General features: G+C 40.0%; 42 protein-coding genes. 25 read left to right on the top strand and 17 right to left on the bottom strand.

Features of this window, described 5'->3' with window-relative positions:
* Window positions 1–99 precede the first annotated feature (99 nt).
* The 11 genes from NBH01_RS22935 to NBH01_RS22885 form a co-directional block, all read right to left on the bottom strand.
* Window positions 100–1,074: a glycosyltransferase family 2 protein gene (locus NBH01_RS22935; RefSeq protein WP_250700324.1), complete on the bottom strand. Its 975-nt coding sequence runs from the start codon at window positions 1,072–1,074 to the stop codon at window positions 100–102.
* Between the two features lie 7 nt (window positions 1,075–1,081).
* Window positions 1,082–2,173, bottom strand: a complete 1,092-nt coding sequence (glf, locus tag NBH01_RS22930; RefSeq protein ID WP_234140576.1) for a UDP-galactopyranose mutase — start codon at window positions 2,171–2,173, stop codon at window positions 1,082–1,084.
* 22 nt (window positions 2,174–2,195) lie between these two features.
* Complete coding sequence (locus NBH01_RS22925; protein ID WP_008767061.1) at window positions 2,196–2,747, bottom strand: hypothetical protein; 552 nt, start codon at window positions 2,745–2,747, stop codon at window positions 2,196–2,198.
* Between the two features lie 5 nt (window positions 2,748–2,752).
* Window positions 2,753–3,532, bottom strand: coding sequence for a DUF3405 domain-containing protein (locus tag NBH01_RS22920; RefSeq protein ID WP_250700323.1), 780 nt, complete (start codon window positions 3,530–3,532; stop codon window positions 2,753–2,755).
* Complete coding sequence (locus NBH01_RS22915) at window positions 3,529–4,593, bottom strand: lanthionine synthetase LanC family protein (RefSeq protein ID WP_008767063.1); 1,065 nt, start codon at window positions 4,591–4,593, stop codon at window positions 3,529–3,531. The genes NBH01_RS22920 and NBH01_RS22915 overlap by 4 nt, the downstream gene beginning before the upstream one ends.
* On the bottom strand, window positions 4,586–5,353 hold the full coding sequence (locus tag NBH01_RS22910) for a galactosyltransferase-related protein (protein WP_234140575.1): 768 nt from the start codon (window positions 5,351–5,353) through the stop codon (window positions 4,586–4,588). The genes NBH01_RS22915 and NBH01_RS22910 overlap by 8 nt, the downstream gene beginning before the upstream one ends.
* An 89-nt stretch (window positions 5,354–5,442) precedes the next feature.
* Window positions 5,443–6,171: a hypothetical protein gene (locus tag NBH01_RS22905; protein WP_234140573.1), complete on the bottom strand. Its 729-nt coding sequence runs from the start codon at window positions 6,169–6,171 to the stop codon at window positions 5,443–5,445.
* Between the two features lie 53 nt (window positions 6,172–6,224).
* The gene (locus NBH01_RS22900) at window positions 6,225–6,746 is read right to left on the bottom strand and encodes a TIGR04149 family rSAM-modified RiPP (protein WP_008767066.1); all 522 of its coding nucleotides are present in this window, start codon (window positions 6,744–6,746) and stop codon (window positions 6,225–6,227) included.
* Between the two features lie 200 nt (window positions 6,747–6,946).
* Complete coding sequence (locus NBH01_RS22895) at window positions 6,947–7,600, bottom strand: hypothetical protein (protein WP_178068455.1); 654 nt, start codon at window positions 7,598–7,600, stop codon at window positions 6,947–6,949.
* Between the two features lie 11 nt (window positions 7,601–7,611).
* Window positions 7,612–8,265, bottom strand: coding sequence for a hypothetical protein (locus NBH01_RS22890; protein WP_008767068.1), 654 nt, complete (start codon window positions 8,263–8,265; stop codon window positions 7,612–7,614).
* 45 nt (window positions 8,266–8,310) lie between these two features.
* Window positions 8,311–8,838 carry a TIGR04149 family rSAM-modified RiPP gene (locus NBH01_RS22885; protein ID WP_016269748.1) on the bottom strand — a complete coding sequence of 176 codons (528 nt, stop codon included), beginning with the start codon at window positions 8,836–8,838 and terminating at the stop codon, window positions 8,311–8,313.
* A 433-nt stretch (window positions 8,839–9,271) separates the two neighbouring features.
* Here NBH01_RS22885 and NBH01_RS22880 point away from each other — a divergent pair, with 433 nt between their 5' ends.
* From NBH01_RS22880 to NBH01_RS22865, 4 genes are all read left to right on the top strand, one after another.
* On the top strand, window positions 9,272–11,473 hold the full coding sequence (locus NBH01_RS22880; protein WP_234140570.1) for a peptidase domain-containing ABC transporter: 2,202 nt from the start codon (window positions 9,272–9,274) through the stop codon (window positions 11,471–11,473).
* The gene (locus NBH01_RS22875) at window positions 11,451–12,782 is read left to right on the top strand and encodes an HlyD family secretion protein (RefSeq protein ID WP_234140567.1); all 1,332 of its coding nucleotides are present in this window, start codon (window positions 11,451–11,453) and stop codon (window positions 12,780–12,782) included. The genes NBH01_RS22880 and NBH01_RS22875 overlap by 23 nt, the downstream gene beginning before the upstream one ends.
* Before the next feature lie 150 nt (window positions 12,783–12,932).
* The gene (locus NBH01_RS22870; RefSeq protein WP_008767073.1) at window positions 12,933–13,526 is read left to right on the top strand and encodes a hypothetical protein; all 594 of its coding nucleotides are present in this window, start codon (window positions 12,933–12,935) and stop codon (window positions 13,524–13,526) included.
* An 11-nt stretch (window positions 13,527–13,537) separates the two neighbouring features.
* Window positions 13,538–14,272 carry a hypothetical protein gene (locus tag NBH01_RS22865; protein WP_074858123.1) on the top strand — a complete coding sequence of 245 codons (735 nt, stop codon included), beginning with the start codon at window positions 13,538–13,540 and terminating at the stop codon, window positions 14,270–14,272.
* 16 nt (window positions 14,273–14,288) lie between these two features.
* Here NBH01_RS22865 and NBH01_RS22860 read toward each other — a convergent pair whose 3' ends face one another.
* Together NBH01_RS22860 and NBH01_RS22855 are read right to left on the bottom strand one after the other, a co-directional pair.
* Entirely contained in the window at window positions 14,289–14,861 is a 573-nt protein-coding gene (locus tag NBH01_RS22860) for a hypothetical protein (RefSeq protein WP_008767075.1), read from the bottom strand.
* The gene (locus NBH01_RS22855; RefSeq protein WP_008767076.1) at window positions 14,858–15,226 is read right to left on the bottom strand and encodes a LytTR family DNA-binding domain-containing protein; all 369 of its coding nucleotides are present in this window, start codon (window positions 15,224–15,226) and stop codon (window positions 14,858–14,860) included. The genes NBH01_RS22860 and NBH01_RS22855 overlap by 4 nt, the downstream gene beginning before the upstream one ends.
* 903 nt (window positions 15,227–16,129) lie before the next feature.
* On the opposite strand from NBH01_RS22855, the gene NBH01_RS22850 reads away from it, so the two are divergent.
* The 16 genes from NBH01_RS22850 (at window position 16,130) to NBH01_RS22775 (ending at window position 37,519) form a co-directional block, all read left to right on the top strand.
* Window positions 16,130–18,943: a TonB-dependent receptor gene (locus NBH01_RS22850; RefSeq protein WP_234140644.1), complete on the top strand. Its 2,814-nt coding sequence runs from the start codon at window positions 16,130–16,132 to the stop codon at window positions 18,941–18,943.
* 4 nt (window positions 18,944–18,947) lie between these two features.
* Entirely contained in the window at window positions 18,948–20,183 is a 1,236-nt protein-coding gene (locus NBH01_RS22845) for a DUF4876 domain-containing protein (protein ID WP_008767078.1), read from the top strand.
* On the top strand, window positions 20,176–21,684 hold the full coding sequence (locus tag NBH01_RS22840; protein WP_008767079.1) for a DUF6850 family outer membrane beta-barrel protein: 1,509 nt from the start codon (window positions 20,176–20,178) through the stop codon (window positions 21,682–21,684). The genes NBH01_RS22845 and NBH01_RS22840 overlap by 8 nt, the downstream gene beginning before the upstream one ends.
* A 32-nt stretch (window positions 21,685–21,716) precedes the next feature.
* The gene (locus NBH01_RS22835) at window positions 21,717–23,342 is read left to right on the top strand and encodes a fimbrillin family protein (RefSeq protein ID WP_011108912.1); all 1,626 of its coding nucleotides are present in this window, start codon (window positions 21,717–21,719) and stop codon (window positions 23,340–23,342) included.
* Between the two features lie 57 nt (window positions 23,343–23,399).
* Window positions 23,400–23,987, top strand: a complete 588-nt coding sequence (locus NBH01_RS22830) for a hypothetical protein (protein WP_250700322.1) — start codon at window positions 23,400–23,402, stop codon at window positions 23,985–23,987.
* Window positions 23,974–24,540 carry a PepSY-associated TM helix domain-containing protein gene (locus tag NBH01_RS22825; protein ID WP_234140563.1) on the top strand — a complete coding sequence of 189 codons (567 nt, stop codon included), beginning with the start codon at window positions 23,974–23,976 and terminating at the stop codon, window positions 24,538–24,540. The genes NBH01_RS22830 and NBH01_RS22825 overlap by 14 nt, the downstream gene beginning before the upstream one ends.
* Window positions 24,541–24,562: 22 nt before the next feature.
* Window positions 24,563–25,450 (top strand): ABC transporter ATP-binding protein, encoded by an 888-nt coding sequence (locus NBH01_RS22820; RefSeq protein WP_113747879.1) that lies wholly within the window; start codon window positions 24,563–24,565, stop codon window positions 25,448–25,450.
* A gap of 43 nt (window positions 25,451–25,493) precedes the next feature.
* Window positions 25,494–26,162, top strand: a complete 669-nt coding sequence (locus NBH01_RS22815; RefSeq protein WP_016269740.1) for a hypothetical protein — start codon at window positions 25,494–25,496, stop codon at window positions 26,160–26,162.
* A 43-nt stretch (window positions 26,163–26,205) separates the two neighbouring features.
* Window positions 26,206–27,240, top strand: coding sequence for a DUF4857 domain-containing protein (locus tag NBH01_RS22810; protein ID WP_008767083.1), 1,035 nt, complete (start codon window positions 26,206–26,208; stop codon window positions 27,238–27,240).
* A gap of 256 nt (window positions 27,241–27,496) precedes the next feature.
* The gene (locus NBH01_RS22805; RefSeq protein ID WP_008767084.1) at window positions 27,497–28,762 is read left to right on the top strand and encodes a lamin tail domain-containing protein; all 1,266 of its coding nucleotides are present in this window, start codon (window positions 27,497–27,499) and stop codon (window positions 28,760–28,762) included.
* Window positions 28,763–28,861: 99 nt separating this feature from the next.
* A complete protein-coding gene (locus tag NBH01_RS22800) occupies window positions 28,862–30,349 on the top strand; it encodes a sodium:solute symporter (RefSeq protein WP_234140560.1) in 1,488 nt (495 codons plus the stop codon).
* A 1-nt stretch (window position 30,350) separates the two neighbouring features.
* Window positions 30,351–32,795 (top strand): DUF4922 domain-containing protein, encoded by a 2,445-nt coding sequence (locus NBH01_RS22795; protein ID WP_072066876.1) that lies wholly within the window; start codon window positions 30,351–30,353, stop codon window positions 32,793–32,795.
* 10 nt (window positions 32,796–32,805) lie between these two features.
* Window positions 32,806–34,185 (top strand): SpoIID/LytB domain-containing protein, encoded by a 1,380-nt coding sequence (locus tag NBH01_RS22790; RefSeq protein WP_225679935.1) that lies wholly within the window; start codon window positions 32,806–32,808, stop codon window positions 34,183–34,185.
* A 17-nt stretch (window positions 34,186–34,202) separates the two neighbouring features.
* The gene (locus tag NBH01_RS22785; protein ID WP_008762567.1) at window positions 34,203–35,510 is read left to right on the top strand and encodes an AmpG family muropeptide MFS transporter; all 1,308 of its coding nucleotides are present in this window, start codon (window positions 34,203–34,205) and stop codon (window positions 35,508–35,510) included.
* 42 nt (window positions 35,511–35,552) lie between these two features.
* Window positions 35,553–36,671: an acyltransferase family protein gene (locus tag NBH01_RS22780; protein ID WP_008762566.1), complete on the top strand. Its 1,119-nt coding sequence runs from the start codon at window positions 35,553–35,555 to the stop codon at window positions 36,669–36,671.
* Window positions 36,668–37,519, top strand: a complete 852-nt coding sequence (locus NBH01_RS22775) for an ATPase (protein WP_196070747.1) — start codon at window positions 36,668–36,670, stop codon at window positions 37,517–37,519. The genes NBH01_RS22780 and NBH01_RS22775 overlap by 4 nt, the downstream gene beginning before the upstream one ends.
* Window positions 37,520–37,670: 151 nt before the next feature.
* On the opposite strand, the gene NBH01_RS22770 is transcribed toward NBH01_RS22775, so the two are convergent.
* From NBH01_RS22770 to NBH01_RS22755, 4 genes are read right to left on the bottom strand one after another with little or no spacing between them, the layout of a single operon-like run.
* Complete coding sequence (locus tag NBH01_RS22770) at window positions 37,671–38,687, bottom strand: zinc-binding alcohol dehydrogenase family protein (protein ID WP_048696296.1); 1,017 nt, start codon at window positions 38,685–38,687, stop codon at window positions 37,671–37,673.
* A gap of 23 nt (window positions 38,688–38,710) precedes the next feature.
* On the bottom strand, window positions 38,711–39,967 hold the full coding sequence (gene fucP / locus NBH01_RS22765) for an L-fucose:H+ symporter permease (protein WP_048696297.1): 1,257 nt from the start codon (window positions 39,965–39,967) through the stop codon (window positions 38,711–38,713).
* Between the two features lie 41 nt (window positions 39,968–40,008).
* Complete coding sequence (locus NBH01_RS22760) at window positions 40,009–40,932, bottom strand: amidohydrolase family protein (RefSeq protein WP_195439389.1); 924 nt, start codon at window positions 40,930–40,932, stop codon at window positions 40,009–40,011.
* A gap of 15 nt (window positions 40,933–40,947) precedes the next feature.
* The gene (locus NBH01_RS22755; RefSeq protein WP_008762562.1) at window positions 40,948–41,880 is read right to left on the bottom strand and encodes an aldo/keto reductase; all 933 of its coding nucleotides are present in this window, start codon (window positions 41,878–41,880) and stop codon (window positions 40,948–40,950) included.
* 179 nt (window positions 41,881–42,059) lie between these two features.
* Here NBH01_RS22755 and NBH01_RS22750 point away from each other — a divergent pair, with 179 nt between their 5' ends.
* The 5 genes from NBH01_RS22750 (at window position 42,060) to NBH01_RS22730 (ending at window position 47,393) form a co-directional block, all read left to right on the top strand.
* On the top strand, window positions 42,060–43,079 hold the full coding sequence (locus tag NBH01_RS22750; protein ID WP_048696301.1) for a LacI family DNA-binding transcriptional regulator: 1,020 nt from the start codon (window positions 42,060–42,062) through the stop codon (window positions 43,077–43,079).
* Between the two features lie 102 nt (window positions 43,080–43,181).
* Window positions 43,182–44,852 (top strand): tetratricopeptide repeat protein, encoded by a 1,671-nt coding sequence (locus NBH01_RS22745; protein WP_048696303.1) that lies wholly within the window; start codon window positions 43,182–43,184, stop codon window positions 44,850–44,852.
* Window positions 44,853–45,012: 160 nt separating this feature from the next.
* On the top strand, window positions 45,013–45,387 hold the full coding sequence (locus tag NBH01_RS22740) for a DUF3244 domain-containing protein (protein WP_048696304.1): 375 nt from the start codon (window positions 45,013–45,015) through the stop codon (window positions 45,385–45,387).
* A 7-nt stretch (window positions 45,388–45,394) separates the two neighbouring features.
* The gene (locus NBH01_RS22735) at window positions 45,395–46,417 is read left to right on the top strand and encodes a DsbA family protein (RefSeq protein ID WP_048696306.1); all 1,023 of its coding nucleotides are present in this window, start codon (window positions 45,395–45,397) and stop codon (window positions 46,415–46,417) included.
* A 34-nt stretch (window positions 46,418–46,451) separates the two neighbouring features.
* The gene (locus NBH01_RS22730) at window positions 46,452–47,393 is read left to right on the top strand and encodes a hypothetical protein (RefSeq protein ID WP_250700321.1); all 942 of its coding nucleotides are present in this window, start codon (window positions 46,452–46,454) and stop codon (window positions 47,391–47,393) included.
* The last annotated feature ends 98 nt before the right edge of the window (window positions 47,394–47,491 follow it).

The following is a 47,491-nucleotide window of genomic DNA, read 5'->3' as shown; positions in this document are numbered from 1 at the left end:
AAGTAAACCGGAGGCAGGAATAATAAATAATAAAGTAAACAGCTGCCAGGGTTAGTAATATTTCTAGTCAACACATAGCAGCTATTAGAGATAAACAAGTCAACCATTATTAGGGAAGTACAGGTCACTCATATAGTTTAATAATCCATATATAATATCCGGCTTTATTTTTTTTATCTCCGACTGCCATTCGGTTAGAGATATATCCGTTATACCAGCTATAGGACCAATATTACTCCACAAAGGTTTTTCTACCCATAACCCAAACAAATCACATCCAGCATCTTTTAATGCTAAAATACGGTCTGGATTATGACTAAGTTCACCGACTAATAATATCTTTAAAGGAGTTTTTATTGAATCAGCGATATCACAAACTTCAGCATTTTTTTGATGCTTATCTATATTCCCAAATAGAAATTTTCTTTCTAATAAACAAATTTCTTCTTTTTGAATTTGCTCTTTAAAAGAATAAATGCTCCAGCAACAAGTCAAAAAATTAATTGATTTAAAGCCCCCTAGCATAACCAATTTACTCCAATACATTCTATAATAATCTTTGGATATCACGTCAGTACAGGTTTCCCATTTTTCTGAAGTATTGCGATGCACTGTCTGTACTAGTTGTAAAGGAGAACTGCAGAATAGATTACAGATTTCATATCTTTGCGCATTGATACAATTCTGTTTCATGAAAGAATCCTCTATTTTAGAAGATGCCTTTGTAAAAGTTAGAAACAAATCCAAGTCATTATCATATTCTTTTTTATGTATCAACAAATGGTCTTTATAATAATAATCATCAGAAGGAAGATAAGCGATTAAATCATATTTGGCAACTTCAAGACCTCGGTTTATAGAATAGCCTATCCCTTGATTCACCTCATTTCTCAAATATCTGATATGCGAATTTCCAAGAAAATCTTGAATATACCTTTCTGTACTATCAGTACATCCATCATCTATAATAATTAATTCCCAACATTTATAAGTTTGTTCCAAGACACTCAGTATCGCTCTTCGTATAAAATGAGCTTGATTGTAAGTCGGCATGATAATTGAGAACCCTTCCATTATTATTCTATTTCTTAAGTTGTTTAAACAATTCCAACGCTTCTTTGATAATCTGATCCATATTCATATATCGATAAGTTCCCAAACGTCCTGCGAAAAAGACATTCTGATCAAGAATTGATCGCATTTTGTATTCTTTGTAAATACTTTCATTACGTTTTGTATTAACAGGATAATACGGTTCACGCCCTTTGTGCCATTCTTGAGGATATTCTTTTGTTATAATTGTATTTGGAGTACATTTACCTTCAAAATGCTTGTGTTCGATTATTCGCGTATAAGGAACCTCTCTCTCCGTATAATTTACGACAACAGAGCTTTGAAAGTCTTCCATATATATTGTCTCCGTCTCAAAGCAAAGAGAACGATATTCAAGTACTCCACAACAATAATCATAATATTCATCAATCATTCCAGTAAAAATCACTGTCTCTGCTAGTTTACTCAAATCTCTATTTTGTATAAAATCTGTATCCAACATCAGTTCACAAGTCCTGAATGCGTTAACAAAAAGAGAATTATATCCTCCTATTGGTATGCCTTGATAAAAATCCTCAAAATAATTATTATTAAAGGTGAAGCGTAAAGGGAGCCTTTTAAGTATAAACGCCGGTAACATGGTTGCCTCCTGTCCCCATTGTTTTTCTGTATATCCTTTGATTAATGTCTCGTAGATTTCACTGCCAAAAGTACTCAAAGCATATTCTTCCAAATTATCATTTTTCAATGGAATTAATTGTTCTTTGATTCTCTTTTGTGCCTCTCCGGAAGTCTTAACTCCCCATAATTCATAAAATGTATGCATATTGAAAGGAAGATTGTACAATTTCCCTTTATAACAAGCTAATGGAGAATAGACAAACGGCTTAAATTCACATAGGTTATTCACATAATCCCATATATATTTATTATTGGTATGAAAGATATGTGGTCCGTAACTATGAATATCAATACCTGCTATATGATCACAATACATATTCCCTCCTAAATGAGAACGCTTATCAATAACCAGACATTTTTTCCCTATACGTGAAAGTTCATAAGCTAATATTGCATTAAACAATCCTGCTCCTACTAATAAGTAATCATACCTTTTCATATTCATGTATTCCACCAATGATTTATTCCCTATTTGATATTTGATTCAGAATATTCAATCCTTCCCATGCCAGTTCAGAAAACGTCAAAGGATATTGGGCTATTTCCTCAATGATACTCATCGATGAATATGGACTAAGTTCATTTTTCAGTTCTAATAGTCCAGATAAATTAAGAATATTTTGCTCTTTTCGAACATGCATATACAGTGATTGCATCAAAGATGAAGCCCTACTGCCACCTCTCAACAAGTATTTATCAAAATCTTCCAATAAATCATCAGAATCACTTTCAACAAATTGTTGTGCAAGCAAATACTCAATGCCAATACCCACACTGCTCAAAAGAGCATAACTATCCGAATGTGCAGACCTACTAACAGCTTCTATAACTAAGTCTAAAAGAGAATCTGCTACATCCTCATAAAATGATTTATCAACGTATCTTCCATAATGATAAAAGAATAAGATGACTCCCATTTTTCCATTCCAAAGACCAAGCTTATCAATATGCTGAATATTTATAAGCAAAATATTAGCAATCGATTGCAATTTAATGTGGCCGTTCTTTTCCATCTGAATTAAAATTTTATCGGATGATATAACATATTATCTATACCTTTTCGGGTTATTGCTTCTTTATTAAATACCGGTCTGTATCTCATCGTAGATTCAGTATACCAATTGTTCAATTCAGAATTGGATAAATAACAAGGTATATTAAGTTCACACAGAGTGAATTCACTATTTCCTCCGAAATCATTAATCGTATATCCTAAGTAGTCTAGCACAGTGGGGATTACAACCTCATGGTGTCCTGAGTTTCGTAAGCTTAATACACCATCCAATGCCTTTAGCGCACGATTTGAAATACGATAAATCGGATTAAAAGACTTCAAATATCTATTTTGAGGTATTGATAATGTTTTAAATTGTACACTTTTCCACCAATCCCACTTTGGTCTTTGCGTATACCATTCGATATGTGATGAAATAAAATCAGATATGATCATTTCAAAAGGGTCAAAAAAGGATTCCCACTTTCCGTTAAAATATACATCATATTCAATGTTCCAATAGTATAAAAACTCAGGATGTTCCTTATAGAACTGAAGAACAGGAAAGTGATTGCTTCCCGGAATTATAGATTCTTCTATGGATTCATAATTCAGTTCATTCAGAGTATCCACACTAAAGGAATAATATTTTACGTCAACAGGAATCTGCTGCAATTCCCCATCTTCAATCAATAAATATAATACCCCGATGTTTTTTGTAGCTAATTTTAATCTATAATATTGTTCCAAAACAAAATCCGTCAATTTATGAGTTGCGAATAAGAATACAGTTTTATTCATCATTTATTCGAATTTACAGACATTACTTCTGGATAACACAAATCTATAATCCCTATGCCGGTTATTCCATTTACAATTCCTATCGATATAGATTTATTCTCTGAAATTCCCTTACTTAAATTATCAATTTGTTCTTCCAAACCGTTCAAATATTGATGTAATATCTCACAACGTGTTTTATCAAATAAATGATAATTAGGATAATCGGCATTTAAATATTGGCTTGCCATTGAAAGTAGACACACCACTCCTGGCCATCCATGCATTATATTGATAGCATAAGGATCGACCTCTGATTTCAATTTATTAAAGTCAATTGAATATGCCAACACTTTAATATGTTGTTCCATTTCAATTGAATGGATATAAGTATTAATAGAATATAATGCCAGTAGCAACGACAGTCGGTGGCAGTGCATACTAGGTAAATAACTTCCTAAATATACCATCCATTGATTAACCATATTTATTATCTTCTCGTTATATAGATTTAAGTCCAAACTTTGGCGTAAAACAACAAGTAATGCTGGAAACTCCCATAAAAGATCAAAATGAATATCCTTAGTTAGCGATTGAAAATGGTCAGGAGCTATTTTATCTATTTTGTTTATCAAAACCTTAAACAATCCACAATTTATTCGATGGGCTACCGAATTACTACTTTCTGTGTTTTTTATGCGACTATTCAAATAGAGTAAATAGCCACATAAACCTTCATTTACTCCTAAAAGAGGTAGTCTAGCTTCGTAGACAGACTTAAAAATGACATTATCAACATCTTCCAGTATTTCTTCCGAATCTCCCTCATAATAGTTATTCTGAAGAAGATATTCAATTCCCCAACCTATTCCCGCCAATCCGTCCCTAAAGTTAGTAGAAGACAGCATGGTTTGTTTTTCCAAAATATTATTAAGCATCATATCAGCCGTTTCCTCAAACTCTGTTTGCCCGGTTTTTCTGTAAACCTGATATAAAAAGAGAGAGACTCCTACATTACCAACCAATAATCCGGATGCTTTCTCCTTGTCTATATTCAATAAGTAATCAGCAATTTCCTTAAACATCTGTTCCTACTTTTTTAGTAAAACGATTTGCAGCTTTGAATTCTCTCATTTTTATAACGTGCTGGTCAGGATGGTGCATATCGCTATTAATCCCCCTAGGGTGGCTAAGGTGAAATAAAGGACCGTCTATTCTTTTAATTCTATAGCCCATTTTCTCCCACCGACAATATCGTTCACCATCTTCCATACCCCATCCATAAAACTTCTCATTTTCCAACCCGGACTCCTTATATGCTTTCAGATTGCAGAAGAAAGCACCACCTACAGGTTTTGGGGGATACATTTGTTTCATTTTTTTCGTGTTATTCATAAGCAGGCTTATATCTTCTGACTCAAGATATAAGTTTCTAATAATGATTGACGTATCCAAGAAAAGCTTATCATAAGGATAGACAAAGTCTGCTTCTTGCAACCTAAGTAGATTCACAGCGTCTTTTATTTGATTTACAGGAGCTATAACATCCGTATCCCAAATAGAGACAATAGGAGTAGTTGTTTCTTGTATCATTTGATTAAGATAATGAGTCCTAAATAATATGGGATCATCATCTTGTTTAAATACATAACTTACCCTAGCATTGTCGAGTAACTTTTTTAAAAAGCCATTATCCCTATAAGAACATTCCCAAACTGTAACATTTGTATTAAAATGACGATTTAGAAATGTGATAGAGGCAATAATATTCTCTAATCGTTCTATGGAATCCAATCGAAGTATAATATTAAAGGTCACGTCCCAAAGGTCTATTTTTGTTTTCATATTCTATTGAATTATTTTCTTTCTGTAGTTGTTGTAGTATTTTCTTTCTTTGTTATATTAAACTGCTCATTCTGATTTTCTTTGCAATACTAATGTCCATCCTGCCTAGTCATTACATTAAATCCAAAAACACCTTTTAGGTCCATTAGATACTTATCAAAATCTTTAATACCTACATCCGTCATTGTAAAATAGAAAAAAACGTCTAACCCATTTCTCTCAATAACAACAACTCGTGTACGAGAATAAACTCCCTGGCACGCCTTTCCTTTCATATTATATGGATAAGTCATCATATAATCAGCATTAAAAAAAGACCTTGCTGTATCTTGAGGATAAATTGTCATCATAATCTTCAAATCTTCTATATCTTGTTCAGAAGCACTGGAATATGGCCTTCCATAATCAAAATCATGCTTGACACGATTATATTTTGATAAAGTATCTATTCCAAATGATTTCTTATTATACTTTATGATATCACCCAAATGAGCATTAATAGCTCCAGCAATATAAACGAAGAGTTTGCATTGCTTATCATGGCTTGTCAGAATTGCATGTATTAATCCTATTTTTTTAAAAGGGCAATCTTGCTCCTTGCAAGGAGACACAAGGTTGATATCATAAAAAATATCATATTGTGCTGATGGAATAAATTTCATATCAATTAGCTTTAAGTCTTCTTCAAATTGTGGAATAGTTCTCATATTGGTAGTATCCAATATCATTCGTGCATTATTTTTTAAAATAATCGTATCTTGTCCTCGTAGGTTCAAAGAAGTAGCGATAAATAATAGGGAAAAAATCAAATGTTTCATATTTTAATTCTTATTGAAATCCAACTGAATTTAATTACCTACTACTCATTGTTTTAGGTATTAGGGTTTTCATGTTTAACAAGGTAGAGCGAATCACAATCATCACTAAGTATACTGCCGCTACATAAACTTGTTGGATCATAATAGTAGTACACGATTCTCTCATCATCAGTTCTATAGAAACCACTTATAACTACAGCATGCCCTTCTTCATTGCTTTCACTCCCCACTGCAAAGACAGCCATAACTCTTTCTCCATTGCTGGTTTGTCCATCAGATCGTAATATGAAGGATTCCCCACTATTGACTTTACTTACATTAAATCCTCCATAGCCACCAATAGTCCCAACATCAGATATATCTACATTCCCATGTTCATCAGGCTCATATCCTAATCCTTGTTTTGTCCAATTATAGTAATCATTTGCCGAGTGTAGACTTCCATCAAGGTAATCAAAACAATTAAATACACAAGATTGCTTTTGTCCTCCAATATAAGCACGCAATTCCTCTTCATTCAATACCGATAACTCTCTTTCAATCAGAGGCAATCTTAATTTACTTAATTTTTTCATTGTATTTCTTTTTAATTCAACATTAATATCCTAAAATTATTCGTTTACACAAGCCAGATATTGAACTTATTTACTATTATCCCCAAAAACTTAACCAATCATGCAAATCAAGAAAATTCACCACAAGCACTTATACCTGTTAAGTTACCAAAGTGGCAATAACAGTACATCTAAATTCTGTTTTATCATTATCTTGTCTACTATTTAGAGAATAAAAAAACGCCTTTAAAATCCATTAAATATTTATCAAAGTTTTTAATTCCTTCATCAGTCATCATAAAATAGAAGAATACATCTAAGCCATCTTTTCCTGTTACAACAACCCGTGTACGGGTAAATTTATCTTGGTATTTTTTCCCTTCCATATTAAAGGGATAAACCATCATGTAATCAGCATTAAAAAGAACTGTTGCCGTATCATGAGGATAAAATGTCATCATCATTTTGAGGTCTTCTATATCCTGCTCGGTAGCACCAGGATATCCATACTTAAAATCAGTTTTAATACGATTATAAGTTAGTGAAGAGACATTCTTAAATAAACTTTTGTTTTTCCTTATTATCCCTCCATAACGGAGTCCATTAGCTCCAGATAAATATACAAATATATTACATTGTCCATCATGATTCTTCAAAATTGAATGTACTGTTCCCAATCTTCTTAAAGGACTCTTATAATCATCTGTAACATATATCATTCGCATGTTATCTGATAGATCGTATTGATCAGAAAGAGAAAAATTCAGACCAATAAGTTCTAAATCTTGTTCAAATTGGGATGATTCATTTTGAGCACTTAAATTAGTAAAACTACAGAGCAGTAATACTACTATATACAAATTCTTTCTTATCATTGTCTTTTCTTCTATTTAGAGAATAAAAAAACACCTTTAAAATCCATTAAATATTTATCAAAGTCTTTTATTCCTTGATCCGTCATTGCAAAATAAAGAAAAACATCGATTCCATTTTTCTCAATTGCAACTACCCGTACACGTGTAAAGTTATCTTCATACTTTTTCCCTTCCATATTATATGGATAGACCATTATATGGTCTGCGTTGAAAAGGGTTCGTGCTATATCTTGTGGGTAAAATGTCATTATCATTTTCAGATCTTCTATATCTTGTTCAGAGGGGCTAGAATTTGGTCTACCGTAATTTAAATCATGCCTAACACGACTATAAGTGGAAGAAGATATATCTCCAAACAATTCTTTATTTGCTTTTACCAAACCTCCATAACGAATTTCTCCAGCTCCTACTAAACATACAAAAATTCTACATTGTCCATCATGATTTTTCAAAATTGAATGTACTGTTCCTAATCTTCTTAAAGGATTCTTATAATCATCTGTAACATATATCATTCGCATATTATCTGACAGATCGTATTGATCAGAAGGAAAAAACCTCATATTAATGAGTTCTAAATCCTGTTCAAACTGAGAAGATTTATTTTGAGCACTTAAAATAAGAGAACTACAAAACAATAAAACAAATACAATAATGTTTCTCATGTTCATTTTTTACCATTACCATCTTTTACTAGAATAAAACACTGTCTATGAACTTCTTCCAGCTCGAAAAAAAGAAGATTTTCCATTTCTAGCGGTATAATCATCAAGCTGTTCTTGTGTTATCTGACCATAAGTTCTATTTTGTGGATCAAAATACTCCATAACACTGCCTTCATGCCTAGTAATTACAATCGCATGATATTCCCCGCTAGGACTTATCCCCATTCCCTCCATTAAATTAGGGTTGAATACAAAAATCTCCCGGCTACTACTGCCACAATCAACGCCTGAGCCGAAAAAGTAATTAAAACATTGGCGATTATCGCTACTGCTACCTGTAAAGCCATACTTATTTTCATTAAAAGTACTGCCACAATGCCCATAATATTCACGTGCCATTTCCATCGCATCGTCAGCTGAATAGTTCGAACCACAACTATTTATATAAGCTATGCATCTCCACCAACAATCATTAGGGTCATATCCTCCCATATATAAACGTAATTCCGACTCGTCTAAACATATAGCCTCTTTTTCCAGTTCTTTCAGGCTTATTTTTTTTAGTTTTCTCATATTATTGTAATTAGAAGTTAATACAAAGCTTTTATCAAGTAAATTAATTATATGAATCAAAGATAAAATCTAAATATCAACTTTTTCAATATATTTATTTCAAAGTTGCAATTCGGTAACTATTAATATACAATTCGGTCAATATCAAGCTTTAGTTTATATGCTTTAAATAAAATCATAAACTTTCTTTATCCATAAAACAAGGAATACATACTATCAATGTCTTATTATTAAGCATTACTAAATTAGATGAATACCCTCTAGTTTTATTCAAGTTTATATTCCTGCTTTGTGCAATTTAGCCAAAACAGTAACCGAATTGTATATTAATAGTTACCGAATTGCAAATCAACAATCAATAATTAATTATACTTCTACTTTGAAACCCTACATTTGCTATAGTAATAACTAACAGATTTATATAACCAATCCCATGAATCTAACAACTTTTCCTCATGAATTTCAGATGGATGCCAAAGATTGCGGTCCTGCATCTTTAATGATTATTGCAAAATTCTATGGGAAATATTATTCACTCCAATATTTACGGGATTTATGCGGCATAACCCGAGAAGGCGTATCATTTTTAGATATAAGCTATGCAGCAGATAAGATCGGATTAAGAACAGTTTCAGTAAAAGCAAGCATGCATGATATCGTAGATCGTATATCTTTGCCTTGCATCATACATTGGAATGCTAATCATTTTATTGTTGTATACAAAGCGAGCAAAACCAAGATATATGTATCAGATCCGGCAAAAGGACTCGTATCTTATTCACATGAAGAATTTAAAGATAAATGGTATAAAAAAGGAGAAGAAACAGGAGTACTAATGGCTTTGGAGCCGATGGCAAACTTCAAACAAATAGAGGCTAATGAGAAAATCGAACGTTTAAAAAGCTTCGAAAACTTATTAGGGTATTTCTTACCTTACAAAAAAGCATTCGGGATTTTACTGTTTATCATGCTCATGGCAACCTTGCTCCAAGCATTTCTGCCTTTCATTTCCAAGTCAGTAATTGACATAGGAATTCATACGCGCGATATCACTTTTATACAGATGATGCTCGTCGCTAATATTATTCTTTTACTAAGTGTCACATTATCCAATGCTTTGCGCGACTGGGTATTATTACATGTATCAACCCGAGTCAATATATCCCTGATATCAGATTATCTGATCAAACTAATGAAACTCCCAGCCACTTTCTTTGAGAACAAATTAGTCGGAGATATTTTGCAACGTGCCAATGATCATGAGCGTATACGTAATTTCGTTATGAACAACTCTCTAGGCATGCTATTCTCATCAATGACATTTTTGGTTTTCAGCGTCATACTCCTAATATATAATGCAAACATTTTCTTTATATTCATGGGAGGTAGTATCCTCTACGTTTTATGGATATTCTTTTTTCTTAAAATACGTAAGAAACTAGATTGGGAATATTTTGAATTAACCTCAAAAGACCGTAGCTATTGGGTGGAAACAATCAACAATATTCAAGAAATAAAAATAAACAATTACGAGGATACAAAGCGATGGAAATGGGAAGCGATACAGGCACGTTTATATCGCCTCAACATAAAAGTTTTAAAAGTAAACAACGCACAAATGCTTGGGTCACAATTTATAAATAATATGCAAAATATGGCTGTTACTTTCTTTTGTGCTGTAGCTGTCATAAATGGCGATATCACATTTGGCGTAATGATATCTACACAGTTCATTATTGGTATGTTAAATGGTCCTATCACTCAATTTGTCGGTTTCGTCCAATCCGCTCAATATGCCAAAATCAGTTTTATGCGTATCAATGAGATACACCAATTGAAAGATGAAGATGAGATGGCATCTATCATATCCAACAATATAACCTTGCCTCAAAACAGGAATTTGATAGTAAGCAACCTCTCTTTTCAATATTCGCCCAATGCACCTCTTGTTCTCAAAAATCTCAATTTTATAATACCGGCAGGCAAAGTCACTGCGATTGTAGGAGAAAGCGGTTGCGGTAAATCAACTCTACTCAAACTCTTGTTAAGACTATACATGCCTTCTTATGGTGAAGTCTGTATTGGAAACATGAATATAAATACAATAAGTCTCCGACAATGGCGAGCGAAATGCGGATGTGTCATGCAGGATGGTAAGGTATTTAATGATACCATACAAAACAACATTGTACTAAATGACGAGGACGTTGATTATGAAGCTTTACAACAAGCCACCCAAATAGCCAATATTGCTCAGGAAATTGAAAGAATGCCACTCGGTTATCAAACAGCGATCGGGGAAATGGGAAGGGGACTCAGTGGAGGACAAAAGCAACGTTTACTCATAGCCAGAGCACTCTATAAAAAGCCTGAATATCTCTTTTTGGATGAAGCCACTAATGCCCTAGATACCATTAATGAACAGAAAATAGTACAAGCTTTAAATTCTGTTTTTCAGAATAGAACAGTTATTGTTATCGCGCACAGATTGAGTACAATAAAAAAAGCCGATCAAATAATTGTCATGAAAGATGGTATGGTAGTTGAAATGGGCACACATGACTCCTTAATGAAGAATAAAAGAAAATACTATGAACTAATTCAAAGTCAATATGATTTGGGAACGGAAAAATAAGGAAGTAATAGAGGGGAAAACCTCAAAAAGAAGTGAAGAAATAAACGACATTATCGACAAAATGCCTATGACGTTTGGGAAATGGGTTGCCAGAGCGGTAATTTTCTTCTTTGTATTATTGCTAACCATGGGATGGGTTATCAAATATCCGGATACAGTAACCGGACAAATAAAAATTAATTCGAACCTTTCTCCTGTCAGACTTGTGGCTAATGCATCAGGTAAGATGCAACTATTGAACATCACTCCACAGGAAAATGTAAAAGAAGGACAGTATATCGCAATTATACAGAATTCTGCAACAACTGTTGATGTTATAAGAATAAATAACCTCATCCATGCATTTGATCCCAACAATTTAGAAATGATCCTTCACGAAAAACTATTTCCAAAGAAAGTTTCATTAGGGGAACTTAATTTGAAGTATTATGCATTTTTGTCTGCTCTTGAGAGTTATAAAAGATTTCTTTCCGGTGACAGCTATAAACAACAAAAAAGAAATCTGCTCACTAATATTAAATGGCAACATATTACGGCAACTGAAAATTCAAGCGGCATAAACATATCCCAAAAGAAACTCGATGTTACAGAAAAATGGTATCGTAAATATCAGACCATGAATAAGAAGGATGCAGTTGCAGGACATGATGTAGATAATATTCTGAATGATTTTTTATCGGCAAAGCTGAATTATCAAAATTTGAAGAAAGAGAATGCATCTATTCAGCTACAAATCGCTGAAAATGAATATCAACTTAATCGTTTGGAAATAGAACAAAACGAAAAGGACAGCCAACTACAGATGGAATTACTCACCACATACTATGATTTAAGGGATAACCTTAAAGTTTGGGAAAACAAATATATTTTTAAGGCTCCATTTACCGGTAAAGTAGAATTTCTTAATTTTTGGGTTGATAATCAATTTATTCAATCCGGAGAAGAAGTATTTAGCATCATACCTCCTCAGAATATAACGGTTGGTCAGATGCTATTACCTGCAAGTGGGGCAGGTAAAGTAAAAAATGGCAGTAATGTTATCATTAAACTAAATAATTTTCCATATACGGAATTCGGTTCCATTAATGGCACTGTTGCATCAATATCACTAATAACAAAAGAACAAAAGACACAAGAAAGTTCTATCGATTCTTATCTGATTACGGTTGATCTGCCGCAAGGATTAAAAACCAATTATGGAGAAGTTCTTGAATTCCAATATGAATTAGGTGGAATAGCTGATATCATTATACGGGACAGGAGGCTTATCGAAAGGTTATTTGATAATTTAAAGTCCAGAGTGAAATAGCATTCATATACCGAATTGCATATCTATAACAACCGAATTGCATATTTACAAATCCTTATGCATTCTATATAAAAAATAAAACCTATTTTTGTTTCTATCGTTAAAACGATAGAAGGTTTTATCTTCAACATATTAAACTATAACGATGTTATGAAGAAACTAAAAAAAATCAATCTAAACAAATCTTTTGAAGATTTTACTCCACTAAAAGAATGGGAGCTAAGAACGATAGTTGCTGGTGATGGTGATCCATCATGGGATTGCTTATTCAATGCTTTCATTTACACCTACGAAGAACTATATGGTATAACTTTGAATAAAGACGAGATGGTACAGTTTTATATAAATTATACAAACCATAATCCCGAAGCCGAAGGGGGAGCTAATATTGGTTCTTTTATGAATTTCATTCAGTATTATGGTTATCAAGGTTCTCAAAACATAGGAGGAACCATGAATAGTTTCAGTACAACCCAATGGGCATCCTTTCAACTAGATTCTAGCGGAATACTACATTTCGCGATACCAAAAGCAGCATATAGAGATGCAAATGGGAACCTTATGCTAAGGTGCTACGACCCTACACTAAAAAGTGAAAGAGACTATAGTTACGAAAGTTTGAGAGGTGTTTTCGATATAAATACAGTTCCCTTTATCGATAGTCCTATATCGGGATCTTACGATTCTTATGGCTCTTTCGGATCTTATCCGATAACGGGAAGTGACGGGATTTATTACGGTTAAACTCTACTAATATGAAATATTTATATTTTATTCTGTTCTATCTTATCAGCTTTCAACTTAAAGCCCAAAACACAGTCTCCCCAAAAAGGGACATTGACAGCGATTCCATTTGTTTGAAAAACGGAATTATCCCAGGACATGTACCACTTCTGACAGGAATACCAATTAAAACTATGACATTACAAATGTGGCTAAAAAAAATAGGACTTAAGCACAAAAAATCAAAACTTATCAAATTAACCGATGAATCCGAGGATTTTGAGTCACTACCAGGATTTCAAATGCACACAGGCATTCTAAGCCCGACAATCAAATCGGATGACCAAGACTTTATCGCATTCTTCAGTATCCAGCCCAATAATAATCGTCCGCCATTTATCCTCAAAGATAAAGTAGAGTATGATGGAAAAGAAGTATATCGCTATTTGTTTGTCGTTAGAGCCGAATTAGCCATGTCACTAAATAAAAAAAGAGAAGACATCTCCTTTGATGAAATAAAACATTACATTGAATATAAACCGGCAAGTTATGCTAAAGATGTATTCAATGCCGACACTGTGATAACATATCCTCTATCGCTGGGAAGCGAATGTTTTAGAAAAAAATACTATTATTGTGACGTATGGCTATTTCAAAAAAACAATATCGGACATTTTTATCTTTATTGTTTTTATACAGACAAAGGGTACGAAAACAAATGGAAATATGAGCAAGAGCTAGAAAAAACATTAAGGTTCAAGAAATGAAACCCAATAATACGGTTTAAAAGCCGGGAAGATACTCATAGATAGAAATGTATTCTTTGGCAAGATGCTTCAATGAAGTATCTTGCTTTATTGAAAAAAGTCCTAATGTATCAGCTCTTTCTTCCAGTTTAAGAAAAGGTAGAACTACATAATAATTAGGTCGATTGAAAAAATCGTGTATAAGGATTTTAGTGTCTTGAGGACAATATAGACAAGCATGTAGAATACAGGAAATTCTGAACCTCCCATCCACCAAAACCGTATCATACGAATGATTAGACTGAAACACACAAGAATGATATGCAGGCCAATAATCACGGTTATTGTCATTCATAGGATATCCCCACTTACCTGTTACTCCTATATTTACCAAATAAGGATGCAGCCGACCTTTCTCAACAGCTTCATATATGGCAGGCGTAGACATAAGGTGCGTTTCCCAGAAAGTTACATCCGATTCCACGACTGTTATTTTCTTAATATTGTCGGTCGCTACAGCCATATAAGTACTATTTCCTGATCCAAATTCTAAATAGCTTTTTGAATGGTCCATTGCCGATTGCAAGAGTTTGAGTTCGTTATTTGTCATAAGCCTCTATTCTTATTAATATATAGCATTTTATTCTTTATATTTCTCTTGCATCTTCTAGAAACTTCAAAAGGCTCCAACATCGCTGAGAGAGATACGAAAAAGTGACCATTATGTTCTTCATATAAATAAGCATAAGTCAGGTTGATTATAGTCGACTGATTGCATAGACAGAAATAGTCTGGTAATAATTCGCCTACCTTTGACAATGACATTTGTATAAACATTTGCAGACTCTCTACAGTAGTAATAACAAGGTAAGGTCTATCAGTTGTAATACAAATAATCTCTTCATATTTTAAAGCATGTATCCTCTTACGCTCATATAGAATAACACTTTCGGATGTAAAAATCAAATTATCCATGATAATATTACATTTAAGATTCGTTCAAAAATAGCTTCTAAAAATCGCTTCAGTATAACACGAATACATAGGATATAGTCATTAATATAAGTTCAAAATTAGCCATTTCCTATTAAAAGCAGGTCGATTTATCAATCATAAAGCACAAAATATCAACTATATACTTTTTTTGATCAAATTTCTATCTTTATTGAATGAAAATTAGCGGTCACATCTGTCACAATCCGTTCAGTTATTCCCAGAGAAGTAGTTCCAAAATCAGTTTCATGTAGTGAAACTTTTGGTTTCAAGCCTTTGAAACTAGAGTTTCTCACTGATGAAACTAAAGTTTCAAGCGGTTGAAACTCTTCGAAGATACGGTAGATCTGATTGACTTGACCGCACGATGTATTGACCGGACTGCATCAGCTGTTCCGATCAACCTATTCATTCAGTCAGCAACAACTCATTTACCAGTCAATAATGCATGAGTTATTGGCTATTAAGGCCTGATTTCTCAACTATTAAGAGCTGGGAGATCAATTGTTAATGACTGACACATCAGATGTTAACACATTGGATATCAGATGATAATATTAGTAGAATGACATATAACGCGATCAGCAAGAGTGAGAGCAACTGTTTGCCCTCACTCTGCCACCACGCTTGCTATCACGTCTGAAACGCCGATGAATAAAGGGATACAAACGAACAGTTAGACCGTGAGGGCAAAACTGCATTCAAATCACTGTGGAGAGAAATCTTCTATTGTATCCTTACGATTACCCTTTGCGGCAAAAGCACCGTACCTAATTATGGGTATCCGTACGCCTGAAAATAGCTATTATTTGCGATTGTAGTATTAACGATATAGAACGAAATTTGCACAAAATTTGTTCTATGAGGTTTCTTACACTTAAAATAATGCTCTGCTTGCTTCTTTCTTTGATCATTTCCAGAATTGAAGCCAATACTAACAATTATTCTATTTCCGGTCGTATATCCGACGAAAGGACGGGTTCGCCGTTGCCCGGCGCATCCATTTTAATCAAAGGTACCTATTTGTGGGCTGTATCCGACCAGAAGGGGGAATTTACGATACAAGGAATACAGGAAGGCAAGTATCAATTGGAAGTTTCCTTCCTCGGTTATGTTCCGGCAACGGTTCCGGTGAATGTGAACAACAGCATCAAAGGATTAAAGATACAACTGAAGGAAAATACACTTGCCCTGAACGACGTAATCGTTACCGCACAAGCTCCGAAGACTGAACTGAACACCACGCTCAACATCGGGAGTAACGCACTGGAACATCTGCAGATATCGAATGTAAGCGATATTTCCGCCCTTCTTCCGGGAGGAAAGACGAAAGTCCCGGACTTGACCAGCAACAATATTTTCTCTCTGCGCGACGGAGGTTCATCCGCAGGCAACGCGGCTTTCGGAACGGCGATAGAAGTAGACGGAGTACGCATCGGCAACAACTCTTCTTTCGGCAATATGACCGGAATAGATACCCGCAGCATCTCTGTGGCCGATATCGAATCGGTAGAAGTCATCACCGGAGTACCTTCGGCAGAGTACGGAGACTTGAACAGCGGTATGGTCAAAATCCATACGAAGAAAGGGAAGACTCCGTGGAATGTACTGCTATCCATCAATCCCCGCACAGAACAGGTATCCTTTTCCAAAGGGCTGGACCTCGGCAACGATAAAGGAATCGTCAACATAAGCGGTGAATGGACCAAGGCTACTCAAAAGCTTAATTCACCCTATACTTCTTATACCCGCAGAGGATTCTCCGCAAGTTACAGCAATACGTTCCGGAAAGTGCTCCGATTCAACATCGGACTGACCGGTAACATCGGAGGTATGAATACGAAGGATGATCCCGACGCATATACGGGAGAATATACCAAAGTCAGAGACAACGTTTTCCGTGCAAACACGTCATTGGCATGGCTGCTCAACAAGTCATGGATTACCAACCTCAAACTGGATGCATCGGTGTATTACAATGATAACAAGTCGCATGCACATACACCTTATTCTTATGCATCCGAACAGCCGGCAGTCCACGCCGAACAGGAAGGCTATTTCATTGCAGGCAAACTGCCTTACCATTTCTTTGCCGATCAGATTGTCGATTCCAAAGAACTGGATTATGCCGCTTCGTTGAAGTACGAATGGAACCGTCGTTTCAAGAACGTTACCAGCAATCTGAAAGCAGGCGTGCAATGGAAAGGAACAGGCAATGTGGGCGACGGAGAGTATTATCAGAATCCTTCGCTGGCTCCCAACGGGTATCGTCCCCGTTCTTACTCGGCTTATCCGTATATGCACAATGTTTCGTTGTATGCGGAAGAAAGCCTGTCGGTACCTGTCGGCAGCACCATGCTGAGGCTGATGGCGGGATTGCGTTGGGAGAATCTGTTCATCAGCGGAACGCAATACGACAAGTTGAACACACTGTCGCCACGTTTCAACGCCAGATGGCAGCTGAACGAAAACATAGCGATTCGGGGCGGATGGGGAGTGACCGAGAAGCTGCCTTCGTACTATGTGCTCTATCCCCGACAGGAGTATCGGGATATTCAGACTTTCGGAGTCTCATACAATAACAATGAGTCGGCTTACGTCTATTACAGTCAGCCATATACTTTATTACACAATGAGAAACTCCGCTGGCAGAAGAATCAGAATGCCGAAATAGGAGTTGACATCAATGTAGCCCGCACCCGTATTTCACTGGTAGGATACTTTAACCGTACGAAGATGCCTTATAAATATACAAGTACCTATACTCCGTTCGCATACAATGTTCTACAGTTGCCGGAAGGATTCGAGCTGTCCGCCAATCCGCAGATTACCGTAGACAATCAGACGGGCATGGGATATATACGGGACGATGAGAACAGTTACTGGACACCGCTGGACGTAAAGGTGAAAGACCAGACTTTCGTCAGGTCAACCTCTCCCGATAACGGACCGGACATCACCCGCAGAGGAGCAGAAATGATCATCGATTTTCCGGAGATTACTCCCCTCCGTACGCAGTTCCGTGTGGATGCGGCCTATACATATACCAAATACATAGACAACTCCTTGTCTTATTACTACCAGAACGGATGGTCGCACACCAGTCTCGCCAACCGTTCCTACCAATATGTAGGTATATATGCCAACGGCGACAACTCATCCACGACCGCCAACGGCAAGCGCACTCACTCGCTGGATGCCAATATCACAGCGATCACCCGTATCCCGAAGGCAAGGCTGATCATATCCTGCAAACTGGAAGCCTCGCTCATTAAGCGGTCGCAGAATCTCTCCGAATATAACGGTACGTCCTACGCGTTCAACGTCAGCGAGAACAGCAACGAGAAAACAGGAGGCAGCATCTACGACGGAAATTCTTATACGGCCATTTATCCGGTTGCCTACCTCGACCTGAACAACGAGGTACATCCGTTCACCGCCGCCGAAGCCGAAAATCCGGACTTTGCGCATCTGATACGTAAATCGGGCAATGCCTATACTTTCGCAGCCGACGGATATGATCCGTATTTCTCTGCCAATATCAGCATTACCAAGGAGATAGGCGATCATGTTTCGCTGTCGTTCAACGCGATTAATTTCACGAACTCACGGGCGTATGTGAAATCATACGCAACCGGAACCAGTGCAATCTTTACCCCGAACTTTTATTATGGATTAACCTGCCGCATTAAACTTTAGAAATATGAAACAACAGTCAATCTATATCATACTGCTTTGCGTCACATCCTTACTCGGAGGATGTACGGACATCGACAAAGGCAATCCTTACGAAGACCAGCTGCACACCTTGCAGGTGACTGCCGTCTATCCGGACGATTATGCGGAATACCTTCGGGAAGGCATCACCGTCCAAATCGAAGACATCGACCGCGGCAATTCCTACAAGACGGTAACCGACCAGAACGGTACAGCGCAATTCGCCCTGACCAACGGCATATACCGCATACAAATCAGTGATAAAGCCGACCAGCATATATTCAACGGACTGGCAGACAAGGTAAAACTCGTAAACGGGGATATCACACTCAACGTTCCGCTCACACACTCCAAAGCCGGTGCCATCATTATCAAGGAAATCTATTGCGGAGGATGTACCAAGCTGCCGCAGGAAGGTACTTATCAGGCTGATAAATACATTATCCTGCACAACAATGATTCCCAGACGCAGTATCTCGACCATTTATGCTTAGGTACACTCGATCCTTACAACTCCCAGTCCACCAACGTATGGGTGACGCAGGACGAAGCAACCGGAGCAACCATTTTCCCCGATTTCGCTCCTATCGTCCAGTGCATCTGGCAATTCGGCGGTAACGGCACTTCCTTCCCGCTGGCACCCGGTGCAGATGCAGTCATCGCCGTCAACGGCGCCATAGATCATGCCGCGCAATACCCGCTGTCGGTCAATCTGAACAAACCGGGATATTTTGCCTGCTACAACAATGTTTATTACTGGAATACGATGTATCATCCTGCTCCAGGCGACCAGATCAGCCGCGACCATTATCTGGATGTGGTCATCAAACTGGGACAGGCGAATGCCTATACATTCTCCATATTTTCTCCCGCCACTGTCATCTTCAAGGCTCAGGACACTACGATACAGGAGTATGTACAGCAAACAGGCAGTGTGATACAAAAGCCCGGCAGCACGGTAGATCAGGTCATCAAGATTCCGCTCGACTGGGTGATTGACGGAGTAGAGGTGTACTATGGCGGTTCGTCGAGCAACAAAAAACGCATTTCGCCTTCCATCGATGCCGGATATGTCAGTCAAAGCGCACTGTATGACGGACGCAGCCTGCACCGTCGGGTAGACGAGGAAGCATCGAAGGAGGCCGGTTATGAAATACTGGAAGATACGAACAACTCTTCCGCCGATTTTTATGAAAGAGAACAACAATCCCTGCATGAGTAATATGAAAGGAATATATATAGGATGTATGCTGTTGTGTATAGCAGCCGTAAGCTCGGCACAGACTTACGATGTTATCGAACGACGAAATTCATGGAATGCCGGAACAAACGTAACGGGAATCATGATGGACAGCGTCACCGTCTCCTACGCCGAACTGTACGGCAAGAACAATCACGGTGACTTCCGCAACTACTACGAAGCCGACAAATTATGGAGTGCCGGTGCAGTAGCCAAGTCCATCACACACTTAAAGAAGTATTCTCTGATCGGCTCGTTCTCATTCGACCACACTTCCGGCAAAGATATGAGCGGCTCCATGTTCATTCATCCCGGATTTTATCCGGTAGACCTGCTGGAGTTTACCCCCGGCCGAAAGGATTTGCAAACTTATGCGTTTATGGGAGGTATAGCAGCAGATGCCGGCACCAACTGGCGCATCGGCGGAAAGATCGATTTCACCTCTGCCAATTACTCCAAACGCAAGGACTTGCGGCATACCAACTACAGACTGGACTTAAAAGTCGCTCCCGGCATCATGTATCATTCGGACCATTATGCGATCGGATTCTCTTATATTTTCAGCAAAAACAGCGAATCCGTTTCAGCAGAAGAGATCGGAACAGCCGCTACACCTTATTACGCATTCCTTGATAAAGGACTGATGTACGGTGCCTACGAAGCATGGTCGGGAAGCGGAGTCCATCTGAGCGAATCGGGTATCAACGGATTCCCCATCAAGGAACTGTCTCACGGAGCAGCAGTTCAGGCTCAATGGGGATCGCTTTACGGAGATGTGGAGTATCTGCATTCTTCCGGTACCGCCGGAGAGAAAGAGGTTATCTGGTTTAAGTTTCCGGCACACCGGATTACATCGCATCTGAGATACCGTTTCGCCAAAGGTAGTACCGAACATTTCCTGCGGATCAACCTCTCATGGTCACGCCAGACAAATGACGAGAATGTATTGGGACAGGAGATATCCAACGGAATCACGACTACCCATGTTTACGGTTCCAACCGGATTTTCGAAAGAAAGGCTTTATCCGTTCAGCCCGAATATGAGTTGATCGCTCCTAAAGGAGAATTGCGTGTCGGAGCCGAGATTTCGTCATTTAAAAGCATGACTACCCAAATGTACCCTTATGTCGCGTCACAGACAATGACTTGTGGACGGGTTTACGCATCCGGCGTACTTCATGCCGGAAGGTTCGATGTGAAAGCTGCCGCAAGTTTATCCATAGGAGACTTCACGGAGAAGAGCAGGACTACTGAAACGACAGCCGAACCGGGCGATCCTCCATACCGCCTGACAGATTATTACCATCTGCAGAATGAGTATGCAACTGCCCCACGGGCGACAGTGAACGTCGGATTACGCTATCACTTTCATCGGGGAATTTATGCCGAAATACAGGGCGGATATACGCACGGTTTCAACCTTGAATATATAGCAGGTTCGAGCCGTTGGAATGAGACGATTAAGTTAGGTTATACATTTTAAAATTATTCATTTACATAATATAAAACTATCAAATGATGAAAAAGGGGATATTATTTGTGCTGACAGCAGCATTTCTGGCATCTTGCCAGCAGGAGGAAAACGAGGGAGTAGCATCTGTGGACCGGGTGACCATCACTCCTATTATCACACGTGCCACAGAGGTTAATTTCGAAGATCAGGATCAGATCGGATTGAGTGTCACTAAAGAAGACGGCACTGTATATGCCACCAACGAGCTTATGACTTTCAATGACGGAGCTTTCGCCGGAAGTCTGAAATGGTATCCCGAAGGAGCAGACAAGTCTTCATTCGTGGCTTACTATCCTTACAGCGCAACCGGTGTACCGACTTCATTCACCGTGCATGCCGACCAGACCACCAACTACGGAATTTCCGACTTTATGGCGGCAAGCAAATCCGACGTACTTCCTTCGGTGAACTCCATCAGCATGATCTTCAAGCACATGCTGACCAAACTGGTTATTAATGTGACAAACGAAACGAATTTGGATATTTCATCTATAGTGCTCAAAGGCTCTGTTCCTACTGCCAATATCAATTTGGCAACCATGAAGACAACCGTAAACGAGAGCGCCGCCGCCACAGACATCACAGCACAACAAGTGACAAAGAATAAGACTTTTCGTGCCATTGTAGTCCCACAGACGGCTGCGTTCACTCTTGCAGTAACAACTTCAGATAACAATACATTGATGCAAAAGCTCGTATCCACAGATTTAGTTCAAGGCGGACAATACAGTGTCAATATACGTGTATTACCCGATAATATCATCGTTACACTCAGTGGTGAGATCGAGAACTGGACAGACGAGGGAGAGATCAAGGGAGATGAGCCGGAAGTTCCTTTTGAAGAGCATGACGGATATTTCATCTACGACGGCATTACCTACAATACGGTAACTCTCTCCAACGGAACAACATGGATGGCGGAACCATTACGCTATGTACCGGATGGATATACTCCGTCAAGTGATCCGGCTGCAGATTCTCACATCTGGTATCCGTACGAATTGGTTACAGTTGACGGTACACTTACTGCAAAAGCATTGCAGGACGCAACTTCTATCAAGCAGTACGGTTATCTCTACGACATCCATGCCGCACTTAGCGGCAAAGCAGTTACTCCGGAAAACTGCTACGACTTTGAAGGAGCACAGGGCATCTGTCCGAAGGGATGGCACATCCCGACTCGCGCCGAATATTTCAGCCTTGTAGGTAATTCGACCAAAGATGCGGACGGCAATAGTTTGGAAAACGGAAAAGACGCTCTTTTCTATGACACAGCATATGACGGTGGTAAAATCCCGACACTCAACGAGGCTAAATTTAATTATCAATTCTCGGGAGTACGTATGTCAACCGGTTATTCAGCCGTCCCCAAATATCAGGCAACGGCAATAACCAGCAGCAACAGTACGGTAACCGAATGGTTTGGAAAACCCAGTATGAGTTATTACATGACTTCAACTGCATATAAGCCTATTTATAGTACAAGCACCGGCGACCTGACCAATATTCAGTTCTTCGGACTAATGAGCACATTCTCAATGGCGAAGTATCCGGAAGGCAGATTGTCTCTGAGTTATATCAGTGTACTTAGTGGTCAAACAGTTCGTTGTGTAAAGAACCAGAACTAAAAGCCATTTGCAAGTTCATAAAAAAGAATATAAACTACATAAAAACAAAAAGTAACAATGAAAACAAAAAAGCTAAGCATCGCAATCGCTCTACTGGCGGTTGCCGTTATCGGAACCTCTTGTGGAAACAAACAGCAGAAAAGTTCCTCGGACACAACAACAGAACAGACCACTTCGTCTGCTTTAGAAATTGACTCTCTTCTTGCAAATGCAGAAAACCTTGCAGGAAAAGAAGTAACCATCGAAGGCATTTGCACACATACCTGCAAGCATGGCGCCAAGAAAATCTTCCTGATGGGCAGTGACGACACACAAGTGATCCGCGTAGAAGCCGGCACCTTGGGAGCATTCGACCCGAAATGTGTGAACTCCATCGTCCGCGTCACCGGAACACTGAAAGAACAACGCATTGACGAAGCCTACCTCCAAAACTGGGAAGCACAACTCAAAGCGCAAGCTGCCGAAAAACACGGAACCGGTGAAGCCGGCTGTGACACAGAGAAGAAAGCACGCGGCGAGACAGCCAACACGCCCGAAGCCCGTATCGCCGACTTCCGCGCGAAGATAGCCGACCGAAAAGCAAGCAGCGGCAAAGAGTATCTGTCTTTCTATTTCATGGAAGCTAATTCGTATGAAGTGGAGTAGCAGCATCCGTAAATGGAGTAGGCTGATACACCGTGATTTATCCTTTTTCTTTGCCGGAATGGTCTTGATTTATGCCATTTCCGGCATTGTGATGAATCACCGTGACACCATCAACCCGAACTTCTCCATCGAACGGAAAGAATATAAGATTGCCGAAAAACTGCCGGGCAAAGAGGGAATGAAAAGGGAAAATGTACTGACTCTGCTGCAACCATTGGGAGAGGAAGGTAACTATACCAAGCACTATTTCCCGAAAGCGGACATCATGAAAGTGTTCTTGAAAGGCGGGTCCAACTTGCAGGTAAACGTCCGTACGGGAGAGGCAGTCTACGAATCTGTCACCCGCCGCCCGCTCATCGGAGCAATGGCACGCCTGCACTACAACCCCGGACAATGGTGGACTTACTTTGCGGATATTTTCGCAGTCGGCCTCATCATCATCACCCTTTCCGGAGTCATCATGCTGAAAGGCAGCAAAGGTATTATCGGCAGAGGAGGAATAGAAATGATTGTCGGAATCGTGATTCCCATCCTTTTTCTTCTCTTCTTTTGAACAGAATAACTGATAAAATAAAATGGAACAAATCATAGAATGTAACAACCTGACGCACTACTACGGCAAACGGTTGATTTACGAAAATCTTAGTTTCACAGTCCCCAAAGGCCGCATCCTCGGACTACTGGGCAAGAATGGTACGGGCAAGACCACGACCATCAACATCCTGAGCGGATATCTGAAACCACGTTCCGGAGAATGCCGTATCTTCGGACAAGAGATACAGACGATGGCTCCGGCATTGCGCCGCAACATCGGGCTGCTGATAGAAGGGCACGTACAGTATCAATTCATGAGCATCACCCAGATTGAGAAGTTCTACGCAGCCTTTTACCCCAATCAATGGAAAAAAGAGGCTTATTATGAACTGATGAACAAACTGAAAGTAGCTACCGGACAGCGCATCTCCCGTATGTCTTGCGGACAACGTTCACAAGTAGCACTCGGACTGATTCTGGCACAGAATCCCGAGCTTCTTGTATTAGACGACTTCTCCCTCGGTCTCGACCCCGGTTATCGCCGCCTGTTTGTAGACTATCTCCGCGATTATGCACGTTCCGAAGGCAAGACTGTCTTTCTGACTTCGCATATCATTCAGGATATGGAACGACTGGTAGACGACTGTATCATAATGGACTACGGAAAGATACTGATTCAGAAGCCAATTGACGAATTACTGAAAGAAGGACGCCGCTATACCTGTACTGTTCCCGAAGGTTACGAACTGCCCGCATCCGATGATTTCTATCATCCTTCCGTGATGCGGAATACACTGGAAACATTCTCCTTCCTCCCCCTCACAGAGGCGGAAGCAAAACTGAAATCCATGTCAGTACCCTATACGGACCTGCATAGCGAACATGTGAATCTGGAAGATGCCTTCATCGGTCTGACCGGCAAATACTGATTCAATAAAATAATTAAAGATTAAAAAGTAAATTAGAAGTCTCATGTACGCTATATTTTATAAAGAATGGATCAAGACACGGTGGTATTTTCTGCTTGCCGTAGTCACTACACTCGGTTTTACAGGCTACTGTATGCTTCGCATCAACCGGGTGATAGAAATGAAAGGCGCCGCGCATGTATGGGAAGTCATGATGCAGCGGGATGCCATATTCATCGATATGTTACAATACATCCCCCTGATTGCCGGAGTGCTGATGGCCATCGTGCAGTTTGTTCCCGAGATGCAGCGCAAATGTCTGAAACTGACTTTGCACCTGCCCTATCCCGAACTGAAAATGACCGGCAATATGTTGTTCTCCGGTTTGGTACTGTTGCTTGTCTGCTTCGCTTCCAACTTCCTTCTGATGGAGGTCTATCTGAGCGGAGTACTGGCTCACGAACTGAAGAATCATATACTGCTGACCGCCCTCACGTGGTATCTTGCCGGTATTTCCGGCTACCTGCTCATCGCATGGATCTGCCTCGAACCGGCATGGAAACGCAGAATCATCAATCTCATTATCACCGTATTGTTACTGCGAATCTTCTTCCTGTCGCCCACGCCGGAAGCTTATAACAAATTCCTCCCGTATCTGCTGGTCTATACGTTGCTGACCGCGTCTTTCTCCTGGCTCTCCATCGTACGGTTCAAAGCGGGAAAGCAGGACTAGGATAATGAAGAATGAAGAACTAAAAATGAAGAATTAAATAAAGATGAAACGTTTCAGTACCCTACTATTATATGTCACCATCGCCTTCCTGCTTCTCTGGCAGTTGCCTTGGTGTTACAACTTCTTTGTCGTAAAGCCGGAGAAGACTCCTTTCACTCTATATAGTTTCGTGATCGGCGATTTCGCCTTGATGGGACAGGAAGAGGGAAAAGGAACCGTACGTCGCGACGCTGCCGGAAACATTTATTCCGAAGCTGCTTTCGACAGTATTCTGCCTATGTTTTATTTCCGCCAGTTGATGTCCGACGAACGTTTTCCGGATACGATTAACGGGATAGCTGTCACTCCGAAGATCGTGCAGACGGAGAATTTCAATTTCCGCAGCGTACCTACGGATATCAACGCTCCTTCCATCGGTCTTTATCCTCTGTTGGAGTCGATGTCCGGGCGTGTAGACCTGAAGATGCCGGATGATGTTTTCCGCATTACTTCGCAAGGCATTGAGTTTATCGATATGGCTTCCAATAGCGTGAATGCAGAAAAAAGCCTCTTGTTTACAGAAGCTATGACCAAGAAGAATTTCCGCTTTCCGGCCATTGAGATCGCAGGAAACCCGACGGTGAAGAAGGAGTATGACGAAGGATACCTTCTGTTGGATGCCGACCGTCGTCTGTTCCATCTGAAACAGGTGAAAGGGCGTCCCTACGTTCGTGCTATCACTTTGCCGGAAGGATTAACATTAGAGCACCTTTATCTGACGGAATTCAGAAATAAAAAGACGCTTGCTTTCCTGACAGATATCAACAATGCTTTATATGTGCTGAAAAGCCGCACGTATGATGTGGTGAAAACAGGAGTTCCTGCATTCAATCCCGAAACGGACGCGCTGACCATCATTGGAAATATGTTCGACTGGACGGTACGGGTGACGAGTCCGTCTTCCGATAATTACTATGCTTTGAACGCGGATGATTATTCACTGATAAAGAAGCTGGAAAATAATTCGAATACTCATTATATGCCCGGCATCAGTTTCACTTCTTATACGGACAAGTATGTGATGCCGCGCTTTGAGTAATAACAGGAATAATAACTTTTAGGCACGGATTACACAGATTAACACGGTTTTAGCGTTGTGAAAGCATAAAGCTATCGTGTTAATCCGTATAATCCGTATCTTTTATTTCTAACATTCACAGAAAACAATAAAGAACCTTTCGCATTTATTCAACAAGAAACTGTACCTTTGCAAGCATGAACATTATCCGATCCGCAATTGCCTCTGCGTTGAACACAAACAAATACGGTAGATAACAACACTAATTTAAAGCCGTATGAAAATTTGCAAGGCATGTACATTTCTGAGTTTCCTCATTATATTATTATACAGTTGTGCGCTTCCGCCTGAGGATGAAAAAGAGAGCCTTGAACCGGACAGTTCAACATCAGAACTTCCCTGGACAGGAGAAACCGAGAAATTCACGATTAATACCAAAGAAGGCGTACACTTGAATGATCCGCAGGAAGATGCAGGAACAGCATATATCACGATCCCCTCTTCTTCTGTAAGAAGCACCCGATGGGAATTCGGGGTACGGCTCACCTTTAATCCTTCCGCCAATAATTACGCCCGTTTCTATTTAGCCTCTTCATCGGAAATACTTTCCGGAGATCTGAACGGCTATTACATTCAGATAGGAGGAACAAAAGACAATGTAGCACTTTACCGGCAAAATGGGAATCAATCCAAATTATTGGCTTCGGGAAGAGAACTCATGAAAGGAAATAATTCTCCGAAATTATTTATCAAAGTAGAATGCGACGCCAACGGCTACTGGACTTTCTGGACACGCATGGAAACGGAAACCGAATATACGAAGGAGAAACAAATAAAAGACGCAAGTATCACAAAGTCAATCTGCTGCGGCATATACTGCGTTTATACAAAAAGCCGCTGTGACGGTTTCACTTTCCATCATATACAGTTGTCTGATGATGTAATAACAAGTACTGAACCGGACGACATACCGGACGTTCCGGATGAACCGGACAAGCCTGACACACCGGAATCGCCGGAATATCCTGACAATGTGAGAAATATGTTACTATTCAACGAAGTGATGTATGACAATGCCAAAGACGGTGCCGAATACATCGAATTCTATAATCCTGCTGATCAGGATATCACTGTAAAGTCTCTGCGTCTGTTTAAAATGAGAGCAACGGGAGAAATATTCAGTACCACAATACTCAAACAGGAAGATGAAAATACAAACCTTGTTATTCCCGGCAAAGGATATATTTGTTTTACTCACTCCGCAACTACACTGATCAGAAAGCATAAGGTTGACGGCAAAAGTATAACCGAAATATCCAAATTTCCGCAACTGAGCAACGACGGAGGTTACCTTGCCTTGGCAACTGATGAAGAACATCCCCGCACAATTGATACCTGCCGTTTCATAGACTGGATGCACGACACTTCAGTCACTACAGGCATTTCATTAGAGAAGATATCTCCTGAACTTCCCTCTCTCAACAAAAACTGGCACTCATCGAGAAATGATACAGGTGGCACACCCGGAATAAAAAACTCATAAGAAGGATGCATTTATTTGATAAATTCCCTACATTTGTACAATTTGTAGGAAAAGCATATTTGAATATATTCACCCGCGAACGAATTTTAAGCAACAGATATGAGTCCAATTATCTTATCTATTACTATCATAGCATACTTTATGATCCTTTTCGCTATCTCCTATATAGCAGGACATAAAGCAGATAACGAAGGCTTCTTCGTCGGCAACCGCAAATCGGCATGGTATATTGTCGCCTTTGCCATGATTGGTTCCACTATCTCCGGAGTTACGTTTGTATCCGTACCGGGTATGGTACAAGCCAGCGGCTTCTCCTACCTGCAGATGGTACTGGGATTTATCGTCGGACAGTTCATTATCGCATTCATACTCGTTCCGCTTTTCTACCGGATGAATCTGGTTTCTATCTATGAATATCTTGAAAATCGCTTCGGAGCTTCTTCCTATAAGACAGGAGCCTGGTTTTTCTTTATTTCCAAAATGCTCGGAGCTGCCGTGCGGCTCTTTTTAGTATGTCTGACCTTGCAATTACTCATCTTCGAGCCTTTCCATATTCCCTTTATAATCAATGTCATACTGACAGTACTCATTGTCTGGCTCTATACTTTCCGGGGAGGAGTGAAATCATTGATATGGACTGATGTACTGAAAACATTCTGTCTGGTAGTCTCCGTTGTACTTTGTATCTACTATATAGCTTCCAGCCTGCATCTGAATTTCAGCGGATTGGTCTCAACGATTTCAGACAGCGATCTCTCCAAAATGTTCTTTTTTGACGATGTCAACGACAAGCGATATTTCTTCAAGCAATTCCTGGCAGGCGTCTTTACCGTTATCGCCATGAACGGGCTGGATCAGGATATGATGCAACGGAATCTCAGTTGCAAGAACTTCCGTGACTCACAGAAGAATATGATTACAAGCGGGATTTCACAGTTCTTCGTGATCCTGCTCTTCCTGATGCTGGGTGTATTGCTCTATACTTTCACCGCCCGACAGGGAATCGAGAATCCCGGCAAGAGCGATGAATTGTTCCCAATGATCGCCACAGGCAATTACTTTCCGGGAATAGTCGGTATCCTGTTCATTATCGGATTGATAGCTTCGGCGTACTCCGCTGCCGGATCGGCCTTGACAGCCCTGACGACTTCTTTCACCGTAGATATTCTGAATGCGCACAAGAAAGACGAAGCGGCACTCTGCAAAATACGGAAACACGTGCACATCGGGATGACGTTCGTGATGGGAATCGTCATCTTCGTATTCAATTTGCTGAATAATACAAGTGTGATTGATGCGATTTATACGCTGGCCAGCTATACGTATGGTCCAATTCTCGGACTATTCGCTTTCGGCATTTTTACTAAAAAACAAGTTTATGATCCATATATTCCGTTAGTAGCCATTCTTTCTCCTGCACTTTGCTACGTATTGCAAAGAAATTCGGAAGCCTGGTTCGATGGATATCAAATTAGCTACGAGTTACTGATATTGAATGCCGCGTTTACTTTTCTGGGGCTTTGCCTGCTCATCAAAAGGAAATCGTCAGCCGCCCCTATCAACAGCTCTTTAATAAAAAAACATTAAAATGAAAAAGAAAATCAATTGCTTCATACCTTTTGGCAATCCGAAAGATACGATACAAACTGTAAAAGAATTGCAAGCTTCAGAATTAGTGAACAAAATCTACCTGCTAAGCGCTGATACCAACAAAGAGTGCTTACCGGGGTGTGAATGTCTCCTCATTAACGGTCTCTACTCTACAAGTACGATTAAAACAATTGCTGACAACGCAGATGATGCCAGCTATCTTTTGCTTTACACGAAACAGACCCCGCTAAAACTAGGATTGTACGCACTGGAACGCATGACACAGATTATACAGAGTTCCTCAGAAAATGCAATGGTATACGCAGATCATTACCAACTGGTTGACGGAGTTCTCAAACAAACTCCCGTTATTGATTATCAACAAGGAAGCCTCCGGGATGATTTTGATTTCGGTTCGGTGCTTTTATTCAATTCCGAAATTTTCACCCTTGCTTCAAGTATTCTGGAGGAAACAGTTTTCCAATATGCTGCATTTTATGAAATGCGTCTGATGCTAGGTAATCTATTTCAAATCATCCATATCAATGAGTTCCTTTACACAGAAATAGAAACAGATACCCGGAAAAGCGGAGAAAAACAATTCGACTACGTAAATCCTAAAAATCGGGAAGTACAGATCGAAATGGAGAAAGTTTGTATCAAGCATCTGAAAGAAATCAATGCCTATGTAAGACCTTCTTCCCGAACAGTAAACCTGGACAGAGAAGCTTTTGAGTTTGAAGCATCTGTCATCATACCTGTCCGTAATCGTATCCGGACCATTCGTGACGCCGTAAATTCTGCTTTGAGCCAGCAAACGACTTTTCCCTTTAATGTGATTGTGATCGACAATCACTCAACGGACGGTACCACCGAAGCCCTCCAGAAATTTAGTGCGGACAATAGACTAATACATATCATTCCCCAGGAGAATGATCTCGGTATAGGAGGTTGCTGGAATGTAGGAGTACACCATGAGAAATGCGGTAAATTTGCCGTGCAACTGGATAGCGATGACCTGTATAAGGATGAGCATACCTTACAGAAAATCGTCGATACCTTCTATCAGCAGAACTGTGCAATGGTGATAGGGACTTACCTAATGACGGATTTTCAGATGAACGAGATAGCTCCCGGTGTCATTGACCATAAAGAGTGGACAGTAGAGGACGGTCCCAACAATGCTTTACGTATCAATGGGTTGGGTGCCCCACGGGCCTTCTACACTCCCATCCTTCGCAAGATCAAATTCCCCAATACCAGTTATGGAGAAGATTATGCCATAGGTCTGAGTATTTCTCGTGAATATACGATCGGTCGTATTTATGATGTAATCTATCTTTGCCGCCGTTGGGAAGGCAACTCTGACGCAGCATTAGATATCGAAAAAATTAACCGGAACAATTTCTACAAAGACAGTATCCGAACCTGGGAGTTACAGGCAAGAATCCGGATGCACAGCATCGATGAAAGTTTTCAGCGTCTCGTCAACGAGATGATAGAAAAACAGAAAAAAGACTGGAAGCTGGCAAAAAAGAATTATAAGGAATTAGAACAGAATCTTAAAAAAGAAAAGACGCTGGAACTCAAACTAGGAGGGGACACCAAGAGAGTCAGATTCTTCCCAAATCCACAACGGGCAATCTCTACAATGGCCCAGACCGACTCTCAGTCCATACAAGAAAGACCTTGTTTTCTGTGCAATGACAATCGCCCGGCAGAACAAACGTCTTTGTCACTCGGACATTATGAGATATGCCTCAATCCCTATCCGATTTTCCGCCGGCATCTGACTATAATTGAAGAGGAACATACCCCGCAAACCATCAAAAACCGTTTTGAGGATATGCTTTTCCTTGCCGAAAACATGAACGAGTTCCTCATCTTATATAACGGACCGGAATGCGGAGCTTCCGCCCCTGACCATATGCACTTTCAGGCAGCAGGAAAAGAGGAAAAGATTGCCAATCCTTTTGGGATGACTTTCATATCGGACATGCTTAGTTCTGAAGATAGCGTACATAGTCATCTAGAAAACGGGTTCACCACGAGCATTGGCATTTCATCTCCAAACAGAAGAGGGATCATTGAAATGTTTGAGTATCTTTACGATAAGATAGTTTCTATTTATCATGACAAAGAACCTTTAATCAATGTGATTGCCTGGTATGGACTCGAAACAGTAAACCGCACTGGAGGCGATGAAATAAAACAGTGGAACTGTATTATTTTCCTACGTTCTAAACATCGGCCGGAATGTTATTATGCCCAAGGGAAAAAAGGCTTATTGATAAGCCCGGCTATTGCGGAGATGTGTGGCGTATTCCCCATTGTAAGAGAAGAAGATTTGGATAAGATAACAGCTAAAAAAATCACTCAGATTTACAAGGAGGTCAGTTTGTCACAGGAACAGTTAAAAGCACTCACCGATCAAACATCCTAGTAAAGAAGAAATGGAAGAACCTCAGATTACAGTCGGTATCCTTTCGGGAAAAGAAATTGAATTTTCTTTTCCCGAAAGCTTCACTACTCCTGACGGCACAAAGGTTTCAGGGGCACAAAAGGCTGTTTATCAAAAAGAAAAGATATACTGGTCAGGGAAAGAATACGATGAATTGATATTCTACCCTCAGCCAAATGCCGGGATCTTCTTTGAGCTAAAGGATGTCACCATCGGCATCAATTTTCATTGGGAACGCAAAGAAGTACAACGCTTCCAGGGAGCTTTGAAAATCATTGTCGAAGGAGAGACACTGACCGCCATCAATGTAATCTCTATAGAAGATTACCTGACAAGTGTCATCTCATCAGAAATGAGTGCCACCGCCTCTTTGGAACTACTGAAAGCGCATGCAGTCATTTCCAGAAGCTGGCTGATCAATAAATTGAGAGTGGAGAATGAAAAATGGAAAGCTACTATACAGCCGGACAGCGCAGCCAACTCTCCACTTTTCACTCTCCACTCTCAACTTATCAAATGGTATGATCATGAAGCGCATACGCATTTTGATGTTTGTGCGGATGATCATTGCCAGCGCTATCAGGGAATTACCCGTGCTTCTACTCCACAAGCTATCGAAGCTGTTTCAGCTACCCGTGGAAAGGTGCTGATGTATGAAGGAAAGATTTGCGATGCACGATTCTCCAAATGTTGTGGCGGTGCAATGGAAGAGTTTCAGAATTGTTGGGAGAATGTGAGGCATCCTTATCTGACCGGTAAACGGGATTACATACCGGAATCCCATGCTTCTGATTCGGAGAAACAAATAACAGGTCCGGCAATACAGCTTCCCGATCTGACGCAGGAAGAAGAAGCGGACCGATGGATACGAACTTCTCCGGATGCTTTTTGTAATACGCAGGATAAAAAGATTCTGAGTCAGGTTCTTAATAACTACGATCAGGAAACGACTGATTTCTACCGTTGGAAAATCAGTTATAGCCAACAGGAACTAGCTGAGTTAATCCATCAACGTTCGGGAATTGATTTCGGGGAAATCATAGACTTAATCCCTGTAGAGCGAGGAACTTCCGGACGCCTGATACGATTAAAGATAGTAGGTACTTTACGGACACTGACCATCGGAAAAGAATTAGAGATCCGACGTACATTGTCGCCTTCCCATCTTTATAGTTCAGCATTCCTTGTGGATAAGGAAAAAGGAGAAGAGGGAAATGTTCCAACCCGCTTTACACTGACCGGAGCCGGTTGGGGACACGGAGTAGGACTTTGTCAGATCGGTGCGGCAGTAATGGGAGAGCGAGGTTATTATTACAAAGATATTTTAGCTCACTATTATCCCGGAAGCAGACTTGAAAAACAATATGAATAACATCTGAGACTAATGCCATGATATCAACAAGAAATGCCAAGAACATAATACCAAGAAACAATCGAAATCCGTGGAGCTGGATTCCGACTCTTTATTTTGCGGAAGGACTGCCTTATGTGGCTGTGATGACGATTGCCGTTATCATGTACAAGCGCCTGGGATTGTCGAATACAGAAATAGCGCTCTATACTTCCTGGTTATATCTGCCTTGGACGATCAAACCATTATGGAGTCCTTTCGTAGATCTGGTCAAGACAAAGCGTTCCTGGATTATTGCCATGCAGGGTTTGATTGCTGCCGGTTTCGCCGGTATTGCCTTTTTTATCCCGACTCCACACTATGTGCAACTCACTCTGGCATTCTTTTGGCTGATGGCATTCAGTTCTGCCACGCATGACATTGCGGCTGACGGCTTTTATATGCTTGGCCTCAACAACAAAGAACAATCCTTCTTCGTAGGCATCAGAAACACTTGCTATCGTTTCGCCAATATCTTCGGGCAGGGAATCCTGGTTATGTTGGCAGGCTGGTTGGAAACATCGCATGGCAATGTTCCAATGGCCTGGAGCATCACTTTCTATCTGATGGCAGGATTATTCCTCGGACTGACACTATACCATCGCTTTATTCTCCCCCACCCTGCTTCAGATGTCAAAAGACCAGGGTTAACACCGGGTAAGTTACTGGAAGATTTCTTTAAGACATTCGTCACTTTCTTTGAGAAGAAAAACCTGGGACTTATGTTTTTCTTCCTGCTCACCTATCGGTTGGGAGAATCCCAACTTGCTAAAATAGCCTCTCCATTCTTATTGGATGGTGCCGAACAAGGCGGATTGGGATTATCAACCGCATCCGTCGGAGTCATTTATGGCACCATCGGCGTCGCCGCCCTACTGATAGGCGGCATCATCAGCGGTTTCCTCGTTTCCCGTGACGGTTTTAAGAAATGGATCATTCCCATGGCGCTGGCCATCAACCTCCCCGACCTTTTATATGTCTGGATGGCAGCAGCTACTCCGGACAACCTCCTGTTAATCTCCATTTGTGTAGCCATCGAACAGTTGGGATACGGCTTCGGCTTCACTGCTTATATGCTTTATCTGATTTATATTGCAGATGGTGAACACAAAACAGCTCATTATGCCATTGGAACAGGTTTTATGGCACTTGGCATGATGCTTCCGGGAATGCCGGCAGGATGGATACAGGAACATCTCGGATACACCAACTTCTTTATCTGGGTATGCGTATGCACCATTCCCGGCATCCTTGCTTCATGGATGATCCGCAATCGACTGGACAGTTCCTTCGGAAAAAAGAGATAAAATTGAATTACTTATAACTTAACACATTAAAAAGTAACAGTCATGAATGTAACAACAAGTAACAAACGCCTATTGGCACTCGATGTGATGCGGGGCATCACCATCGCAGGTATGATCTTAGTAAATACGCCCGGTTCCTGGCAACATGCGTATGCTCCCCTCAAACATGCCGAGTGGATTGGATTAACTCCTACCGATCTGGTATTCCCATTCTTTATGTTCATTATGGGAATCTCCACGTACATCTCTTTGAGAAAGTACAATTTCACCTTCAGTGTTCCCGCGGGTTTAAAAATTCTCAAACGGACCGTGATCATTTTCCTGATTGGAATTGGCATCAGCTGGCTTTCCATTCTCTGCTTCCAGCACGATCCCTTCCCTATCGACCAGATTCGCATTCTCGGAGTCATGCAACGGCTTGCTTTGGGATATGGAGTTACTGCCATAGTCGCTTTACTCATGAAGCATAAATATATACCTTATTTAATTGCTGTACTTCTCATCAGCTATTTTGCAATCCTTGCCCTCGGCAATGGATATGTCTACGACGAAACAAATATTCTTTCCATCGTCGACCGTGCAGTATTAGGACAAGCTCATATCTATGGCGGTCAGATACTTGATCCGGAAGGACTGCTTAGTACTATTTCAGCCATCGCCCACGTCCTAATCGGCTTCTGTGCCGGAAAGCTATTGATGGAAGTGAAAGATATTCATGAGAAGCTGGAACGTTTGTTCCTGATAGGTACCATCCTTACTTTCGCAGGTTTCTTACTGAGTTATGGCTCTCCTATCTGCAAGAAAGTATGGTCTCCTTCCTTCGTACTCGTAACCTGCGGTCTGGGTTCCAGTTTTCTGGCATTACTCGTATGGATCATTGACATTAAAGGTTATAAAAACTGGAGCCGTTTCTTCGAATCGTTTGGAGTAAATCCGCTATTTATTTATGTATTGGCAGATATTCTGGCGATTACGCTGGCAGTCATTCCTATGACCTACCAAGGTGAAGCGACTTCTTTACATGGCTATATTTACAGCGCACTCCTACAACCTGTCTTCGGAGATAAAGGAGGCTCGCTTGTATTTGCCCTGCTTTTTGTCCTTCTCAACTGGGCAATAGGCTACATTCTATATAAAAAGAAAATATACATTAAGATATGATACTCATTGCAGACAGTGGTTCTACCAAAACAGACTGGTGTGTCGTACTGAACGGCGCAGTTATCAAGCGACTTGGAACGAAAGGGATCAACCCTTTCTTCCAGTCGGAAGAAGAAATCCAACAGAAGCTGACAGCTTCCCTTCTGCCTCAACTGCCGGAAGGGAAATTCAATGCAGTTTACTTCTACGGAGCAGGTTGTACACCCGAGAAAGCTCCCGTCCTCCGACGGGCTATTGCAGACAGTCTGCCCGTTATCGGGAATATTAAAGCTAATTCGGATATGCTGGCTGCCGCCCACGGGCTATGTGGCCAGAAGGCTGGTATCGCCTGTATTTTGGGGACGGGGTCCAATTCTTGTTTTTACAATGGAAAAGAGATCGTCAGTAACATCTCTCCTCTCGGATTTATTTTGGGAGATGAAGGTAGCGGTGCCGTACTTGGAAAACTGCTGGTAGGAGATATTCTGAAAAATCAACTTCCTGCCACCTTGAAAGAAGAGTTTCTGAAGCAGTTCGATCTGACGCCTCCCGAAATCATCGACCGGGTTTATCGCCAGCCCTTTCCCAATCGTTTTTTGGCCAGTCTCTCTCCTTTTATCGCACAGCATTTGGAAGAACCGGCTATCCGCCAATTAGTTCTGAACAGCTTTATAGCTTTCTTTCGCAGGAATGTGATGCAGTATGATTACAAGCAATATCCGGTACACTTCATCGGATCGATAGCCTACTGTTACAAAGAGATTCTACAGGATGCTGCCCGACAAACAGGTATTCAGATAGGTAAGATTCTCCAAAGTCCGATGGAAGGATTGATTCAATATCATAGCCAATTATCATTCCATCCTTAATATAATAGAAGAAGAACATCCTAAAGACTAAAAGTATAATTAAAACTCTCCGGCATATCCGCAAGAGTTTTAATTATACTTTAAACTTTTAACGCTAACCGTTATGTAAAGAATGGATAGAATTAACGATTGCCTCTGTAAAACAAATGATCTACATCTCTACCAAGATACGGAATACCTTTCCCGGATCAGCTGCCCATTCTTTCATTGCCTCCAAAGCATCTTCCGGTTTTGCAATCTTTGAGATCAGTTCTTCTACCGGACACTTACCTTCTTTCATATAGTTGATTACCGCACGGAAATCAGCAGGCAATGCATTTCTGGAACCACGAATATCCAGTTCTTTCTGGACGAAATACTTGGTCTGAAAAGCGACTTCTTTTTTGGCGTAGCCAATACAAACCACACGACCGGTAAAGCCAACTTCATCCACAGCCATTACATAAGTCACAGGACTGCCGACAGCTTCAATCACGACATCAGCTCCAAACCCTGCGGTGATTTCCTGTATCCGCTCATGTACATTCTCTGTTTTAGAGTTTACTGCGTAAGACGCTCCCACTCTTTTGGCCAGTACCAGTTTTTCATCATCCAGATCGACCGCAATCACCGTCGCTCCTCTCAAGGCAGCACGTACAATAGCGCCAATCCCAATCATACCACAGCCAATCACCATCACATACTCATTATCGATGACCTGAGCACGGGAAACAGCATGAAATCCTACACTCATCGGCTCAATCAGAGCACAGTCACGGGATGAGATATTACCTGCCGGGATAATCTTCGTCCAAGGAAGCACGGCGTATTCGCACATCACTCCATTCCGTTGTACGCCTAATGTCTCATTATGCTCGCAGGCATTGACACGCCCGTTACGGCACGAAGCACATTTACCACAATTGGTATATGGGTTCAATGTTACATTCATCCCTTTCTCAAAGCCAGCCGGAACATCCGGACCGATCTCTTCAATCACTGCTCCTACTTCATGCCCCGGTATTACAGGGAGTTTCACCATCGGGTTACGCCCCAGAAAAGTGTTTAAATCGGAGCCACAGAAGCCGACATACTTGATTCTTACCAATACTTCACCGACACCGACGGCCGGCTTTTCCAGTTCAACCACCTTCATTTCGGAGGGGTTGACAATTTGAACTGCTTTCATTTTATTTGTTTGAGATAAATTTATTAATCAATTACTTTATAGCCCTTCCAACCGTAATAGGCACAAAACGCAAAACAAATCATCGGTATGCCATAAGCGACATAATAAATATGTTCATTAACGTGCATGAAGTACGCTGTCAACTGAGGAAGACAGGCATTACCGACAATTGCCATTACCAAAAAGGCCGAACCGCTCTTTGTCTGATTTCCGAGTCCTTTCAGTGCCAAAGAGAACTGTGTAGGATACATGATAGACATAAAGAAAGAGATGGCGAGCATCGCATACAGTCCGATCATTCCTCCCCATAGCATCACGACACCACACAAAAGGATATTCATCAAAGCATACACCAGCAACATATCCTGCGGACGGAACTTGACCATCAATCCCGTACCAATCCAGCGCCCTAGCAAGAAGGCCAGCATGTACAGTCCAAAGAAAGTGGTAGCCGTATCTTCCGGCAAACCGGCATAGGTGCAGCAGTAAACGAGAAACAGACTGTTGATAGCTGTTTGCCCACCATTATAAAAGAACTGCGCGATGACTCCCCAACGTAAATGCGAGCGTTTCAGCACATCGAAATCAATCAGTTTTTCTTTCTTTCCGGATGCAGGTTCCGCTCCTTCATCTCCAATCTTCGGCAATTTTGAGAAAACAAATACGACCGCTATCGCAAGAAGCAACAGAGCCAATATCAGATAAGGAAGTTTCATCGCATCCGTTTCCAGTTGTATATAAGCCTGCCAGCCTCCCGGATAATCAACAGGAAGCGTCTCGCGTGTATAATGGGTACCGCTTAGAATCAGCTTGCTCAGAAACATCGCTGCGATAAAAGCGCCTAGTCCATTGAAGGATTGCGCCAGATTCAATCGGCGCGGAGCCGTTTCGGGAGCTCCCAGCACGGTGACATAAGGATTGGCGGCTGTCTCCAGAAAACACATTCCGGTAGCGATAATGAAGAAGATGCAGAGATAAGCCCAATATTCTTTCAGCATGGCAGCAGGAAAGAACAGCAATCCGCCGACAGCTGCCAGCAACAGCCCGAAGATGATTCCCGCCTTATAGCTATAACGCTTCATGAACATAGCTATCGGGATAGGGAAAATAAAGTAAGCCAGCCAATAAGCGGTCTCCGTAAAAGAGGCCTCGAAGGTGTTCAGTTCACAGGTTTTCATCAACTGCCGGATCATTGTGGGAAGCAGATTGCTGCTGATCGCCCACAAGAAGAAAAGGCTGAAAACCAGTGCGAGAGGAATGGTATATGTATTCTTTTTCATGTGTACAGTGATTGTTTAGCGGTATAGTGGCTGTTTCCTTTCTATTCCGACATATTTTTAATGTATGGGAGTTCCGGAAGTTCTGCAAACCCGTAGAATTTCCGCGCATTCCCGCCCAGGAATAACGTTTTCTCCGCTTCCGACAATTCCGGGGATTTCACCACAAAGTCATAAGACATCTTATAAGTAATGGCTGTTATCGTGCGCGGATAGTCCGAGCCCCACATCAGTTTCTCCATACCAACCAGCTCTGCGGCTTCACGAATAGCCTTTATGGCACCTTTAAACGGATAAAACTCGTCATTGAACAGCCATGTGATACCACCGGACTCAATCATCACATTCGGATGACGTGCCAACTTAATCTGCTCTTTCCAATCCGGAAGAGTAACCATCCCGAAATGTCCGACAGCAATCTTCAATCGAGGACATTCCTGAATAATCTCTTCCATCTCCGGAACCTGTATCGCCCCCTCTGCCAAGTCGACTGACAAGATCACTCCCCGCTCTTCCATCCACCGGAACATCTGCATCATTTCAGGACAGTTCAACATTACCCGTCCCTCTTTCAGAAGTAAGCGCTGGGCAGGAATCTTAATCGCTTTAAATCCCTTCCCGATCAGTTTTTTCGCCTGTTCCAGATAGCCCGGCTTGCGAAACTCACACATTCCGCAAACAAAGAAACGGTCCGGATAGCGTGAAACAACCTCCATCAGATAATCGTTCTGAATGCCGTCTATAAATTCTTGTGTAATAACCGCAGCCGAGACTTGGGCATAATCCATATTGGACAGAAAAACTTCCGCACTATTCACCCCGTCAATCATAAAAGGAGGAACCATCTGCCGAATCTCCCCCATAAACAGGGAGCGTCCGTTCTCTAAAGTACGGATAGGAAAACCATCGACCACCGTATCTTGGCGAAGCCACAGATGGGCATGCGCATCAATAATCGTATAATCCATAGAATCGATCGTTTTTTAAGAGTTTGCCCAACTTACACGCTGCTGTTCTCCGATAATTTCCCGCACTTCACGCACGAGTTCCCAATCGACCGGTTCTTCAATAAAGCCGATATTTTTCTTCACATTCTCCGGATTAGTGGTGCTGAACAGGGTAGTCGCAATCTTTGGATTACTCACCGAGAATTGCATAGCGAGCTTTTCTATCGGATAATTCTTTGCTTTACAATGCTCCATCGCTTTGCGACAGGCATCTACCAATGGTTTGGGAGCCGGATGCCAGACCGGAACACCACGTTCGCTCAGCAAGCCCATCGAGAGAGGAGAAGCATTGATGACACCGATTTCTTTCGATTCGAAATAGTCAAGGAAGTCAGCCAATTTATCATCACACAGGCAATAGTGACAGAAGCTAAGAACAGATTCAATGGTACCGCTTGGCGAACGGTCTATCACCCATTTCAAGTTTTCGAGCTGCAAATCAGTGATTCCAACATGTCCTACCACTCCTTTCTCACGCAGTTCGACCAAAGCAGGCAATGTCTCATTAACCACCTGATTCAGGTCGGCAAACTCAATATCATGCACATTGATCAAATCAATGAAGTCAATATTCAGACGTTCCATACTTTCATATACACTCTCCGTCGCACGCTTTGCCGAGTAGTCCCATGTATTGACTCCGTCTTTGCCATAGCGTCCGACTTTCGTAGAAAGATAATAACGGTCGCGAGGAATATCCTTCAGCGCTTTGCCTAGAACAGTCTCTGCCTTATAATGTCCGTAATAAGGGGAAACATCGATAAAGTTCATTCCGGCTTCGATGGCTGTAAACACAGCCTGAATGCCTTCTTTTTCTTTTAAATCATGGAAAACTCCTCCCAGAGAGGAAGCTCCGAAGCTGAGAGACGATACTTTCATCCCTGTCTTTCCGATTTCATGGTATTGCATACGTATAGGGTTTTAAATTATTTTGTATGCGACAAAAGTAAGGGGTGAACCCTTCTCAACGGACAAGAGAGGGGCGAAAAAGCTACGTAACGGTTTACGTAAAAAATCTTTCTTTAAATGCGGAGATTTATCAGGGAATATGCTTTCTTTGCAGATAAATCTAAGTTGGAGACCTTCAGATGGAAAACCGGAAACATACTTCACTCAAAGACCTCGCCCAAGCATTAGGCGTATCCATCCCTACTGTATCCCGAGCACTGAAAGACAGCCCGGAAATCAGCCGTGAACTTTGCGCCAAAGCCAAGAAGCTGGCCAAAGAGATGAATTATCGTCCCAATCCTTTCGCTATGAGTCTGCGAAAGAATGCGCCGCGCATCATCGGAGTGATCGTTCCGGATATTGTCACTCATTTCTTTGCCTCCATTCTGAACGGGATAGAGAACATGGCGATCGATAACGGATATTTCGTCATTATCACGACATCGCACGAGTCTTTCGAGCATGAAAAAAGGAATATAGAGAATCTGGTCAATATGCGGGTAGAGGGGATTATCGCCTGCCTGTCTCAGGAAACAACTGACTTTTCTCATTTTGCCGCATTGAAAGAGATCAATATGCCGCTGATTCTGTTCGACCGTGTTTGCCTGACCGATCAATTCTCGTCAGTAATAGCAGACGGAGCACAATCCGCACAAATGGCTACCCAGCATCTGCTGGACAATGGAAGTAAACGGGTAGCTTTTATCGGCGGTGCCAATCATCTGGATATTGTAAAAAGAAGGAAGCACGGTTATCTGGAAGCCTTGCGCGATAATCGGATTCCGATTGAAAAGGAATTAGTTGTCTGCCGGAAAATTGATTATGAGGAAGGACAGATTGCTACGGAAACATTATTATCTCTCCCCCAGCCTCCCGATGCCATCCTTGCCATGAATGACACATTGGCTTTTGCCGCTATGGAAGTAATCAAAAGGCACGGACTTCGTATTCCCGACGATATCGCCATCATCGGATACACGGATGAGCAGCACGCCAATTATGTGGAACCCAAGCTATCTGCCGTATCGCATCAGACTTATAAGATGGGGGAAACAGCCTGTCAACTGCTGATTGATCAGATTAAGGGAGACAGGACGGTCAAGCAAGTGGTGATTCCGACACATTTGCAGATAAGGGAGAGCAGCATAAAAGAAAAATAAGTCCTGTATTTTATATCATTTACTTTTTACCGTTGATTTTTTATCCTCCTAATTAACTATATTTCATTTAGAAATAGTTATTTTTGTAGAAACAAACACTTTATGAAATCAAACTACACAATCTTTTTAATAGTACTATTCATTACATTAAATGCATGTCATAAATCTGATATTATCCCTCAACTCCAATTAGCAGATTCATTAATGCTTAGTAAACCTGATAGTGCTTTAAACTTATTAAGAAGTTTTTCTATTCAAGAAATACCCAGTAAATCAGCTAAAGCAATGTATGCATTGCTCTTAACACAAGCTTTAGATAAAAATTACATTCAACATCAAAATGACTCTATAATATCGATAGCAATCGACTACTATAAAAATAAAGATAACAACAATTTAAAAGCTAAATCATATTTTTATCTTGGAAGGGTATACCAAGATAATGAAGAATATGTAAAAGCAACAGAGGCGTATTTAACAGTTCTGAAATCTACCCCGACTGATAAAACCTTTATATTACAGGTTTACAATAATTTAGCGATGTGCTACGAAAATCAAGAATTTTATATTCAGGCAATAAAAACATATAAAGAATCTTATTCTACTGCTGAACTATTAAAAGATAAATATGGTATTCTTCATGCGACGCGAGGCTTAGGTAACATTTATGCAATACAAGACGATGAAGACAGCGCACTAACTTATTATCAAACATCCTTAGCCATAGCACAATCTATCAATGATTCCATATGGCAGACTGCCATATTATGTGATATAGCAAAAGTTTATGATAATTTAGGAATGCATATAGAAGCAAAAAAGAATATAGAACATGCATTAAAATATGCACCTTATAATACAAGTTTTTCTTCCATTTACTTTTGGAAAGGGATTATTTTACGCAATTTGGAAGAAACAGACTCTGCTATTTGTTATTTATCCAAAGCTAAAATCAATGCAGATATCTATGCAAAAGCATCTATCTACCAAACATTATACGAAATAGATAAAAAAAGAAAAAAATATGAGCAAGCTATTTTATACAATGATACAGCATTAGTTTATTATGATTCTATACAAAAGATGGTTCATCATACAGAGATTAATAGTCTCATAAAAAAACACTCTACAGAAATGTATGAACAGCGCGTAGAAAGTCAGTACCAAAAAGATAAAGCAGTATTAATCATTTGCATATTATTGACAATATCCTTTGCCATATTTATACTAATGTACATCAGCAACCGCAATAAAATAAAATACATATATCTACAGCAACTTCTTATGAAAAACCAAACAGAAAAAGCTGTATTAAAAGAAGAAATTAAAACAATATCACACACTAACAAAATTAACGAACAAAAGTACATAGATATAGTAAATAAAAGATTTGAATTATGGCATCAAAGCCTTCAAACATGTGTACGTCTATTCAAAACCACCACATCCTATAAGAAAATACAATTAATTGAAACATCTAAAATAAAAAGAGAAAAAGGAGTATCCCAAGAAGATATTTCATTAATTTATCAAGAAATAAATGAAGTTTTCACGGAAGCAATGCAGGAGCTTCTTAACCAATATCCAAATCTAACGCAGGAAGATCTCTATTACTGTATACTTAATTATCTTCAACTTTCTAATGATACTATCAAAAAATGTATGAGGGTTGAAAGTCAATATGCGCTCAACCAAAGAAAGTATCGCATAAGAAAGCAACTATCCAATCAAACTTTCTCTGTAATATTTGATCTTAAAAACGATAAAAGATAGTCCTGCAAAAGAAAGTGTTATCATTATCTCATTTTTGTTATATCAAAAACGCAACACCCTGATTATCAAGATCGATTATCTTTCATATTGTTATTTCATGTTATTGTTCCGCATACGCAAACATCGTAATTTTGCAACAAACCAATAACATAAAATCAATATGAAACGAAATCTACTTTTATTCTCTCTTATGGTTATTTGTTCAAATCTTATCTTTGCAATGCCATTAGATACAAGAAAACAAATCAAGATGAAGGTCAGAGTAAAGATAGAGCACCGCTCTGCAAATTTACCATCTCCTGTACAAGCCTATGTAAATAACTCATTATTAGAAATAGAATTCGAACATCCTAGCAATGATGTAACAATACTCATAATTAATTCAACTACCGGTGAAACAGTTTACTATGAAAAAACAACATCTTTCGAGAAAATCAAATTCATCAACTTAGATAAACACTACAAAACTACAGAATATACTCTTAAAGTATCCTCTCCTTTATGGGTAGCTGTAGGAGTAATTTCCATAGAATAATAAAGTTATGAAACGTACCAAATATTCTATATTTATCATACTGTTTGCATTACTTTGTCCTTCATGCAACTCTAGAAAAAAATCATCACATAATGACAGAGAGATAATTGCAGAATTAGGAGAAGAAGTACTTTATACTGATGAATTAAATACGATCATTAAACAAGAACTCTTTGACGAACTAAACAAAATTTATGAAATAAAGAAGAAGGCAGTTGAGCAATTAATAAACGTTAAGTTACTACAGAAAGAGGCTGATAAAAAACAACTATCTTATCAGCAATATATTGATAATTATACAGATAATCAAATCCAGCGATTGGGAATAGATTCTCTTTCAAAACGTTATAATCTGAAATCAATTATAGAATTTCGTGATGCTAATATGTATAATGTAGCCACAAACTCTCCCACTGGAAAGATATCAGGATTATATCGCTTGAAAGGATTTATTATAGATAATTTGCTGGATTCTTTAAAACAAAATAAAAGAATAGTGCAATATATTTATCCTCCTAAAAGTCCATCCATTGATTTAAGCAATCTGCACACTTATTATAGAGGAAATCTTCAATCAAAAGTATCTATTATCATTATATCTGATTTTGATTGCGAATCTTGTATTAATGCTCACAATCTATATGAAACAATATATCAAAAATACAAAGAAAAAGTCAAATTTGGCTATATCCACTATTCGGCAACACCAACTTTTGCCCAAATAGCAAGTGAAGCAGCCAATAGACAAAATAAGTTTTGGGAATTCCATGACTCATTATACACGCATAAAGGATACATAGATTCAATAACTGTATATAATATAGCACATAGTACATCCATGGATATTAACAAATTCAAGAAAGATATTGAAGATGATGCAGGGAAAAAATTAATTGAAAAATCGATAAATCAATTAGTACTACTCGGTGTTTATGCAACCCCAACAATTATCGTAAATGGACGTTTGATTGTTAATTCCAACTCAAAACGAGAGATTTGTCATCTTATTGACGAAGAACTATCAAAATAATTTTTATTTATCCACATTTATTAAAAACTGTATTATGAAAAAAGTTACTTTTTTTTGTTTCAGCATTTTATTAGCTTCTTGTTCTCTAAATGAAGAAGAAAGAGCGATGAGTGCAAGTGAAAACACACAATTATCTGACGAACTAGAAAGTGTAGTTGCTGATTACGAATTAACATTAAAAGGATATTCTTTTGATGAGTTAAACAAAGAGAAAGATGAATTAACTCCTACTACACAAGAAGAAACATGCGCGGAACCCGAATTAATCAAGGCTATCCAAGATTCATTAAACAAACTAATCTTAGCTTATGACAGTAAAACACGAACTGACACAAGAGCTTATGGCGGAAATGCCCCCAAAGTTGGAGTATTTAAGTATGGTACTTGCAGTGGTAATCGAGAATTTGTATACCGAATGGACTGTGAAGATGGAGGAGATACACATGCAACCGGCAATGTTGGTTCTACAACCGTTGATGGAAATGTAAGATTTAGATTTTGCTTAGTAGATCCAGGTAATTATGGTGGAGGTACTCTGATTTTATATGATTATGTATGGAATATCAATGAAGGTGATGTAGATCTTGTAAAGAGATATCATGACAATGAGGATCATAAAAATAAAAACAGCTTAGAGGATAACGGAGGTTTAGTATCCACTGGTTTATCTAATTTCGGGCATAATACAACTCTTTACTGGAGATTTAGTGACAAGCCTGCACAAAAATTAGGCTTTCAACATGGAGTTTTAAGAAAAGCTAGTTCAACACCTATTCCTAATGCAATAAACAGCATATACATAGACGACGAAAATGGAAAGAACGGAAATGAAGCTATCTTGTGGACATATAGAGCTATCAAGAATGGTCCAACAGGACCTCTTGTTCCACAAATATCTAGTCGTAATTTAAACGGTGAAACATTTAGGGGCATTACGACAGGCAATAACACAACTCCTTATACTTCCGTTCTTTAAACTCTCAAAACTTTAAGGTCAGAGATTAAAAAAACAGTTCCCACACTGCCTCACAGTCCAAAACAAACTCAAAGAACACAAAAAATCCGCAAAAAGCC

The sequence above is a fragment of the Bacteroides sp. B1-V-101 genome (genome assembly GCF_023656585.1).
Classification (GTDB): domain Bacteria; phylum Bacteroidota; class Bacteroidia; order Bacteroidales; family Bacteroidaceae; genus Bacteroides; species Bacteroides thetaiotaomicron.
The sequence above is the reverse complement of the archived record's forward strand: the minus strand, read 5'-3'. Positions and strand labels throughout refer to the sequence as shown.

Bases quoted from the DNA above. Each gene is read 5' to 3' on its own strand.
- NBH01_RS22900 (WP_008767066.1), bottom strand. From the start codon at position 6,746: ATGAAAAAATTAAGTAAATTAAGATTGCCTCTGATTGAAAGAGAGTTA.
- NBH01_RS22760 (WP_195439389.1), bottom strand. From the start codon at position 40,932: ATGGATTATACGATTATTGATGCGCATGCCCATCTGTGGCTTCGCCAA.
- NBH01_RS22865 (WP_074858123.1), top strand. From the start codon at position 13,538: ATGAAATATTTATATTTTATTCTGTTCTATCTTATCAGCTTTCAACTT.
- NBH01_RS22920 (WP_250700323.1), bottom strand. From the start codon at position 3,532: ATGATGAATAAAACTGTATTCTTATTCGCAACTCATAAATTGACGGAT.
- NBH01_RS22795 (WP_072066876.1), top strand. From the start codon at position 30,351: ATGAAAAAGAAAATCAATTGCTTCATACCTTTTGGCAATCCGAAAGAT.
- NBH01_RS22925 (WP_008767061.1), bottom strand. From the start codon at position 2,747: ATGGAAAAGAACGGCCACATTAAATTGCAATCGATTGCTAATATTTTG.
- NBH01_RS22755 (WP_008762562.1), bottom strand. From the start codon at position 41,880: ATGCAATACCATGAAATCGGAAAGACAGGGATGAAAGTATCGTCTCTC.
- NBH01_RS22790 (WP_225679935.1), top strand. From the start codon at position 32,806: ATGGAAGAACCTCAGATTACAGTCGGTATCCTTTCGGGAAAAGAAATT.
- fucP (WP_048696297.1), bottom strand. From the start codon at position 39,967: ATGAAAAAGAATACATATACCATTCCTCTCGCACTGGTTTTCAGCCTT.
- NBH01_RS22850 (WP_234140644.1), top strand. From the start codon at position 16,130: ATGCTCTGCTTGCTTCTTTCTTTGATCATTTCCAGAATTGAAGCCAAT.
- NBH01_RS22845 (WP_008767078.1), top strand. From the start codon at position 18,948: ATGAAACAACAGTCAATCTATATCATACTGCTTTGCGTCACATCCTTA.
- NBH01_RS22830 (WP_250700322.1), top strand. From the start codon at position 23,400: ATGAAAACAAAAAAGCTAAGCATCGCAATCGCTCTACTGGCGGTTGCC.
- NBH01_RS22895 (WP_178068455.1), bottom strand. From the start codon at position 7,600: ATGATAAGAAAGAATTTGTATATAGTAGTATTACTGCTCTGTAGTTTT.
- NBH01_RS22810 (WP_008767083.1), top strand. From the start codon at position 26,206: ATGAAACGTTTCAGTACCCTACTATTATATGTCACCATCGCCTTCCTG.
- NBH01_RS22750 (WP_048696301.1), top strand. From the start codon at position 42,060: ATGGAAAACCGGAAACATACTTCACTCAAAGACCTCGCCCAAGCATTA.
- NBH01_RS22745 (WP_048696303.1), top strand. From the start codon at position 43,182: ATGAAATCAAACTACACAATCTTTTTAATAGTACTATTCATTACATTA.
- NBH01_RS22910 (WP_234140575.1), bottom strand. From the start codon at position 5,353: ATGAAAACAAAAATAGACCTTTGGGACGTGACCTTTAATATTATACTT.
- glf (WP_234140576.1), bottom strand. From the start codon at position 2,173: ATGAAAAGGTATGATTACTTATTAGTAGGAGCAGGATTGTTTAATGCA.
- NBH01_RS22780 (WP_008762566.1), top strand. From the start codon at position 35,553: ATGAATGTAACAACAAGTAACAAACGCCTATTGGCACTCGATGTGATG.
- NBH01_RS22730 (WP_250700321.1), top strand. From the start codon at position 46,452: ATGAAAAAAGTTACTTTTTTTTGTTTCAGCATTTTATTAGCTTCTTGT.
- NBH01_RS22935 (WP_250700324.1), bottom strand. From the start codon at position 1,074: ATGGAAGGGTTCTCAATTATCATGCCGACTTACAATCAAGCTCATTTT.
- NBH01_RS22885 (WP_016269748.1), bottom strand. From the start codon at position 8,838: ATGAGAAAACTAAAAAAAATAAGCCTGAAAGAACTGGAAAAAGAGGCT.
- NBH01_RS22860 (WP_008767075.1), bottom strand. From the start codon at position 14,861: ATGACAAATAACGAACTCAAACTCTTGCAATCGGCAATGGACCATTCA.
- NBH01_RS22820 (WP_113747879.1), top strand. From the start codon at position 24,563: ATGGAACAAATCATAGAATGTAACAACCTGACGCACTACTACGGCAAA.
- NBH01_RS22775 (WP_196070747.1), top strand. From the start codon at position 36,668: ATGATACTCATTGCAGACAGTGGTTCTACCAAAACAGACTGGTGTGTC.
- NBH01_RS22805 (WP_008767084.1), top strand. From the start codon at position 27,497: ATGAAAATTTGCAAGGCATGTACATTTCTGAGTTTCCTCATTATATTA.
- NBH01_RS22835 (WP_011108912.1), top strand. From the start codon at position 21,717: ATGATGAAAAAGGGGATATTATTTGTGCTGACAGCAGCATTTCTGGCA.
- NBH01_RS22815 (WP_016269740.1), top strand. From the start codon at position 25,494: ATGTACGCTATATTTTATAAAGAATGGATCAAGACACGGTGGTATTTT.
- NBH01_RS22915 (WP_008767063.1), bottom strand. From the start codon at position 4,593: ATGTTTAAGGAAATTGCTGATTACTTATTGAATATAGACAAGGAGAAA.
- NBH01_RS22740 (WP_048696304.1), top strand. From the start codon at position 45,013: ATGAAACGAAATCTACTTTTATTCTCTCTTATGGTTATTTGTTCAAAT.
- NBH01_RS22870 (WP_008767073.1), top strand. From the start codon at position 12,933: ATGAAGAAACTAAAAAAAATCAATCTAAACAAATCTTTTGAAGATTTT.
- NBH01_RS22880 (WP_234140570.1), top strand. From the start codon at position 9,272: ATGAATCTAACAACTTTTCCTCATGAATTTCAGATGGATGCCAAAGAT.
- NBH01_RS22890 (WP_008767068.1), bottom strand. From the start codon at position 8,265: ATGAGAAACATTATTGTATTTGTTTTATTGTTTTGTAGTTCTCTTATT.
- NBH01_RS22855 (WP_008767076.1), bottom strand. From the start codon at position 15,226: ATGGATAATTTGATTTTTACATCCGAAAGTGTTATTCTATATGAGCGT.
- NBH01_RS22840 (WP_008767079.1), top strand. From the start codon at position 20,176: ATGAGTAATATGAAAGGAATATATATAGGATGTATGCTGTTGTGTATA.
- NBH01_RS22735 (WP_048696306.1), top strand. From the start codon at position 45,395: ATGAAACGTACCAAATATTCTATATTTATCATACTGTTTGCATTACTT.
- NBH01_RS22800 (WP_234140560.1), top strand. From the start codon at position 28,862: ATGAGTCCAATTATCTTATCTATTACTATCATAGCATACTTTATGATC.
- NBH01_RS22825 (WP_234140563.1), top strand. From the start codon at position 23,974: ATGAAGTGGAGTAGCAGCATCCGTAAATGGAGTAGGCTGATACACCGT.
- NBH01_RS22785 (WP_008762567.1), top strand. From the start codon at position 34,203: ATGATATCAACAAGAAATGCCAAGAACATAATACCAAGAAACAATCGA.
- NBH01_RS22875 (WP_234140567.1), top strand. From the start codon at position 11,451: ATGATTTGGGAACGGAAAAATAAGGAAGTAATAGAGGGGAAAACCTCA.
- NBH01_RS22905 (WP_234140573.1), bottom strand. From the start codon at position 6,171: ATGAAACATTTGATTTTTTCCCTATTATTTATCGCTACTTCTTTGAAC.
- NBH01_RS22770 (WP_048696296.1), bottom strand. From the start codon at position 38,687: ATGAAAGCAGTTCAAATTGTCAACCCCTCCGAAATGAAGGTGGTTGAA.